The sequence below is a fragment of the Rhodopseudomonas palustris genome (genome assembly GCF_007005445.1).
GTDB lineage: Bacteria > Pseudomonadota > Alphaproteobacteria > Rhizobiales > Xanthobacteraceae > Rhodopseudomonas > Rhodopseudomonas palustris_G.
In genome coordinates this window covers 452,504-508,816 of record NZ_CP041387.1, presented here as the reverse complement: position 1 = coordinate 508,816, position 56,313 = coordinate 452,504, and the positions used below count along the sequence as shown (strand labels likewise).

Genomic DNA, 56,313 nt, shown 5'->3' with positions numbered 1-56,313 from the left:
GCCTCACGGTCGATGCCGTGCTGGCGCGGGACTATCCGGTGATCCAGGGCATGATCCTGCTGACCAGCGGCATCTATGTCGCCGTCAACCTGCTGATCGACCTGGCCTACACGCTGCTCGATCCTCGAATCCGCTACTGAGGGCGCGCACCATGGCAATCGATACCATGTCCGAACCGACCCTCCCGGTGCCGCGGCCGCTGCGCCCACGCCTCGGCTTCCTGCTGTCGACGCCGATCATCGCCGTCGCCACGGTCAGCCTGACGCTGATCGTATTGTCGGCGATCTTCGCACCGTGGCTGGCGCCGCACGATCCGGTGACGCTGGCGCCGGCACAGCGGCTGAAACCGCCGAGCGCCGAATTCCTGCTCGGCACCGACGCTTACGGTCGCGACCTGCTGTCGCGCATCATCTATGGCGGGCGGGTGTCGCTGCTGATCGGCGTCGGCGCAGCGATCGTGTCGATCGCCATCGGCCTCGTCATCGGCCTGGTCGCCGGCTTCTTCAAATGGGTCGACGCGGTGATGATGCGGGTGATGGACGGCCTGATGGCGATCCCCAGCATCCTGCTGGCGATCGCCGTGGTGTCGCTGTCCGGCGCCAGCCTGACCACGGTGCTGATCGCCATCACCATCCCGGAAGTCCCGCGGGTCGCCCGGCTGGTGCGCTCGGTGGTGCTGTCGGCACGTGAGGAACCGTACGTCGAGGCCGCGATCTCGCTCGGCTCCAGCCTGCCGAAGATCATGTGGCGGCACCTGATGCCCAACACCGTGGCGCCGCTGATCGTGCAGGGCACCTACATCGCGGCCTCCGCGATCCTCACCGAAGCGATCCTGTCGTTCCTCGGTGCCGGCATCAGCCCGGAGACGCCGACCTGGGGCAACATCATGGCCGAGGGGCGCGCGGTGTTCCAGATCAAGCCGATGCTGATCTTCTGGCCAGGACTGCTGCTGTCGATCGCGATCCTGTCCGTCAACTTGATCGGCGACGCCGCCCGCGACGCGCTCGACCCGCGGATGAAACAGCGCGAGGGCTCGCGATGAAGAGGCAGCTCATCATGTCTGCTCTCTCAGCCCCACAACGCGCACCGACCTCACCTCTCCCCGCGCGCGGGGAGAGGTCGGATCGCATCACCAGATGCGATCTGGGTGAGGGGGCGCCTCCACGCGGCCGAGCCGCTTTGACTCGCGGACACGCCCCCTCACCCCAGCCCTCTCCCCGCGCGCGGGGAGAGGGAGCGCGCCGTGCCCGACTGCGGAGCCCGACATGACCGACAACGTCCTCGAAATCGACAACCTCGTGGTGCGGCTCGGTCGGACCGAGCACGGCGACAAGGTGATCGACGGCATCTCGCTGACCGTCGGCGCCGGCGAGACGATGTGTCTGGTCGGCGAAAGCGGCTCCGGCAAATCCGTGACGTCGCTCGCCACCATGGGCCTGCTGCCGAAGGGCGCACTGCACGCCAGCGGCGGTGAAATCCGCCTCGCCGGAGAGAACGTGCTCGCCGCCAGCGAGCGCCGGCTGCGCCAGCTTCGCGCCTCGCGAATGGCGATGATCTTTCAGGAGCCGATGACCGCGCTCAATCCTGTCGTGCCGGTCGGCAAACAGATCGACGAGGTGCTGCGCTTTCACACCGATTTCGGCGCGCGAGAGCGGCGGCGGCGTATCCTCGACATGATGGAGCAGGTGCGCCTGCCCGAAGTCGAGCGGATCTTCGCGTCGTATCCGCATCGCCTGTCGGGCGGACAGCGCCAGCGCATCATGATCGCGATGGCGCTGGTGCTGGAGCCGAAGCTGCTGATCGCCGACGAGCCGACCACCGCGCTCGACGTCACCACGCAGAAGCAGATCCTGACCTTGATCCGCGAATTGCAGCAGGCGCACGGCACGGCGGTGCTGTTCATCACCCACGACATGGGCGTGGTGGCCGAGATCGCCGACCGGGTCGCGGTGATGCGCCACGGCCGGCTGGTCGAGACCGGGCCGCTCGAGGCCGTGCTGCGTCGGCCGCAGATGGACTATACCCGCAATCTTCTCTCGGCGGTGCCGAGCCTGGTGCCGCGGCCACCGCGTGAGCACAAGGGCACCCCGGTGGTGCTGGAGGCCAACGAGCTCGGCAAGGTGTATCGCGAGCGCTCGTTCCTCGGCAAAGCCCGCGAGGTGGTCGCCGCGAAGGATGTGACGCTGACGCTGCACAAGGGCCGCACGCTCGGCATCGTCGGCGAAAGCGGCTCCGGCAAGTCCACCGTCGCGCGCTGTATCGTGCGCCTGATCGACCCGACCTCGGGCGGCATCCGGCTCGCCGGACGCGAGATCTCCGAGCTGTCGCGACGGCTGCTGCGGCCCCACCGCAAGAAGATTCAGATCGTGTTCCAGGATCCGTATCGCTCGCTCAATCCGCGCGTCAGCGTCGGCGAGAGCATCGCCGAGGGGCCGATCAACTACGGCATGCCCCACGCCGAGGCTCTGGCGAAAGCGCGGCAGCTACTCGAACTGGTGCATCTGCCTGCGGACGCGATCGACCGCTTCCCGCATCAGTTCTCCGGCGGCCAGCGCCAGCGCGTCGCGATCGCCCGCGCCCTGGCGCTCGATCCCGACGTGCTGGTGGCGGATGAGGCGGTGTCGGCGCTCGACGTCTCGGTGCAGGCGCAGGTGCTGAAGCTGCTCGACGAAATCCAGACCCGGCTCGGCATCGCACTGCTGTTCATCACCCACGACCTGCGCGTCGCCGCGCAGATCTGCGACGATGTCGCGGTGATGGAGAAAGGCCGTGTCGTCGAACAGGGCCCGGCAGCCGAAGTGCTGACCCATCCGAAACAGGCCTACACCCGCCAACTGCTCGAAGCCGCCCCCGGCCGCGACTGGGACTTCGCCAATTTCCGTCCCGTCAACGAAGCGCGGCAGGCGGCGGTGAGTTGAAACATCCCTTCCCCCGTCATTCCGGGGCGCGAGCGCAGCTCGCGAGCCCGGAATCTCCTTCCTAACAACCTCGGGATTTCGGGTTCGCGCTTCGCGCGCCCCGGAATGACGCATCAAGAGAAACACCATGACCCGCATCGCCGTCGGCGGCTTCCTGCACGAGACCAACACCTTTGCGCCCACCAAGGCGACCTGGGAGGCGTTCGTGCATGGTGGCGGCTGGCCGGCGATGACGATCGGGGCTGACGTGCTCAAGGTGATGCGCGGCATCAATGTCGGGCTCGCCGGCTTCGTCGAGGACGCCGAAGCCAAGGGCTGGGAGCTGATCCCGACCATCGCCTGCGGCGCCAGCCCATCGGCGCACGTCACCGAGGATGCGTTCGAGCGTGTCGTCAAAATCATGATCGACGGCATCAAGAACGCCGACAAGCTGGATGCGGTGTATCTCGATCTGCACGGCGCGATGGTCACCGAACATCTCGACGATGGCGAAGGCGAGATCCTGGCGCGGGTGCGCGAAGTGATCGGCCCGGATCTGCCGCTGGTGGTCAGCATCGATCTGCACGCCAACGTCACGCCGCAGATGATCGAGCATGCCGATGCGTTGATCGCCTATCGCACCTATCCGCATGTCGACATGGCCGACACCGGCCGCGCCTCCGCTCGGCATCTGGAGCTGCTGCTGAGCGGCCAGCGATTCGCCAAGGCGTTCCGGCAACTGCCGTTCCTGATTCCGATCTCGTGGCAGTGCACATTCGACGAGCCGACCAAGGGGATCTACGACAAGCTCGCGGCGCTGGAGAGCGATCAGGTGCCGACGCTGTCGTTCGCGCCGGGCTTTCCGGCCGCCGACTTTCCGGACTGCGGCCCGTCGGTGTTCGCCTATGGCCGCACCCAGGCCGATGCCGACGCGGCGGCGGATGCGGTGGCCGCGCTGGTGGCCGGCCACGAGGACGATTTCGACGGCAAGATCCATTCCCCGGACGACGGCGTGAAGCTCGCGATCGAGCTGGCGCGCACCGCAGCCAAGCCGGTGATCATCGCCGACACCCAGGACAACCCAGGCGCCGGCGGCGATTCCGATACCACCGGAATGCTGCGCGCGCTGGTGCGCAACAATGCGCAGCGTGCCGCGATCGGCGTTGTCTACGATCCCGACGCAGCCAGGGCCGCCCATGCAGCCGGCGTCGGCGCGGTGATCTCGCTCGAGCTCGGCGGCAAGTCCGGCATCCCCGGCGACGCGCCGTTCGAAGAGATCTTCGTGGTCGAGCATCTTTCCGACGGCCGCTTTGTGGCTCCCGGGCCGTATTTCGGCGGACGCGAAATGGAAATGGGGCCGTCCGCCTGCCTGCGGATCGGCGGTGTTCGTGTGGTGGTCGCATCGAACAAGGCGCAGCTCGCCGACCAGGCGATGTACCGCTATGTCGGGATCGAGCCGACCGCGCAGGCGATCCTGGTGGTGAAAAGCTCGGTGCATTTCCGCGCCGACTTTCAGCCAATCGCCGAGCGCCTGCTGATCTGCGCCGCGCCCGGCGCGATGCCGGCCGACCCCGCCTCGCTGCCATGGACGCGGCTACGAGCCGGTGTTCGTGTCAAGCCGAATGGACAGCCGTTCGTCAGGCCGAACTAACAATTCGGCACAACGTCTGACGTCACGCGGCGGTGACGCCGTCCCTCGTGATCGCACCAGTCGATAGTCGGACTATCATGTGCGCACGAGTCGATTTTCGCGCGCACCAATGTACGTAGATACCATTCTTGCATTGGAACGATCCGCGGCACGCGTGAATTGGAACCTTCCCGGTTTCACGCGATTGGCTCGACAGTTCGCTCAAGTTCAAGAGAGGTCGCAGATGCCGTTGATCAGCGGGCAAGCAATCGACACAGGTAGCATCAAGCAGCATCATGCACGGACGGGTCTCGCCAATCCGGTGACCGGCACGCGGACCGACATCACCAGCGTGGTCGGCCGGCTCGCAGTGTATGCGGCAGGCTCCGAGCAGCCGAACGACAACGCCACGCCGTTGCTGCTGATCCACAGCATCAACGCCGCCGGCTCGGCCTACGAGGTCAAGCCGCTGTACGATTACTACGCACAGCATCGTCCGGTGTACGCCATCGATCTGCCCGGCTTCGGCCAGTCCGATCGCGACGATCGCGAATACACCGCACGAATGATGACCGACGCGGTGCACGCCGCCGTCGAGCAGATTCGGCGCGTCCACGGCGAGCAGCCGATCGACGCGCTGGCGCTGTCGCTGGCCAGCGAGTTCCTCGCCCGTGCCGCCACCGAGACGCCGCAGGCGTTTCGCTCTCTCGGCCTGATCAGCCCGACCGGCTTCGAAGGCAAGGCCCGCGACGCCCGCACGCCCGGCACCCGCGGCCGCTCCTGGATCATCGACGTGCTGCGCGTCAAGCTGTGGGACCGCGGCTTCTTCAAGATGCTCACGGCGCGGCCGGTGATCCGCAAATTTCTGGAGAAGGCCTGGGGCTCGAAGAACATCGACGAGCCGATGGTCGACTACGACTACGCCACGACGCATCAGCCCGGCGCCCGCCACGCGCCGTACTACTTCGTCGCCGGCTTCATGTTCAGTACCGACATCCTGAACGTCTACGAACAGCTCCGGCTGCCGGTCTGGATGGCGCACGGGGTGCGCGGCGATTTCGTCGACTATCGCCACAAGAGCCGCGTCGCCGGCCGCTCGAACTGGACCATCGTGCAGTTCGACACCGGCGCTTTCCCACACTTCGAGGTGCTGGATCAAGTGGTATCTTCATACAGCCAATTTTTGTCCAAACTGCAACCGAGCGAACTCGGCAAGCCGACGCTGGCGCACTCGGCGTGATCTGCGACTGCGCCGCGCAACTCCACGCGCCTTGATCAACAACAGCGTGAGTTGCGTTCGCCTCGCAGTTGAAGAAACTAGACCCGACGCGATCGATTGAGCGCGTGACTCGCGGCGCGGCCCGCGTCTTGGCCGCGCCGTGACGACTTCAGTTGCGGAGGTTGCTGACGGAATGAACTACGCACAGCTTCTCACCGGACCGACGGAGATCGAGACCCCGGCTGCCGCGCCGTTCACGCATCACGAGATCCTCTCGCTGGTGCAGCCGTTCACGCGGCGCGGCTATCAGGTCGATCTCGCCGCCAGCGACCGACTGGCGCGACGGCTGCTGTTCAAGCCGCTGATCCACAACGAGGCCGGCTGCGGCGGAATCGATGCGACCGAGTTGCTGCAACTGGATAATCCCCGTCCCGGCCTCAACCAGCTCACCCGCACGCTGACGCTGGACGACGGCCTGACCGCCACGCTGGAAACTCAGGGCGGCGATCTCGACATCCTGCTGCAGCGGATCGAGCACGTGCTGCCGCAACAGCAATTCCGCAGCGTCGAGAGCACGCTGGTGGCACTGAGCTATCGTCTCACCCCGGACAACGGGCGGCAGGTCGCGGGCACCGCGAATCGCGTGCTGCTGCGCGGCGAGGCCGAGATCGCCGGCTTTCGCGTGATACTGCGCGGCGCGCCAGTGCGCGGCTATCCGGCCGAAATCGACATCATCCCGAGCACCCCCGGCGTGGCGCTGCCGGAGGATCTGCTCGCGGTGATCGGCTGGGCCTGGTCGCCGCTGCGCAAGAGCAAGGCGGGTTTCACCGGCAAAATCAGAGTGCGCGGTCAGGAGCCGGAGCTGAGCCGCCGCGTCGAAGCGGCGCTGGAAAAGACCGTGGCGCATCTCGCCCGCACCCTGACCCGGCCGCCCGCAGCCTACTACGAGACGCTGCGCGGCGCGCGCTGGACAGTGACGTTCCGACGCGGGATTCCGGCGTTGTTCTTCGGCGGTCTGATCGCCGGCGCGGCCAGCCTGACGCTGATCGACGTGCCGCAGGATTCGATCTTCAACCTGCTGCTGATGGGGGCGCCGCCGCTGTTGATGTTCGGCGCGTTCGGGATGCGCGAGACGCCGTCGCTGGAGATTCCGCCGCTGCCGCGGCGCTGGAAGGCGACATGGCTGCCGGAACCCGAGCCGGCGCGACAATCGATGGATGCACAGACGACCTGACGAGCGAGGAAACGATCGATGCACGGCAACCCGATGAACATCCCCCCGGTCTCGATCGCCGCCGCCAAGGCTGCGCTGATCGAGCAATATGCCGACCCGACGCTGCGGCGGCGCGCGTCGATGCTGTGGGGCACACGCGGGGTCGGCAAGTCGTCGATCGTCCGCCAGGTCGCGGCGCATTATCAGGTGCCGCTGATCGATCTGCGACTGACCACGATCGAACCGGTCGATATCCGCGGTGCGATCTATGCCGACGAGAACCTCGCCAAGACGGTGTGGTTTCCGCCGGAGTTTCTGCCGTCGCACGACCAGCCCGAGGGCGTGCTGTTTCTCGACGAGCTCACCGCCGCCGACCAGCGGCTGCAGATCTCGGCCTATTCGCTGATCCTCGACCGCCGGGTCGGCAATTATCACCTGCCGGACGGCTGGCAGGTGGTGGCCGCCGGCAACGCAAGCTTCCACGGCGCGATCAGCCACGACATGGGCACCGCGCTCGCCGACCGTATGTTCCACTTCAACGTCCAGACCGCGATCGACGCCTTTCTCGGCCACGCCATGACCCACGATTTCGCGCCGGAAGTGATGGCCTATCTGAAGATCCGCCCCGACAAACTCGACGACACCCAGGCACAGCTCGCCGGCGATCATCTGATCGGCGCCAGCCCGCGCGGTTGGGAGGACATCTCCAATGTGCTGAAGTCGGGATTGTCCGACCACGCCAAGCGTCTGTTCGTGCAGGGCCGGATCGGCGCAGCCAATGCGGCGGAATTCTTCGGCGTGCTGCGCGAGATCCAGGCCGGCACCGACGTGCTCAAGTTGCTCGCGGCGCGCCCAGGCCCGGAGACCGCGGCGCTGCTGCCGAAGTCGCTCGATGCGCTGTACGGCATGCTGTACGGGCTGCTCGCCGCGAGCGCCGACAAGGACACGCTGGCGCGGGCGCTGGAGATCATCGAGCAGCTGCCGGACATCCGCAGCACGGTGCCGCTGCCGATCCGCGAGGCGCAGACGCTGGCGATGGAACTGCTGATGCAGCGCGGGCTGGAGAACGGTCTCGAAGCCGCGATTCTCGACAGCCCGGCCTATGCCCGCTACGCCGACCGCCGCCAATTGGAAGCCGCCGATGCCTGAGCCGGGCGCGCTCTACTGCCACCGCGGCACGCGCGCGATCCAGCGCATGGTGGAGTTCGCGCCCTCGACGGGCGGACTGGCGCTATGGGTGCAACATCGCGATCTGCCGGACGAGACACCGGCTGAGACGCCAGCCGCGGTGACCGACGGCACCACGGTGTACTACAGCGCCGCGTTCGATCGGTTGCCCCTGCCCGACCAGGTCGGACTGGTTGCGCACGAGGTGCTGCACATCGCGCTGCGCCACTCGCAGCGTTTCGTCGAGCTGCAACGCACCCAGGGCGACGTCGACCTCGAACTGTTCAACATCTGCGCCGACGCCATCGTCAACACCACGCTGGCGCATCTGAGCTGGCTGCATCTGCCGGACAACGCGGTGATGCTGGAGCAGATCGTATTCAAAGCGCTCGGCCGCGAGCAGCAGCCGGAATCGGCGCTGCTCGAATGGGATGTCGAGAAGCTGTACCGCGCGATCGACGACCGCGACGACGGCACCAGCGGCAAGCAGCAATCCGGCCGGCAATCGCAGCAAGGCTCCAAGGCGGACTCGTCGGGCTCCGGCGGCAAGGATCAGGCCCAATCCCAATCCGGCACGTCGGAGAGTGAGACTGCCCAGCGCAGCGACGGCGCTCGTTCCGCCAAGGTGCGGGCGCTCGGCGCCGGCGGCGCGCGAGACCTGGTGCCGAACCCGGAGGCTCAGTCAGCCCCCGAACACGAGGCCGAGCTGGCCCGCGAATGGAGCGAGCGCATCCTGCGCGGCCATGCCGGCGACGGCGCTTTCTCGATGCTGCGCGCGCTGATCGCCGATCTGCCGCACAGCCGCACACCGTGGGCCCAGGTGCTGCGGGTGCAGCTTGCGCGCGGCCTTGCCCGCAAGCCGGCGCTGACCTGGTCGCGCCCGACGCGCTCCTATATCGCCAACCAGGGCCGCGCCGGCAATCATCGGATGCCGTTCGAACCGGGCTTCAGTCCAACCAAGAACGAGCCGCGGCTGGCGCTGATCATCGACGTTTCCGGCTCGATCGACGATCAGTTGATGCAGCGCTTCGCCACCGAGATCGAAACCATCATCCGGCGCCAGGAAGCCGGCCTGGTGCTGATCATCGGCGACAAACGGGTGCGGCAGGTCGAGTTCTTCGAGCCCGGACGCCGCTTCGTGCTCAGCGAAATCGAATTTGCCGGCGGCGGCGGCACCAACTTTACGCCGCTTCTCGCCGAGGCCGACCGGCACAAGCCTGATATCACCGTGGTGCTGACAGACCTCGAAGGCCCGGCGGAATTCAAGCCGCGCTGGCCGGTGATCTGGGCGGTGCCACAGCAACACGCGAATGCGGTGCAGCCGTTCGGGCGGCTGCTCGCACTCGATTGACGGGCGTGCACGACCAAAAGAGGCTCAGGAGCATGACATGCTTCAGGTGACCGGAATTCCGGATGCGTGCGACAATCTCGCGCCGATCCCGATGGAATGCGACGCGCCGTTTCTCGCGATCAAGGGCGAGCTGCCGCGCGAGCTGAACGGCACGCTGTATCGCAACGGCGCCAACCCGCAATTCGTCTCGCCGAACGCGCACTGGTTCTTCGGCGACGGCATGCTGCACGCGTTTCGTCTGGAGAACGGCCGCGCCTCGTATCGAAACCGCTGGGTCCGCACGCCGAAATGGCTCGCCGAGCACGAGGCCGGCCGGCCGCTGTACGGCGAATTCAACCTCAAGCTGCCGGACGCGCCGCGCTCGGTGCCGGAGGACGGCAACGTCGCCAACACCAACATCGTGTTCCACGCCGGCAAGCTGCTGGCACTGGAGGAGGCGCATCTGCCGATGCAGATCGAGCCGGGCACGCTGGAGACCCGCGGCTATTGCGACTACGGCGGCGCACTGAAGGGACCGTTCACCGCACATCCGAAGTTCGACCCGGTGACCGGCGAGATGCTGTTCTTCGGCTACAACGCCGGCGGACCGCTGACCCGCACGATGTCGTTCGGCGCCGTCGACGCGGCGGGATGCGTCACCCGGCTGGAGCATTTCAAGGCGCCGTATGCGGCGATGGTGCACGACTTCATCGTCACCGAGCACTACGTGCTGTTTCCGATCCTGCCGCTCACCGGCAGCATCTGGCGCGCGATGCGCGGCCGACCGCCTTACGCCTGGGATCCGCGCAAGGGCTCCTGCGTCGGGGTGATGAAGCGCTCCGGCTCGACCCGCGACATCCGCTGGTTCCGCGGCGAGGCCTGCTTCGTGTTCCACGTCATGAACGCCTGGGAGGACGGCACCCGAATTGTCGCCGACGTGATGCAATCCGAGGAAGCGCCGCTGTTCACCCACCCCGACGGCCGCCGCACCGATCCGGAGAAGGGCCGCGCCCGGCTGTGCCGCTGGAGCTTCGACCTCGCCGGTAACACCAACGCTTTCAAGCGCAGCTATCTCGACGACATCAGCGGCGAATTTCCGCGGATCGACGAGCGCCGCGCCGGGCTGCGCAGCCGCCACGGCTGGTACGCCTGCGCCAGCCCCGAGACACCGATGCTCGGCATGCTCACCGGTCTGGTGCACGTCGACGGCAACGGCCATCGGCGGGCCCGCTATCTGCTGCCGACCGGCGACACCATCGGCGAACCGGTGTTCGTGCCGCGCAAGCCGGATTCAGCAGAAGCCGACGGCTGGCTGCTCGCGGTGGTGTGGCGCGGCTGTGAAAACCGCAGCGACCTCGCGGTGTTCGACGCCTCCGACATCGCCGCCGGCCCGATCGCCCTGGTGCAACTCGGCCACCGCATTCCGGACGGCTTCCATGGCAACTGGGTGGCGGCGGACTGAACTCTCGTCAGCGCGCTCAATCGATTGATTGAAGCGGACTGGGCGCTTGCCAAGGGTCCTAAAGTCCTCATCCTGAGGAGCCCGGCAAAGCCGGGCGTCTCGAAGGATGAGGAGCCGTGACTTGCGGCACATGGTTCGAGACGGCGCCCCGCGCCTCCTCACCATGAGGTTGTGCCTGTTGTGAGCGCTCCGAAGCGCGATTCCAATTCTATCATAGACAGAACTGATCCAGGGAACGCAGGAGCTAACCGCTGCGAGCCGCACGGCTCATCGGCCGCGGTCCTTGTCCTTCAGCAGGCGTCGATAGTACGTGCTTCGGTCGATGCCGAGCCGGCGTGCGGCGCGCGAGACGTTGCCGCCGCTGGCATCGAGCGCGGCCTGCAACGCCGAGCGAGTGTGTTCGGCGAGCGACGTCGGCGGTGGCGGCGCAACGGGCGCTTGGCTCTCCGCGGCGCTAACCGCTGCCCTGATTTCGGCGGGGAGCGCGGAGACCTCCACCGGATGCCCCGGCTCGCCGAGCACCAGCAGCGCGCGCAGCGTTCCGACCAGCTGCCGATAATTGCCCGGCCAATTGTAAGCCGCGAGCACGCGCTCGACATCAGTGGAGAGCTGAACGCCGGCCTGTTCGCCGCCGAGCTGGCGCCAGAGTTTTCGGACCAGCGCGAGGCGGTCCGGGTGGTGGCGCACCGGCGGCCGCTCGACGACGTATTGGGCGATCCGGAAGTACAAATCCTGGCGGAACGCGCCGGCGGCCAGCAAGGAGCCGAGCGGCTGATGCGTGGCGCAAATCAGCGCGAAATCGACCGGCACCGGACGGCCGCCACCGAGCGGCGAGATCTGCTTGTCCTGCAGCACGCGCAGCAACCGGCTCTGCAGCGACAGCGGCATGTCGCCGATCTCATCGAGAAACAGTACGCCGCCGTCGGCCTGGCGCAGCAGCCCGGGCGCGCCCTGCCGCCGGGCGCCGGTGAAGGCGCCGGCTTCATAGCCGAACAGCTCCGACTCGATCAGCCCCTCCGGCAGCGCCGCGCAATTGACTGGCACGAACGGCTTGTTGCGCCGGGCACTCTCGGCATGAACGCGGCGCGCGAAGACATCCTTGCCCGATCCGGTCTCGCCGAGCAGCAGCACCGGAATCCCCGCCTCGACCAGCCGTACGGTGCGCGATAGCTGCGCCATCATCTCCGCATCGAGGATCGGCTCGACCTCTCCGGCCGGAGCGGTCGGCACCGGAGCAGCCACGGACGCAGCCGGCGCGCGCGGGCTGCGGCGCGGCGGTTCGACCAGCCGGCCCCACAGCCGGGTGCCGCGAGGGCCGCGCAGCATTTGAATCTGCTCGGAGGGGCGGACACCCGGCAGCAGCGTTTCCAGCCGTGCGAGGTCGAGCGCCGGCCAATCCAGATTCATCAGTTCGAGGCCGTGCCGATTAGCACCGATCAGCACGCCATCGGCAAACGCCAGCACGCCCTCGCGCGGCGTACCGAGCAGCGCGCGGTCGGTGTGCAGCCGCAGCATGGTGCAGTGCTCGAATCCTTCGGAGAAGAACCGGTGCTCGATCTGCTCGGCGGCGAGCCGCATCAGCCCGAGCGCGTGGACATGGCGGATCGCGGCCGGCCCGGTCATGTCGAGCGCTCCGGCCACCACGCCGCGCGGATCGATCAGCGGCGCGGCGGCGCACGCCAAAATCTGGTGACGTTCAAAGAAATGTTCGGCGCCGTGCACTGCGATCGGCTGGCGCTCGACCAACGCGGTGCCGATCGCATTGGTGCCGGTGTCGGCCTCGCTCCACGACACGCCGGGCCGCAGCGCCACCTGCGCCGCACGGCCCGCAAACTCGCCGGAGCCGATCATGTCGAGGACGACGCCGACCGCGTCGGTGAGAATGACAACGCTGCCGGTCAGGCGCGCGTCGCCTTGCAGTGCATTCAGCTCCGGCCGCGCGAGGCGGCCGAGCCTGTCATGGCGTTCCTGCAATTCGCGCAGTTCGCCGGCGGTAGGCGGTTCGACCAGCGGCGAGCGGCTGGCGTCCAGCCCCTGGCCTGCGCAGCGCTGCCACGAGCGCAGGATCGGTGCGGCGAGCATTCCGTCGACGGGACGCCCCTCCCCGAAGAAGCGGCGGCGCGCAGTGACGACGGCATCACGGCTTGATGCGATTGACATGAGCGGATCCTCGGAGTGTTGGATTCTGCAACAGGTGTGGCGTCCAACTGCTGTAAGTATCACACGCAGCCGGAGGTGCTGTCCAGACATCACCACCCGGAGAGCGCGCGCTCCGATCTAGAATCCTCCCAGTCTTTTCAACGAACTGATCAGTTCGGAGGCCAATGGCCGCAGGCGTCCCGCACACCTGGCATGCGTCATGCGTAGTTCCATCCGCTTCAAAACAGACGGGAGGAAGCCATGAACCTCATCACAACGATGCATCCGGACGCCAGCACGGTGTTCAAGACCCGCTACGGCAACTTCATCGGCGGCCGCTGGGTGGAGCCTATCGACGGCAGGTACTTCGACAACACAACGCCGATCACGGGCGCAAAACTCACGGAAATTCCGCGCTCGCAGAAGGAAGATGTCGAGCTCGCGCTTGATGCAGCGCACACCGCCAGCGTCTCCTGGAGCAAGACCACGACGACAGAGCGGTCACTCATTCTCAATCGCATCGCAGATCGGATGGAAGCCAATCTCGATTTGCTGGCCATTGCCGAAACGCTCGACAACGGCAAGCCGATCCGCGAGACGCGCGCCGCCGATCTGCCGCTGGCGATCGATCACTTCCGCTATTTCGCAGGTGCGTTGCGCGCACAGGAAGGCTCAATCTCGGAAATCGATCACGACACCATCGCGTATCATTTCCACGAACCGCTCGGGGTCGTCGGTCAGATCATTCCATGGAACTTCCCGCTGCTGATGGCAGCATGGAAGCTGGCGCCAGCACTCGCCGCCGGCAACTGCGTGGTGCTGAAGCCGGCAGAACAGACGCCTGCCTCGATTTTGGTCTGGGCCGATCTGGTCGGCGATCTGTTGCCGCCGGGGGTCGTCAACATCGTCAACGGCTTCGGCGTCGAAGCCGGCAAGCCTCTGGCGTCGAGCCCCCGCATCGCCAAGATCGCCTTCACCGGCGAGACCTCGACCGGCCGGCTGATCATGCAATACGCCAGCGAAAACCTCGTGCCGGTGTCGCTCGAGCTCGGCGGCAAATCGCCAAACATCTTCTTCGGCGACGTCGCGGCCGAAGACGATCCGTTCTTCGACAAGGCAATTGAAGGCTTCGTGATGTTCGCGCTCAACCAGGGCGAGGTGTGCACCTGCCCGAGCCGGGCGCTGGTGCAGGAATCGATCTACGATCGCTTCATGGAGCGCGCGCTCGCCCGCGTCGCCGCAATTCGCCAAGGCGACCCGCGCGATCCGGCGACGATGATCGGCGCGCAGGCCTCCCAGGAGCAGCTCGACAAGATCCTGTCCTATATCGACATCGGCCGGCAGGAAGGCGCCGAGCTGCTGGCAGGCGGGGCACGCGCACAGCTGCCCGGCGATCTCGCCGGCGGCTACTACGTGCATCCGACCGTGTTCCGCGGTCACAACCAGATGCGGATCTTCCAGGAGGAAATCTTCGGTCCGGTAGTGTCGGTCACCACCTTCAAGGACGAGGCCGAAGCGGTGGCGATCGCCAACGACACCCCGTATGGCCTCGGCGCCGGCGTCTGGACGCGGGACGGCACCCGCGCCTATCGGTTCGGACGCGCCATCGCCGCGGGCCGGGTGTGGACCAACTGCTACCACGCATATCCGGCGCATGCGGCGTTCGGCGGCTACAAGCAATCCGGCATCGGGCGTGAGACGCACAAGATGATGCTCGATCACTATCAGCACACCAAGAACCTGCTGGTGAGCTACGGCACCGGGCCGCTCGGCTTTTTCTGAGACGCCTGATTTCATCGGCGGGTGCAAAGCACTCGGCAACAGCAATCCCGGACGGCGTCTCCCACGCTGTCCGGACGGCAGGGCATTGCCCTGGAAAGTGGAGTGCATTCGGACCGGCGCATTCGTGCGGCCGGAGCGCTCATCGACCACCGACCAACAACGAAACGCATGGAAGGAAACACCAAATGACGGCCACGACCTTTTTCATTCCCTCCCTCAACCTGTTCGGCGTCGGCTGCGTATCGAGCGCCGCCGATCACGCCAAGGCACGCGGCTTCAAGCGCGCGCTGATCGTCACCGACAGCGGACTGCACAAGCTCGGCGTCGCCGATCAGATCGCCTCGATGCTGGTCGAGCGCGGTCTGGGCAGCGTGATCTTCCCAGGCGCCAAGCCGAACCCGACCATCCAGAACGTGGAGGACGGGCTCGCTCTGCTGAAGCAGGAGAACTGCGACTGCGTGATTTCCCTCGGCGGTGGTTCGGCGCACGACTGCGCGAAGGGTATCGCGCTCACCGCCACCAATGGCGGCAGCATCAAGGACTACGAAGGCGTCGACAAATCGGAGCACGCCCAGTTGCCACTGATCGCCATCAACACCACGGCCGGCACGGCGAGCGAGATGACGCGATTCTGCATCATCACCGACGAGGAACGCCAGGTGAAGATGGCGATCGTCGACCGCCACACCACGCCGCTGTTGTCGGTCAACGACCCCGTGCTGATGCTCGGCAAGCCGCCGGCCCTGACGGCCGCCACCGGCATGGACGCGCTGACGCATGCGATCGAAGCCTATGTGTCGATCGCCGCGACGCCGATCACCGACGCCTGCGCGCTGAAGGCGATGTCGATCATCTCCAACAGTCTGCGCACCGTGGTCGCCGAGGGACAGAACCTCGTCGCCCGTGAGGCAATGTCGTATGCGGGCTTCCTCGCCGGCATGGCGTTCAACAACGCCTCGCTCGGCTACGTGCACGCGATGGCGCATCAGCTCGGCGGCTTCTACGATCTGCCGCACGGCGTTTGCAACGCGGTGCTGCTGCCGCACGTGCAGGCCTACAACGCGCAGGTCGCGGCCGGCCGGCTGAAGGACGTCGCCCACGCGCTCGGCGTCGACACCACCGGCATGACCGACGCCCAGGGCGCCGATGCCGCCATTCATGCCATCCAGCGGCTGTCGGCCGACGTCGGCATTCCGTCCGGCCTCGGCGGTCTCGGCATGAAGGAAGCGGACGTGCCGGTGCTCGCCGCCAACGCACTGAAGGACGCGTGCGGCTTCACCAATCCGAAGCAGGCGACCCAGACCGAGATCGAAACCATCTTCCGCGCGGCGGCCTGACCTCGTTTACGTCGCGGTCGGACACAAACGTCTCCGACCAGACATCGGAGCGGGATGGCTTCTCACCTAACCGCAAGTCATCCCGCTTCGATCAACCGCGTGGACGCACCAGATGCGTCCACGCCCTCACCGCCCCCACCGGTCCTGCCAGACCTTCTCGCCGATCAGGCACGATACCCGTACCGGGCGCTGCTCGTCGGCGATCGGGACGATGCGGGCGGGCGGAGTGTGCCCTGCGACTTCCATCACCAGCTTGGTATGGATCGCTTCCTTGAACTTGGCGCGATCCTTGATGGTCACCACGAAGGCGCCAGGGCCGCCGATCACGCAATCTTCGTAGTAATAATCGAGATTCTCGATATCCATCATCGAGTAGGACGGTTCCTTCACCATGATCGGCAGGCCGTTGATGACGATACCCTTGGCGACCGCGGCGTCACGCGCAATCGTCACCGGCTCGCCGTTGTTGTTCGGACCGTCGCCGGAGATGTCGATCACCCGGCGCAGCCCGTGATACGGGTTCTGCTCGAACAGCGGCAGCGCGAAGTTGATCGCACCGGAGATCGAGGTGCGCGAGGCGCGGCGCAGTGGCGCCTTCATGATCTCGGCCGCGACGGCGTCGGCCGACTCCGGCCCGTCGATGATCTGCCACGGCAGAATGATCTTCTGATCGCTGGAGGCGGCCCACTCGAAATACGTCACCGCGATCCGGCCGTTGGGGCCGCTCTTCAGGGTCTTGAGGAACTCGCCGGACATCAGCGCCTGCGCATAGCCTTCGCGTTGCACCGCGAGTTCGTCGACGTCCATCGAGTAGGAGACGTCGACCGCCAGCACCAGTTCGACGTCGACCTGCTTGGTATCGTCGCGTCCGGCTGCGGGTTGCGGCGCCTGATTGGGCGCGGCGACAGCGGCCATCCCAACGGCCCCCGCGGCGGCAAGTACGATTCCGATCGAGACCCACCCGCGCATCAGCAGCCCTCCGGTCGACCAACGACGATGGTGACATGCAACCGGCGTGACGGAAAGCCGGAGGACCGGTTCCATATTGATCACTTTCCAGTCACTGATGATCATGGTTCGTGAACAAGCAGCGGCCGGTTTCGCCGATGCCGCCGACGCTGTAGGATATAACCAGCAGTTACTTCACCCAGCGAATCCACGGGTCGGCCCCGCATGAGCAACATCGACCTGAAGCCGAAGACCAAGGCCAAAATCAAGGTCGAGCGACCGAAGCTGCACAAGGTTATCCTGGTCAACGACGACTACACGCCGCGCGAATTCGTGGTTTCGGTGCTGAAGGCCGAATTCCGGATGACCGAAGATCAGGCCTACAAAGTCATGCTCACCGCGCATCAGCGCGGCGTCTGCGTCGTCGGCGTGTTCACCAGGGACGTCGCCGAAACCAAGGCCACCCGCGCCACCGACGCCGGCCGCGCCAAGGGCTACCCGCTGCTGTTTACGACCGAGCCGGAGGAGTGATGCGGACGGCGGGATTTCACCTCTCCCCGCGTGCGGGGAGAGGTCGACCCGACGGAGCGAAGCGACGACGGGTCGGGTGAGGGGGCGTCTCAACACGGCCGAGCCTCTCGGCCTTGCAGAAACGCCCCCTCACCCCAACCCTCTCCCCGCAAGCGGGGCGAGGGAGCCTATTCACTCGTGCGGCAGCACTGTGCTCAACTACCAACTATCGATTAGTTGGCTGTAGCGCGGCTCAGCATCGTCAGCGACTCTCCGGTCTCACAGCCCTTCAGCCGCGAGCGGGGTTTCGTCGGTCAGGCCATGCACACGTTCGGCGTGGGAGAAGCCGGCCATCGGGAATTCGCCGAGGTCGCTCCAGCCTTCCGAGCACAGACCGACGAAATCGCTGGAGGCGACCACGGTGCGGCCAAGTCTCGCGGCGAGCCGCTCCAGCCGCGCGGCGAGATTCACCGCCGGGCCGATGCAGGTGAAGTCGAGCCGGTTGCCGCCGCCGATATTGCCGTAAAGCACCTGCCCGACATGCAGTGCGACGCCGAACCGGAAGCTCTCGATGACGTGGCTGCCTTCGACGAAATTCAGCGCCGCGATGCTGGCGCGACACTCGTTGGCGGCGGCCAGCATCCGGCCGCAGACCTCGGCGGCGTCCGCGCCGTCGTCGGCAATCGGAAACACCGCCAGCAGGCCGTCGCCCATGAATTTCAGCACCTCGCCGCCGTGGCGCGCGATCGCCGTCACCTGACAGTCGAAATACGCGTTCAGCACCTTAACCATGATCTCCGGCGGCAGGCCGTCGGACAGCGCCGAGAAACCGCGCAGATCGGACAGCCAGATTGCGGCGCGCAGATGATCGGCATGGCCGCGGCGGATCTGGCCGGCGAGAATCCGGGCGCCGGCGCGGTTGCCCACATAGGTGTCGAGCAGCGTGGTGGCGATATCGCGCAGGCTGATCACTTCGACCAGCCGCGACAGCGGCGGCATCATCGCGCGCAGCGCCCCGAGCTGGACCTCGGTGAAGCCGCCGGGCTGCTTGGTGGCAAAGCTGGCGGCATGATAGCTGCCGTCGAGAAACCGCAGCGGCAACGCGACGTAGTCGGTGACGGCCTCGGCTCGCAGGTCGTCGAGGAATGGAAACCGGGCACTCTCCGGATCGTCGAGCCGGAAGCGGACCTCGACGCCGTAGTCGTACAGGATCTTCAGCGGGCTGCGCTGATACTCCTCGGACATCTCGACGTCCTGGGTGGTCGAACCGACCTCGACCTCGCCGTCGGCACGCCAGATGAAGCGGTGGCCGTAGATGTCGGGGTGCAGGGTCTCCACGAATACGCCGACCCGGTGCAGCGGCATCCCGGCAGCGACGAGCTGCTCGCAGGTCAGCTTCATCTTCATGGCGGGATCAGGCTCGGAGCGTGCGCCGTCGCTCAGCCAGTCGAGAATGCCGCGGATCTGTTCGGAATGCATGGCAGCACTCTAGCCGCCCGACGTGGCGATTTGTAGCAGGGGCGGACTCATGGCAGTCATCCGCCCGACTCCCGAGGCGGAAGTGAGGCCGTGAGCGTCCCGACCTGCGATCAGCCGCCGATTTGGCCGCGGTGGCGCAGCAGATGATCGGCCAGCACGCAGGCGACCATCGCCTCGCCGACCGGCACCGCGCGGATGCCGACGCAGGGGTCGTGGCGGCCCTTGGTCAGGATCTCGGTGTCGGCGCCGGCGCGATCGACGGTCTTGCGCGGGGTCAGGATCGACGAGGTCGGCTTCACTGCGAACCGTGCCACCACCGGCTGGCCGGTCGAAATGCCGCCCAGGATGCCGCCGGCGTGGTTCGACAGGAACGCCGGCCCCGCATTGCCGTGCCGCATCTCGTCGGCGTTCTGTTCGCCGGTGAGTTCGGCCGCGGCGAAGCCGTCGCCGATCTCGACGCCCTTGACGGCGTTGATGCTCATCAGCGCCGCGGCCAGATCGCCGTCGAGCTTTCCGTAGATCGGCGCTCCGAGCCCGGCCGGTACGCCCTCGGCGACGATCTCGATCACCGCTCCGATCGACGAGCCGGCCTTGCGGATGCCGTCGAGATAATCGGCGAACAACGCCGCCGCATCCTTGTCTGGGCAGAACAGCGGGTTGTTGCCGATCTCGTCCCAGTCCCATTTGGCGCGGTCGATCTTGTGCGGGCCGATCTGCACCAAGGCGCCGCGCACCGTCATGCCGGCGATCACCTTTCGGGCGACCGCGCCGGCCGCGACCCGGCTCGCGGTCTCGCGCGCCGAGGAGCGGCCGCCGCCGCGATAGTCGCGAATACCGTACTTCGCCTCGTAGGTGAAGTCGGCATGGCCGGGGCGATACTTGTTCTGGATGTCCGAATAGTCCTTGGAGCGCTGGTCGGTGTTCTCGATCTGCAGCGCGATCGGGGTGCCGGTCGTCACCTGCACGCCGGTTTCGGGGTGCACCATCACGCCGGACAAGATCTTCACCTGATCGGCTTCCTGGCGCTGGGTGGTAAAGCGCGACTGGCCCGGCCGGCGGCGGTCGAGATCGCCCTGGATGTCGGCCTCGGTCAGCGGGATCAGCGGCGGGCAGCCATCGACCACACAGCCGATCGCCACCCCATGGCTCTCGCCGTAGGTGGTGACGCGAAACAGATGGCCGAAAGTATTGAACGACATGGCGCAGACCGCCCCTTTTGGATTGCGCCGGTTTGGTAACGCGCCGGCCGGACAGGGTCAAACGGACCCTGAGAACCCTCTCCCCTTGTGGGAGAGGGTGGCGAGCGAAGCGCGCCGGGTAAGGGGTACGAGGGGAGAAGGAAAGAGCTCAGCTCACGATCTCGAAGCCACCGTCGCGGAACACGTAGACGGCGCCCTGCTGAATCGGGCCTTCCAGCGCCTCGCGCGGGGTCTTGAAGCCGAGCGCGACGAACAGGGTGCGGCCGGTGCCGACATGACCGACCGCGACGGTGTCGCGGGTCAACGAGGCGACCCAGTCGGTGATGAAGGGCAGCCGCTGGGCGTAGCTCTCGCCGCGCAACGGTGCAACCGACCAGCGATCGGCGTGGCGCGCGGCGTAGACCGCCGCGTCCGAGCGCTCCATCTCGGCCAACGTGTAGCCCTCCCAGGCGCCGTAGGTGATCTCACGCAGCCGTTCGTCGATCGCGTAGCCTTCCGGCTGCAAGCCGAGCGCGCCGCGGACCAGCTCCATTGTGACTCGGGCGCGGCCGAGCGGGCTCGCCCGATAGTCGAGATCCGCAGGCTGCCGGCCGTCACGCCGCAGCAGACCGCCGAGCACGCCGCCGGCCGACGTCGCCTGCCCTCGCCCCTTGTCGTTGAGCGGAATGTCCCGCGTGCCCTGATAGCGCCCGGTCGCGTTCCAGTCGGTCTCGCCGTGGCGGATGAAGTAGATGGTGGGCATATTGCTCTTACGTCATTGCCGGCTTGGCCCGGCAATCCATCAAGCACGTCGATTTGAAGGATGGATGCGCGGGTCAAGCCCGCGCATGACTCAACTGTCAGTCCTTCCCGCCCAGCGAGATGTCCGGCGCATCGGGGTTCTTCATGCCGACGACATGGTAGCCGGAATCGACGTGATGGACCTCGCCGGTGACGCCGCGCGACAGGTCGGACAGGAAGTACAGCGCGCTGTCGCCAACCTCGTCGATCGTCACGGTGCGGCGCAGCGGCGCGTTGTATTCGTTCCACTTCAGAATGTAGCGGAAGTCGCCGATGCCGGAGGCGGCCAGAGTCTTGATCGGGCCGGCGGAGATCGCATTGACGCGGATGTTCTTCTCGCCGAGGTCGGCGGCGAGATAGCGCACGCTGGCTTCCAGCGCGGCCTTGGCAACGCCCATCACGTTGTAATGCGGCATCCACTTCTCGGCGCCGTAGTAAGTCAGGGTGATGATCGAGCCACCCTCGGTCATCAGCTTCTCGGCGCGCTGGGCAATCGCGGTCAGCGAGTAGCACGAGATCAGCATCGACTTGGAGAAGTTCTCCGGCGTGGTGTCGACATAACGGCCGTCGAGTTCGTCCTTGTCGGCGAACGCTATGGCGTGGACCACGAAGTCGATCTTGCCCCACTTCTCCTTCACCGCCTCGAACACCGCGTCGATGGTGGCGCCGTCGGTGACGTCGCAATGCCCGAGCACCAGGCCGCCGAGCTCGGCGGCGAGCGGCTCGACCCGCTTCTTCAGCGCGTCGCCCTGATAGGTCAGCGCGACCTCGGCGCCCTGGGCGCGGCAGGCCTTCGCGATGCCGTAAGCAATCGAACGATTGTTGGCGACGCCGAGGATGACGCCGCGTTTGCCCTGCATCAGGCCGGAAGCTGTCGACATGGGGTGTCCTATCGTCTTGCAATCGGCCTTCGACCTACACCACCGGCCGGACCGGGTACAGCCTATTGTCCGCGTGCAGTTTCAACCATTTGGGCGAGCCGAACAGAGCCGCCCGCGAGACCGAACGAGGCTGACACGGCGCGAGGCCGGAGGAGCGCGCCGGTGGCCGCGGCAGCCGAGGCCACGCTTCGCGACCGTCTTGATCCGCCTCAGCCGAGATCGCTACGCGGATTGTAGGGATGATTGTCCCGCCACTTCTGCATCAGCTTTTCGAGCTCGGCGTCGTGACCGTCGGGCAGGATGATGCGGGTGGTAACGAACAGATCCCCGGTCGCGCCGCCCTTCGGCAGCCCCTTGCCCTTGAGCCGGAAAATGCGTCCGCTCGAGGTGTTCTTGGGGATCGACAGTTCGATCGCGCCGGTCAGCGTCGGCACCCGCACCTTGGCGCCGAGCACAGCCTCGTACAGCGTCAGCGCCAGTTCGAGCTTCAGATCGTTGCCGTCGATCTTGAAGTAAGGATGCGGAGCGATGTTGACAGTGATCAGCAGATCGCCGGCGCGGTGACCGGGCGCGCTTTCACCCTGGCCTTTCAGCCGAATCTGCTGCCCCGCGCCGACGCCGGCCGGAATCTTGACGTTGAGCTCCTTGCCGGTCGGCAGCCGCACCCGCTTTTCGGTGCCCCGCGCCGCCTCTTCCAGCGTCACCGTCATCGAGACGGTCTGGTCGAGATCGGGGGCGAAGCCGGTATCGAAATCGAAGCCCTGGCTGCGACCGCGCGGACCCGCACCGGCGCCGCGCGCGCCGGCCGCCCCGCCGAACATCGAATTCAGGATGTCCTCGAAGCCGGCCGCGCCGCCGAAGCCGCCACCGGGGCCGCCGCCGCTACGGAAGGAGTATTGCTCGAAGCCGCCGGTGCCGCCCGCGCGACCGCCGCCGCCGGGGAAGCCCTGAAAGCGCGGCTTGCCTTCGGCGTCGATCTCGCCGCGGTCGTATTGCTTGCGCTTGGCCTCGTCGCCGATGATCTCGTTGGCGGAATTGATTTCGGCGAAACGCGCGGCGGCTTTGGGATCGTTCTTGTTGCTGTCGGGGTGATGCTTTTTTGCCAGCTTGCGATAGGCGCTTTTGATCGCCGCAGCGCTGGCGTCCCGCTGCACCCCCAGGACCTCATAGGGGTCGCGCATCCGTCTCGTCTCCTTCAGGAATTCCAACTGTGGGCGAACGCCCGTCGCCAGTCATCTGGGGGTTTCATGTCTTTTTTGCAACCGGAATCGGCCCGATGGCGGACGCAATCGGTGGTTCAGGAACGCCGCCAAGGTTTGAGCGCGCGGATTTCCCAATGACCACGCGCGGTGCGGCAGGCTGCCCCCTGCATCCAGCTCTCGGTCTTGTCCCTGACATAGGAGGCGAGGAAGTCGCGACAGGTGCGGCCTTCGGCGCTGTAGGCGGCGGCCAGCGGAGTCACCGAGCCACGCGCGCCCGTTGCCGGGTTCTCCCACGGCTGACTGGAATCCTTGTCGCCTTTGGTCAGAACGTCGGACGCCGCGATCCGCGCCAACGCCAGATCGGCCTCCGTCGGGCCGTCGTCCTTGGCGGGCAGCACCGCACTGATCGAGCCGGTGAAATCGCTGGAGTCCATCTGTGCGAACGGCCCGTCGCGGCCGGTCATGCCGCAGCCGCCGAGCGAGGCACCGATTAGAATCGCTATCATTGCCGAAAACGACGGCAGGATCGCCGATAGGCCAATGCGTTGCCGTACCCTATATAGGTCGAACCTAGACAGGACCTGCAGCGCGTTCCGGACCGCGGTGAAGCACAACTCGGATTCCCTCGCATGAGCGACCCTACGATCAGACCACAGAGTGAGTTAACGCCCGGTGATTTCACCGCGGCAGAGAATCCGTTTGCGCTGTTCACCGAATGGCTTGCCGAAGCAACGCGGTCCGAACCGAACGACCCCAATGCGATGGCGCTGGCCACGGTCGACGCCGAGGGGCTGCCTGACGTCCGCATGGTTCTAATGAAGGGCTATGACGAGCACGGTGTCGTGTTCTACAGCCACATCGCCAGTCAAAAGGGCCGCGAGCTGGCCGAGAATCCGAAAGCGGCACTGCTGTTTCACTGGAAATCGCTACGCCGGCAGGTTCGGATGCGCGGAACGGTGACGCCGGTGACCGACGCCGAGGCCGACGCCTATTTCGCCACGAGGCCGAAGCAGGCGCAGATCGGCGCCTGGGCGAGCAAGCAGTCGCAGCCGCTGGAAAGCCGGTTCGCTTTCGAGCAGGCGATCGCCAAGGTGGCGGCGCGGCATCTGGTCGGCGAGGTTCCGCGGCCGCCGGGCTGGAGCGGCTGGCGGATCACCCCGTCGCGAATCGAGTTCTGGCACGACCGTCCATTCCGCCTGCACGACCGCATCGAATTCCGCCGGGACACCCCGGATCACCCCTGGACCAAGACAAGGCTGTATCCATGAGCCCCGACTCCCAAAAGCCGCGCACGCCCGAGAGCAACGCGCCGCGCCGGACCATGATTCTGACCGGCGCCAGCCGCGGCATCGGCCACGCCACGGTGATCAGATTCTCCAGCGCGGGCTGGCGAGTGATCACTTGCTCGCGGCACCCGTTTCCCGAGCAGTGCCCGTGGGGCGCCGGCCCCGAAGACCATATCCAGGTCGATCTCGGCGACCGCTCCGATACGCTGCGGGCGGTCGACGAGATTCGGGAGCGGCTCGACGGCGGCGCACTGCACGCGCTGGTCAACAACGCCGCGATCTCTCCGAAGGCGGCGGGCGGCGCGCGGCTCGGCTCGATCGACACCGAGCTGGACACCTGGGAGCACGTTTTCCGGGTGAATTTCTTCGCACCGATCATGATGGCGCGCGGGCTGATCGAGGAGCTGAAGGCGGTCAAGGGCTCGGTGGTCAACGTCACCTCGATCGCCGGCTCGCGGGTGCATCCGTTCGCCGGCGCCGCCTACGCCACCTCGAAGGCTGCGCTCGCGGCACTGACCCGTGAGATGGCAGCCGACTTCGGACCGGTCGGGGTCCGGGTGAACTCGATCGCCCCGGGCGAGATCGACACTTCGATCCTGTCCCCCGGCACCGAGAAGATCGTCGAGGAGCAGATCCCGATGCGCCGTCTCGGCACCCCGGACGAGGTCGCCAAGATCATCTACGTGCTGTGCACCGAGACCTCGTCCTACCTGAACGGCGCCGAGATCCACATCAACGGCGGCCAGCACGTCTGACCGGGCGGACAAGCCCGGGCCTCACCCCTAAAACACCGCCGCCCCGGTTCCGATCCTATCGGAACCGGGGCGGCGCAGATGGTCGCATCGGATGCGTGCGGCGTGGCGGCTGGGCGGCCACGCCGGTCGTCGTCCATCAATCGGCGCGGAATCGCCGCGGAGAGCGCCATCGCGCCGGCGACTGCAACGCGATCCCGGCGCTCGAACAATCATCCTCCGATTCGTCATCGAGCAGCGCCGCCCCGCAGTGTCTGCACCGGCGGCCCTCGCCTGCGGCTGCGCGCGGGCCGATCGGCTCGGCACGATAGCTCGCGAGGTCGACGACGTTTCGGAGATCGGGGTTTACGACTGTTTCAACCATGCTGTCCTCGTAGCGTAGGCCAGCGTTATCGCAGCAAACTGATCTGCCAAATCTTCAGCCGAATGTTCGAATTTTACCGGACGCCGGCCGTCACGAGAGATGCTTTCCAAAGAACTGCGTCGCACGACTCCACGCCAGTTCCGCCGCTTCGCGATCGTGCACCGCAGCGCGCTGCTCGTTGACGAAAGCGTGGTCGGCCTCGTAGCGGAAGAATTCCGCTGACTTTCCAGCCGCTTTCAATCCGGCCTCGAACGCGTCGACCACTTCCGGCGTGCACCAATCGTCACGGTTGGCGAAGTGGCCCTGCATCGGCACCATCACGTCCGACGGCTTGGCGGCCTGCTCCGGGGGGATGCCGTAGAACACCACAGCGGCGCTCAGCTCGGGGATCTTGCAGGCACCGATCACCGTGACCGCGCCGCCGAGACAGAAGCCGGTCAGCCCGACCTTGGCGCCATTGCGCGCCAGATAATTGACCGCGCCGCGCACCGTCTGGGTGGTGGCGTCGATGAAATCGAGCGAGCTCATCTCTTTGTTGGCGGCGTCCGTGTCGTGATAGGGCACCACCGTGCCGTTGTAGAGGTCGGGCGCCAGCGCGTCGAAGCCGGCCTGGGCGAAGCGATCGGTCAGTCCCTTGATCTGATCGGACAGCCCCCACCATTCCTGGATCACCACCACACCCGGTGCCCTGCCGCTGGCGGCATTGGCGAGATACCCGCGCGCTTCCTTGCCGTCCGGACGATTGAAACTGATCAGCGTGCCCATCGCGTCTCCCCTGCGCTCCTGCAAATGCTTTTGATTATTTTGTCCGGAGCGAGGACGAGATGCAATCGCTGCGCCGCAATGCGTCATGGATGCAGACAACAAAAAAGCCCCCGGAGGGGCTTTCCTGTCTGTTTGCGATGAGCGTCCGATCAGTGGACGTTGGACCACACCTTGCGCTTGGTGAAGTACAGCAGGCCGGACAGGATGATCAGGAAGATCATCACCTGCAGGCCGAGGCGCTTGCGGGCTTCCATGTGAGGCTCCGCGGCCCAGACCAGGAACGCCGAAACGTCCTTGGCGTACTGATCGAGCGTCTCCGGCGTACCGTCGTCGTAGGTCACCATGCCGGCCTGAATCGGCGGCGGCATCTTGATCGAATGGCCCGGGTACCACTTGTTGTAGAACGCGCCGTCGGGGAGGCTGAAGCCCTCCGGCGGAGTGTCTTCATAGCCCTGCAGCAGCGCGGCGATGTAGTTCGGGCCCTGCTCCTGGAACTGGGTGAACAGATCGAAGATGAACTGCGGGAAGCCACGCGAATAGGTGCGCGCCTTGGCCAGCAGCGACATGTCCGGCGGAACCGCGCCGCCGTTGGCAGCACGCGCGGCCTGCTCGTTCGGGAACGGCGAGTGGAAGGTGTCGGCGAGCCGGCCGGGACGCTCGAACATTTCACCCTGGTCGTTCGGACCGTCCTTGATCTGGGCTTCGGCAGCGATCGCCTTGACCTGATCGATGGTGAAGCCCGGGCCGCCCGGCTCGGCGAGGTTGCGATACTGCAACAGCTTCATCGAGTGGCAGTTGGCGCAGACTTCCTTGTAGATCTTGTAGCCGCGCTGCAACTGGGCGCGATCGTAGGTACCGAACGGACCTGCGAAGCTCCACTCCAGCGACGGCGGATTCTCGCCGCCTTCCGCCGCCTTGGCCGGCTGGATGCCGCCGACCATCAGGCTGCCGGCGAACAGCACCGCCGCGACGCCGGCCACCGCCTTGGTCACCTTGCCCTTGTTGAGGACGTCTTCGGCGATCGAGTTCGGCAGCGGCAGGGTCTTCTCCATCCGACCCAGCACCGGGAGCACGATCAGGAAGTAGGCGAAGTAGAAGAAGGTGAACACCTGGGCGAGCGTGGTGTAGATGCCTTCCGCCGGCTTCGAGCCGAGCCAGCCCAGCATCAGGCAGGTCGCCACGAAGGCCCAGAAGAACCGCTTGGCCATCGGCCGATAGCGGGACGAACGCACCTTGCAGCTATCCAGCCAGGGCAGGAACAGCAGCACGATGATCGCACCGAACATCGCGATGACGCCCAGCAGCTTGTTCGGGATCGAGCGCAGGATCGCGTAGAATGGCAGATAATACCATTCCGGCACGATGTGCGGCGGGGTCACGCCCGGGTTGGCCTGGACGTAGTTCTCCGCGTCGCCGAGGTAGTTCGGCATGTAGAAGATGAACCACGAATAGAACACCAGGAAGCACGACATGCCGAACACGTCCTTGAGGGTCGCGTACGGCGTGAACGCCACGGTGTCCTTCTCGGTCTTCGGCTCGACGCCGGCCGGGTTGTTCTGACCGGTCACGTGCAGCGCCCAGACGTGCAGCACGACCACGCCGGCGATCACGAACGGCAGCAGATAGTGCAGCGAGAAGAAGCGATTCAGGGTCGGGTTGCCGACCGAATAGCCGCCCCACAGCAGCGTCACGATGCTGTCGCCGACGATCGGGAACGCCGAGAACAGGTTGGTGATCACGGTGGCGCCCCAGAAGCTCATCTGGCCCCACGGCAGCACGTAACCCATGAAGCCGGTCGCCATCATCAGCAGGTAGATGATGACGCCGAGGATCCACAACACTTCGCGCGGCGCCTTGTACGAGCCGTAGTACAGGCCGCGGAGCATGTGGACGTAGACGGCGATGAAGAACATCGACGCGCCGGCGGCGTGCATGTTGCGCAGCAGCCAGCCGTAGTTGACGTCGCGCACGATCCGCTCGACCGAGTCGAAGGCGAGATCGACGTGCGGGGTGTAGTGCATCGCCAGCACGATGCCGGTCACGATCTGCACCGCCAGCATCATCGACAGGATGGCGCCGAACGTCCACCAGTAGTTCAGGTTACGCGGCGTCGGGTAGGCGATGAAGGAGGAATGAACGAGGCCCGCGATCGGCAGGCGCTGCTCCAGCCACTTCATCAAGGGGCTTTGTGGCTGATAGGTCGAGGGTCCGCTCATGATGCGATCCTAGTAAGCAATGGTACGGCGCGCGGGAACGTCAGCCGATCTGGACTTTGGTGTCGGAGACGAATTGGTAGGGAGGAATCGGCAGATTGAGCGGCGCCGGCCCCTGGCGGATGCGGCCGGAGCTGTCGTACTGCGAGCCGTGGCACGGGCAGAAGAAGCCGTCGTAGTTGCCCTCGTGCGCGATCGGGATGCAGCCCAGATGGGTGCAGATGCCGACCACGACCAGCCAGTTCTCGTGGCCTTCCTTGGTCCGCGCCTGATCGGTTTCCGGATCCTTCAGATCGGCCAGCGGCGTGTTGCGCGCTTCATCGACCTGCTTCTTGGTGCGGTTCATGATGTAGATCGGCTGACCGCGCCAGAAAACCTTGATGTCCTGTCCTTCGGCGATCGGCGTCAGATCGACTTCGATCGGAGCGCCGGCGGCGATCGTCGAGGCATCCGGGTTCATCTGCGAGATGAACGGCCAAACCGCAGCCGCCGCACCGACGGCGGCAACCGCGCCGGTTGCGATGTAGAGAAAATCACGGCGTGTCGGTTCCGCCGAAGCCTCTGTGGTCACGATCCAAAGCCCTTTCATCTCTGCGACCGGCACAGCTCTCTCGACAGATTTGCGAGATCATTGCCCGGGGAGGTCGCGAGATCGGCGGCCTTCAGATGCCCCGGGCCGCTTGTCATGGCCGGTCGGGTAGAACAGACAGTCCAGAATCGTTCTATTGGCACCCTTGCCGGTAGAGCGCAAGCCCGCGAACGGCTAATTGGCGCGCCTCGATCGATTCAAAGATGTGCCATGACACACCACACGTTATCGTTCAGTTGATAGGGAGCATTACGGGATGCGGATCGCCCTGTTTCAGCCCGACATCCCGCAAAATACCGGGACTATTCTTAGGTTTTGCGCCTGTTTGAACGTCGAGGCGCACATCATCGAGCCGGCCGGGTTTCCGACTTCGGACAGGCATTTCCGCCGCTCCGGGATGGATTACCTGGATCAGGTGAGCATCGTCCGTCACGATTCCTGGCTAAAATTCGAGCAATGGCGGGAAAACGCGGGTTGCCGGCTGATTTTACTTACGACCAAAGGTGAAAGACCTTATTTCGAACAGCGTTACCAGCCGACTGACGTACTGATGCTCGGCCGCGAAAGCGCCGGCGTTCCGGACGACGTTGCAGCAGCAGCCGATGCGCGGGTGGTAATCCCCATGCAGCCAGGGCTGCGCTCGCTCAACGTCGCGATGGCCGCCGCGATGGTGACCGGCGAGGCGCTGCGGCAAATCCAGTTCGTACAGTGAGGACCGACGCGTGAGCTACGCGGTAAAGGAGATATTTCTGACGTTGCAGGGCGAAGGCGCCCATGCGGGCCGCGCAGCCGTGTTCTGCCGGTTTGCCGGCTGCAACCTGTGGACCGGACGCGAGCAGGACCGCGACGAGGCCACGTGCAAATTCTGCGATACGGACTTCATCGGCACCGATGGAACGCTCGGCGGCCGCTACGCCGGCGCGGAGCTGCTCGCCGACACCATCGCCGAGCAATGGACCGGCGATCCGCGCAAGCGCTACGTGGTAATCACCGGGGGTGAGCCGCTGTTGCAGCTCGACGGCGAACTGATCGCCGCACTGCACACGCGCGGCTTTGCGATCGGGGTCGAAACCAACGGCACGATCGAGCCGCCCGACGGAATCGATTGGCTCTGCGTCAGCCCGAAGGCCGGGGCCGAACTGCGCATCCGTCGCGGCGACGAGCTGAAACTCGTCTATCCGCAGCCCGGCGCGATGCCGGAACAGTTCGCCGCGCTCGATTTCAAGCGTTTCTCGCTGCAGCCGATGGACGGCCCGGAACGCGACGACAACACCACCCGGGCGATCGCATATTGCCTGATGCATCCGCAATGGCGGCTCAGCCTGCAGACTCACAAGATCACCGGCATCAGGTAGCTCGCGCCGTCGTGATCCGTCTGTCATGACGAATCGCTAGGCTGCCCGAAGGTCAACAAACCGACGGGAGCCGATCATGGACTTGAAACCGGGCGATATCGTCATGCTGAAATCCGGCGGCCAGGCGATGACGGTTGCCGAAGCCGGCGAAGACAGCGCCGTGTGCCTCTGGATGGGCGAAGAAGGCGATCTGTTCCGCGAGACGCTGCCGCTCGCAGTCCTCGATTCCATCGCGGTCGAAGTCGACGATGAGGACGACGACGATCTCGACGAAGACGAGCAGACCAAGGTGGCCTGAGCGGCGTCCGAACACGAGCGTCCTCTACCCTCCTGCACGGTCGCCGATTGCCCCGGCGGCCGTGTTCATGTGTAGCAACGGATCAGTGCCGGAGACGCTTCCCCCGCCTGTCGTCCGACGGCCTGAGGTCGACGGTCTCGGGCTGATGGTCGGTTGTCTGACGCATCGGGGCTGACGCCGATGCGGCAGCCGCTTTGCTCGACTGGGATTCAAAGCAGGTGATCGCGGGCGAACCGCGCCGCGGTCTGGTCGGCGATGGTGCGTAGTGCGGCCGGCTCGAGCGGAAAATCGGCGGCGAGCCAGGCATCTTCGGCCAGCGTCAACACATGACCGAGCGCCGGTCCGGCCGCGAAGCCGCGGGCGAGGAAGTCCGCGGCCTTGAGCGGGAATGCCGGCGCCTGCCAGCGCTCCGGCAGCGCGATCAGAGCGTGCCAGGGAGCCGGATCGGCGCCACGCCCGGCGCGCGCCCAGGCCAGCATCATGCGGTCGTGGAACCGGGCTTCGCCGAGCCGATACAGACGCCGCCGCGCGGTGGCCTCGTCCATGCCGGCGAGCCGCCACCAGCGATGCCCCATCGAGTCGAGCCGCTTGGCTTCGGCGTTGGAGAGCCGCAGCCGCTGCGCCAGCCGTTTGGCGTCTTCCGTCACCGCGACCGCCAGCGCGCCGAGCCGCCGGACCGGATCGGCCTCGAGCCCGAGCGCGCGTTCGGCGCCGATCATCGCGGCGAAAGCGCCGAGATAAGCGACGCCGCCGAGCACCGCGAGCAGTAGCCCGCCGTCGGCCATCGCCACCACCGAGGCCTCGGCGCCGCCCGCGACCATCAGCTTCAGCATCTCCATCCGCAGCCGCTCGGCGGATAACGTCGAAAGACCGTCGCGGCCGCGGATGCAGGCCAGATAAGCATCGCGATCCGGCGATCCGGCGCCATAGGCGGCGTGGATGCGGAAGAACCGCAGGATGCGCAAGTAATCTTCGGCGATGCGCTGATCCGGATCGCCGATGAACCGCACCCGCCGCGCCGCGATATCGGCGAGACCGCCGACGTAGTCGTGCACCGTGCCGTCGGCTGACATCGACAGGGCGTTGATGGTGAAGTCGCGACGCTGCGCATCGCGCGCCCAGTCGCGGCCGAATGCCACTTTGGCCTTGCGGCCGAACGTCTCGACGTCCTCGCGGAGCGTAGTGATTTCGAAGCCGTGGCCCTCGAGCACCAGCGTCACCGTGCCGTGCTCGATTCCGGTGGGCACCGCCTTGATGCCGGCGGCCTTGGCGCGCCGGACCACCTCGTCCGGCAGTGCGGTGGTGGCAATGTCGACATCGCCGATCGGCAGCCCGAACAGAGCGTTGCGGACCGCACCGCCGACCACCCGCGCCTCTTCGCCGTCCCCGTTCAGCAGCGCCAGTACCCGCGCCGCCGGTCCCGTATGCAGCCACGGCGCATCGCTGCGCACCGGCACGTCGGTCATTTCTCCACCCCAGGCACCAGCCTGCCGTTCTCCAGATGCGCCGGGACATAGGTCGATCCCGGCGGAGCGCCCGAATAATGCACAAGCAGCAGCAAGCTCAGAATCACCAGTACCAGTGCCGACGCCACCAGCCAGCCGACAACCCGCAGCGGCCACGACGAACGCTGCAGCATTGCCGAACGGGTCGCGATCAGGAAGACCGCGTAGAGCACGAAAGGTATGAGGAAAATTGCGAGCTCGGTGAGAACCACACGGATCATGGCAGGCAAACCCGTTCGTACAGCGCGCGCAAAATCCCGGCAGTCGCGCCCCAGATGTAGCGCTCGGCGAACGGCATCGCGTAGTAGGAGCGCTGCGCGCCGCGAAACTCCTTGCTGTGCAATTGATGATTGCCGGGGTCCATCAGGAACGCGAGCGGCACTTCGAAGGCGTCGTCGACTTCGGACTTATTGATGGCGAGCTCGAAACCGGGCCGCACCCGCGCCACCGTCGGCAAGATCCGGAAACCGAAGCTGGTACCGTAGACGTCGAGATAGCCGATGGGCTCGACATAGGAGCGATCGAGCCCGACCTCTTCTTCTGCCTCGCGCAGCGCGGCGTCGAGCGGCGAATTGTCGGTGGGGTCGATCTTACCGCCGGGGAAGGCGATCTGGCCGGCATGGTCGTTGAGATGCGCTGCCCGCATCGTCAGCAGCACGGTCGGCTCGGCATGCTCGACCACCGGGATCAGCACCGCGGCGGGGCGGATCGGCCGCTCCTGCGCGATCGTGCGCAGCATCTGCTCGTTGCCGTGATCGCCTGCGGTCGGAACGATTGCGGCGTCGGTCAGCGCCGGCGGCACGTCGAATCGCAGCCGCCGCCGGGCGCGATCGAAAAATTCCATCGAACTGATGCTGCGGCCAGTCGACTGCGTACCCGTCATCGGTCCGGTCAATGCGCTTCCCTCGTCAGCTCGGCATCGGCCATGGCGAAGAACGAGCCGCCTGACGCGATGCCGAACATCGAGTGACCATCGACCATCCGCTCCTCACCGATGTCAACAAGATCGTAGTACAATGCCCGCGTCACCTTGGCCCATAGGCCGGCACGAACGTGAAGGTACGGTGTCACTCCGCCGTCGGGGGCGAATTCGAACCGCAGCCCACTTTCGCCGTCGCACGTCACCCAATCGTCGACATTGGTACGAAAGCGCAGCAGCGGGCCGCGCGCGTCATGGTCCTTGATCATTTCGACCGCGAGAAACGGCGCGTCATCGACGATGATGCCGACCTTTTCGACCGGCGTGACCAGGAAGTGCTTGTCGCCCTCGCGCTTCAGAATGGTCGAGAACAGCCGCACCAAAGCCGGGCGGCCGATCGGGGTGCCGAGATAGAACCAGGTTCCGTCGGACGCGATCCGCATGTCGAGGTCGCCGCAGAACGGAGGGTTCCACAGATGCACCGGCGGCAATCCCTTGCCACTGGCCGCACGCGCCGCAGCGTCACGGGCGGCCTCGGTGAGACCGTCAAGATCGTGCGATGAACCCTGCCCTTGCTTCGCCATTGTTTACCCTGACCCTCGAATTCCGACCTGGCACGATAGCTGCTCCATTTCGCCACGCGCAGCTTGATTTAACTCTCCACATCGTGATCCGCGCCATCTCGCGATGCTCATAATGTGGGGAAAGATTTGGTGAATGAAACCAGAGCCTTCGCCGGAGCGCGGCGAACCGCCTAACATGGCCTGATCAAGGGCAACCGGCCCCGTGGCGACAAGTTCGGACAGGAGAGACCAAAATGGCCGGCGCAGACAGTGTCGAGAAACTCGAAGACGTCATCGTTCGCTCGGCCGAGCAGGTCGCAGGTGAAGTGCGCACCGCCAAGGAGGCGATCGCGACCGTGATCTTCGGTCAGGATCGCGTGGTGGAAAATACCCTGGTGACGATCCTGTCCGGCGGCCACGCGCTGCTGATCGGCGTCCCCGGTCTCGCCAAGACCAAGCTGGTGGAAACCCTGGGTGTCACGCTCGGGCTCGACGCCAAGCGTATCCAGTTCACTCCCGACCTGATGCCATCGGACATTCTCGGCGCCGAAGTGCTCGACGAGACCACTGCCGGCAAGCGGTCGTTCCGCTTCATCGCCGGCCCGGTGTTCGCCCAGCTTCTGATGGCCGACGAAATCAACCGCGCCAGCCCGCGCACCCAATCGGCGCTGCTGCAGGCGATGCAGGAGCAGCACATCACCGTCGCCGGCGCCCGGCACGATCTGCCGAAGCCGTTCCATGTGCTGGCGACCCAGAATCCTCTGGAACAGGAAGGCACCTATCCGCTGCCCGAAGCCCAGCTCGACCGCTTCCTGATGGAGATCGACGTCGACTATCCGGATCGCGATGCCGAGCGCCGCATCCTGTTCGACACCACCGGCGCCGAGCAGAGCGCACCGAAAGCGGCGATGAGCGGCGAAACGCTGCTGTCGGCGCAGCGGCTGGTGCGCCGGCTGCCGGTCGGCGACTCGGTCGTTGAAGCGATCCTGTCGCTGGTGCGCTCGGCGCGTCCGGGCCCCGAGGCCGGCGAACTCGGCAAGCTGATCGCCTGGGGTCCGGGGCCGCGCGCCAGCCAGTCGTTGATGATGGCGGTGCGCGCCCGGGCGCTGCTCGACGGCCGGCTGGCGCCGTCGATCGACGACGTCCTCGACCTCGCCGAGCCGGTGCTGAAACATCGCATGGCGCTGACGTTCTCGGCGCGCGCCGAAGGCCGCACGATTCCGGACGTAATCCAGAAGCTCAAGAGCCGGATCGGCTGATGGCGCAGCCCGGCGAGCATCGCACCCAGGAGACGCTGGCGGTCCGCCGTGCCGACGGCGAAAGCCGCTCGCTCGCGGCGTCGCTGCCGCGGCTGATGCTCGAGGCCCGCCGGATCGCCAACAACGTCACCCACGGCCTGCACGGCCGCCGCCGTGCCGGCGCCGGCGAGAACTTCTGGCAGTATCGCCGCTTCGTCTCAGGCGAGCCGGCCACGAGCGTCGACTGGCGCCGCTCGGCGCGGGACGATCATCTCTATGTCCGCGAGCTGGAATGGGAAGCCGCCCACACGGTCTGGCTGTGGCCCGACCGGTCGCTGTCGATGGCATTCGCCTCCAAGGGCGCGCGCGACAGCAAGCTGGAGCGCGGCCTGATCGTGAGTTTTGCGCTGGCCGAACTGCTGGTCGCCGGCGGCGAACGCGTCGGCATCCCCGGACTGATGAACCCGACCTCCAGCAACAACGTCGTCGACAAGATGGCGCAGGCGATCCTGCACGACACCACCCATCGTGGCAGCCTGCCGCCGTCGTTCGTGCCTTCATCGCTGTCCGAGATCGTTGTGCTGTCCGACTTCTGGTCTCCGGTCGGCGATATCCGTCCAATGCTGGCCGGACTGTCGGCCTCCGGCGCCCACGGCACGCTGGTCCAGATCGTCGACCCGGCCGAAGAGAGCTTCCCCTATGCGGGACGGGTCGAATTCGTCGAGCCCGAAGGCGGCGGCGCGATCACCGCCGGGCGCGCCGAGAAGTGGGCCAGCGACTACGTCGCGCTGGTCGCCGCGCATCGCGACGCGATACGGCTCGAGACGTCGAAGCTCGACTGGCTGTTCTCGACCCACACCACCTCGCGCTCGGCCGCCGAGCTGTTGCTGTTCCTGCACGCCGGCATGACCACCGCCAAAGGCGCCGCCGGCAAAGCGGGGCGCAGCGCATGATCGGCAGTCTGCCCCTCGGCTTCGCGCAACCGCTGCTGCTGCTTGGTCTGCTGGCGCTGCCGGCGCTGTGGTGGCTGCTGCGGGTGATGCCGCCGCGGCCGCGGCGGATTGATTTCCCGCCGACCCGGCTGCTGTTCGACATCGCCCCGAAGGAAGAAACGCCGTCGCGGACGCCATGGTGGCTGACCGCGCTGCGGATGCTCGCCGCCGCGCTGGTGATCGTCGCCCTCGCCGGCCCGATCTGGAATCCGCAGACCGCCGCTGGCGGCAGCCAGGCACCGCTCTTGCTCCTGCTCGACGACGGCTGGACCGCGGCGTCGAGCTGGGAGGCACGGATCACCGCCGCCGACGAGCTGATCGCCGAAGCCGACAGCGCGCGCCGCGCGGTGGCGCTGGCACCGCTGTCGGAGACCACGCGCGATCCGGCCCTGATGCCGGCCGGCACCGCACGGGTGGCGCTGCGCCAGCTCGCACCGAAGCCCTACGCGGTGAACCGGTCCGAAGCGCTGCCCGGGATCGAGCGGTTCCTGAAGACCGCGGGCGATGCCGAGTTGGTATGGCTGACCGATGGCATCGACACCGGCCGCGGCAGCGAGTTCGTCACCGGGCTGAACCGGCTGGTGCAGAATCGCAGCGTCACCATCGTCGAGGGCGGCGCCCCGCCCGCCCATGCGCTGGTCGCCGCCGAGAACGCCGCGGCGAAGATGACCGTCAAGGTGCTGCGCGCGGCGACCGGCGGTCTCGACGCCGGCACGGTGCGGGCGCTCGACGGCAAAGGCCTGCCGATCGCCGAGGCGCGCTATAGCCTCGCCCCGGGCGCCTCGGAAACCGACGCCGCGTTCGAACTGCCGGTCGAATTGCGCAACGACATCGCCCGGCTGGAGATCGCAGGCGAACGCTCCGCCGGCGCCGTGCAGCTCCTCGACAAGCGCTGGCGCCGCCGCGCCATCGGTATCGTGTCCGGCGCAAGCAGCGACACCGCGCAGCCGCTGCTGGCGGCGACGTTCTATCTCACCCGCGCGCTGTCGCCGTTCGCCGACCTGCGCCAGGGCGAACGCGCCGCGCCGCAACAGGTGATCGCGCAATTCCTCGATCAGAAGCTGCCGATGATCGTGCTCGCCGATGTCGGCGCGCTGTCCCCGGAAATACGCCAGCGGCTCGATTCCTGGATCGAACAGGGCGGCGTGCTGGTGCGGTTCGCCGGCCCCCGCCTGGCACGCCAGGACGACGACGATCTGGTGCCCGTGAAGCTGCGCAAAGGCGGCCGCAGCCTCGGCGGCAGCCTGACCTGGGAGAGACCGCAGCAACTCGCCGCGTTCTCCGGCGACGGCCCGTTCGCAGGCCTCGCAGTGCCGGGTGACGTCACTGTCAACCGGCAGGTGCTTGCGGAGCCGGACGCGACGCTGCCCGGCAAGAGCTGGGCCTCGCTCGCCGACGGCACCCCGCTGGTGACCGGCGAGCATCGCGGCAAGGGTCTGGTGACGCTGTTCCACATCAGCGCCGACATGCGCTGGTCGAACCTGCCGATGTCCGGCACCTTCGTCGAGATGCTGCGCCGGCTGGTCGACATGTCCGGCTACACCGCGGCGCCCGGAGCCGGGGTCGCCGCCGATCCCAACGCCGCCGAGACGGTGTCGCCGCTGCGAAACCTCGACGGTTTCGGCACGTTCGGCCCACCGCCGGCCTCCGCCAAGCCGATCCCGGCCGACTACCGCGAGCGCGGCACGGTGGAACATCCGCCCGGCTTCTACGGCCCCGCGGATAGTCCGATCGCCGTCAACGCACTGGCGGCTGCCGATCGGATCGCACCGCTCGACAGTTCGGCGATCAACGCCCGCCGCGCCGCCTACAGTAATGCCGAGCCGCGCGACCTGCGCGGCGCGCTCCTGGCGGGAGCGCTCGGGCTGTTCGGGCTCGATGCCCTGATCGTCGCGGTGCTCGGCGGCGGCCTGGCAGCTCTGCTGATGCGACGCCGCCGCGCCGCCACCGCCGCGCTGGCGCTGATCGTGGCGCTGCCGCTGTCCTCGATGCCGGTGCCGCTGCACGCGCAGAGCGCCAAGGACGAGTTCGCAATCAAGGCGACGGCACAGACCCACCTCGCCTATGTGATCACGGGCAATGGCGACGTCGACGCCATCGTCAAAGCCGGGATGAACGGCCTGACGCTGTTCCTGGCGCAACGCACCGCGCTGGAAGCCGGCGAGCCGGTCGGCGTCGATCCGGCGCGCGACGAATTGTCGTTCTTCCCGCTGATCTACTGGCCGATCGTCGCCGGCAGCCCGAAGCCGCCGCAGGCAGCGCTCGACAGGATCGACGCCTACATGAAACAGGGCGGCACCGTGATCTTCGACACCCGCGACGCAGTCGAAGCGCAGCCCGATCCCAGCGGCGCATCGCAGACCCCCGGTATGGTGACGCTGCGCAATGTGCTGTCGTCGCTCGACGTGCCGGAACTGGAGCCGGTGCCGCGCGAGCACGTGCTGACCAAGACCTTCTATCTTCTGCGCGACTTCCCCGGCCGCTTCACCGATGGCCAGACCTGGGTCGAGGCGCTGCCGCGCGAGACCGACGATGACGACACCACCCGCCCGGCGCGTGGCGGCGACGGCGTGTCGCCGATCATCATTACGTCGAACGACCTTGCCGGCGCCTGGGCGATGCGACCCGACGGCCAGCCGATGCTGCCGCTGACACCGGGCGAGCCGCGCCAGCGCGAATTCGCCTTCCGCGCCGGCGTCAACATCGTGATGTACACCCTGACCGGCAACTACAAGGCCGACCAGGTCCACGCTCCGGCGCTGATCGAGCGGCTGGGGCAGTAGTTAGCTTATCCTTCGAGACGCCCGGCTTCGCCGGGCTCCTCAGGATGAGGGAGAGGTCTCGCTTGAGGCGGGACGACGAAACGAGGACCTCATGGTGAGGAGCATCGCGCAGCGATGCGTCTCGAACCATGAGCGACGAGGAGAACGCATTGCACTACGGCATCGCCTTTGCGCCTCTTGTTCCGACCGCCGTGCTGTGGGTCGCGATTGCCGCCGTGGTGGTGATCGCACTCGTGCTGCTGCTCGGGCGGGCGCGCGGCGCCTGGGTGCGGATCGTGGCACTGGCGCTGATCGTGCTGGCGCTCGCCAATCCGTCGTTCACCCGCGAGGAGCGCGAGCCGCTGTCGTCGGTGGCGGCGGTGGTGGTCGACAAGAGTCCAAGCCAGGATTTCGGCAAGCGCGCCGAAGAGGCCGAGCAGGCCAAGGAGGCGCTGGTCGGCCGGCTGAAGCAGATCAAGGGGCTCGAAGTCCGCGTCGTCGAAGCTGGCCAGGCCGATGGCGAGACCGACGGCACCAAGCTGTTCGGCGCGGTGACCTCGGCGCTGTCCGACGTGCCGACCGACCGCGTCGCCGGCGCCTTCCTGATCACCGACGGCCGGGTCCACGACATCCCGGCGAACGCCCAGGCGCTCGGCTTCCAGGCCCCGGTGCAAGCGCTGATCACCGGCCGCAAGGACGAGCGCGACCGCCGCGTCGCGATTGTGGCGGCACCGCGGTTCGGCATCGTCGGCCAGACCCAGACCATCACCTACCGGCTCGACGACCAGGGCATCACTGGCGACCGCGCCCGCGTCACGGTTCGGCGCGACGGCGAGCTTCTGAATCAGCGCACCGTGCTGAGCGGCCAGACCGTCAGCATCGACGTCGAGATCAAGCACGCCGGCCAGAACATCGTCGAGATCGAAGCCTCGCCGGTCGATAACGAGCTGACGCTGGTCAACAACCGCGCCGTGGTGTCGATCGACGGCGTGCGCGACAAGCTGCGGGTGCTGCTGGTGTCGGGCGAGCCGCATTCCGGCGAGCGCACTTGGCGCAACCTGCTCAAATCCGACGCCAGCGTCGATCTGGTGCACTTCACGATTCTGCGGCCGCCGGAGAAGCAGGACGGCACGCCGATCAACGAATTGTCGCTGATCGCCTTCCCGACCCGCGAGCTGTTCCAGCAGAAGATCAACGAGTTTCAACTGATCATCTTCGACCGCTACGCCCGCCAGGGCGTGCTGCCGATGGCGTATTTCGACAACATCTCGCGCTATGTCAGGAACGGCGGCGCGGTGCTGGTGTCGGCCGGGCCGGACTACGCCTCGACCACCTCGATCTGGCGCACGCCGCTCGACACGCTGTTGCCGGCCGAGCCGGTCGGCGTCACCGAGAAGCCGTATCACGCGCGGCTGTCGGACGCGGGCAAGCGCCACCCGGTGACGCGCGGGCTCGAAGGCTCGGCATCCGAACCGCCGGCCTGGAGCCGGTTCTTCCGCACGGTCGACACCCGCAACACCACCACGGCGCCGCTGATGACCGGCGCCGACAATATGCCGCTGCTGCTGCTGTCGCATTTCGGTGAGGGCCGCGTTGCGCTGCTGCTCTCCGACCACATCTGGCTGTGGGCGCGCGGCTACGAGGGCGGCGGCCCGCATCTCGATCTGCTCAGGCGGATGTCGCACTGGCTGATGAAGCAGCCCGACCTCGACGAGGAAGCGCTGCGGTTGAAGGCCGAGGGCAAGAACCTTCAAGTCGTGCGCCAGACCATGGGCGACAGCGTGCCGCCCGTCACCGTCACCTCGCCGTCCGGCAAGACCCGCGAACTGGCGCTGACGGCGGCCGACCCCGGCACCTGGCGGGCGACGCTGCCGGCCGAAGAGCTGGGCCTGTGGTCGGCGACCGACGGCACGCTCAAGGCGCTGATCAATGTCGGGCCGGTCAATCCGAAGGAATTCGCTGAGGTCACCTCGACCACCGAGGCGCTGCGGCCATTGGTTCAGGCGACCGGCGGCGATGCGCGGCGAATCGCCGAAAATGGCAGCGTCGAACTGCCGCGGATCGTGCCGGTCACCTCGGCGACGATCTTCCGCGGCGACGGCTGGCTCGGCGTGCGGATGCGTGACGCCAGCGTCGTCACCGGCGTCGGCGTGCTACCGGTGTTCACCGGCCTGATCGGACTGCTGCTGCTGCTCGGCGCGTTCGCTGCGACCTGGCTGCGCGAAGGCCGCTGATCACTTGCAAGACATCGAAATCGAGCTGCGCTTACCAGCGCAGCTCGCGGGTCAGCGCCAGCGGTGGGTGACCGAACAATTCGGTGACCGCCGCGGTGTCGAGCCGGTCGATGCCTTCGAACGCGTCGGCATGGATGCCGCGGGTGACGAACAGCAGATCGATGCCGTAGCCCTGCGCGCCGGCCAGATCGGTTCGCACCGAATCGCCGATCGCCAGCACACGCTGCGCCGGAGTGTCGCTGCCGCGGATCTGGCGTGCCAGCGCCATCGCCCGGTCGTAGATCGGCCGGTGCGGCTTGCCGTAGAAGATCACCTCGCCGCCGAGTTCGCGATACAGTTCGGCGATCGCGCCGGCGCAATAGATCAGCCGGTCGCCGCGCTCGACCACGATGTCAGGATTGGCGCAGACCAGTGTCAGCTTGCGCGCCAGCGCCTGCCCCATCATCTCGCGATAGTCTTCGGCCGACTCGGTCTCGTCGTCGAACGGGCCGGTACAGATGATGTAGTCGGCGGCTTCCAGCGGCGTCAGCCTGGCGTCGAGGCCGCGATAGATCGAATTGTCGCGATCCGGCCCGAGCCAGTAGATCGACTGGCCGGGATGCTCGGCCACATAGATGCGGGTGAGATCGCCCGACGACACGATCGCGTCGTAGCAATCGTCCGGCACGTCGAGCTTGCGAAGCTGGCGCTGCACCGAATCCGCCGGGCGCGGCGCGTTGGTGATCAGCACCACGGTACGGCCTTGGTCGCGCGCGGTCTTCAGCGCCGCGCAGGCGTCGGGGAAGGATTCCAGGCCGTTGTGCACAACGCCCCAGATGTCGCTGAGCACGACGTCGACCGAGCCGACGAGCTCATGCAGATGCTCGACGAAACGCAGCGTGGTCATCGGCTGAATCGATCAGAAAGGGCCGGCGGCGCGGCGCACCAGTGCGGCATTGCCGGTGACGCGTGCCGGCTCGATGCGGCCGAGCGGGCCCTGCGGTAGCTTGCCTGGATCAAGATTGATGTCCTGCTGGGCCGGGGCGTTGGAAGCCGGCGCGGCCGCGTTGGTGGCGGTCTCTGGCCGCAGCGGACGGGGCGCTGCGAACAAGAACCCCTGCCCAAACCGCACATCGTAGTCAAGCAGGTCGACCACCGCGCGCTCGCCCTCGATCCGCTCGGCGATCAGATCGATGCCGAAGCGGCCGAGCAGGTCCGACAGATCGACCGGATGGATGTCGGCCGACGCGGTGTCGTGCGCCGCCAGCAGCAGCGACGCCGGCACCTTGATGAAGCGGACACCGCGGTCAGCCAGCTCGCGCGGTTCGAACCGCAGATCGGTGACATGGTCGATCGAGAACCGGTAGCCGCGCTGCGCCAGCGCCGCGAGGTGCTCGGCCTCGACCGGACCGAGGTTACGCAGGGTGCTCTGCTTGAATTCGAGCAGCAGCGACGGCGCCAGCGCGCGGTTGGCCTCGAGGAAGTCGAGGCACTGCGAGAACGCCGCAGTGTCGGCGAGCGTGGCGCCGGAAATGTTTACGAACAGCCCGACCTCTTTGTTACGCACCAGCAACCGCCGCACCACCTGCACGGCACGCAGCAGGATAGCGTGATCGATCCGCCCCATCAGCCCGGCGGCCTCCGCGATCGGCAGATAGCTGTCGGCGGCGATCGTCTGGTCGGCCTCGTCGCGCAGCCGGGTCACCACCTCATAGGCGCGCACCTTGCGCTGCGGCAGCGTAACCATCGGCTGCAGATAAAGATCGAACCGCTCCGCCTCGACGGCGCTTCTCACCGCCGGCAGCAGCCGGAGACCATCCGGCGCGGGGGCGGTCATAGCGGTTGCGGCGGCCGGGACGGCCACTTCGGGCGGCAGTTCGTCCCGCGCAGCGCGCGGGGAGGCTTCGGGATCAGTCACCGTCGAAGCGGCCGCAGCCGGAACGGCGGCAGACGTCGGGGCCGGGATGGGCACCGTGGCCGGGACCGGTTCTCCCAGCTCCAGCGGCGGCACCGTCTCCGGGCGGATCACGCTGCGCGCCGCGGCGGTCAGTAATTCCTCATGGGTGGCAACCGATACCGCGAGCTGCTGCACCAGGGTACCCAATTCGCCGATTTCGTCTGAGACATGCTTGACGCGGTCGTTATGGACCGATTGCGACGAGACCAACTTGGCCTCGACCACGGCCAGCCGGCGGCCGAACTCACCGACCTGGCGGGCAAGATCAGCCGTACCGCGCGACAGGTCGGCGATCTGGTGGCCGGCCTCGGCGCGGTCGCGGATTCGCAGTGAGACCGCCTGATACAGCACGAACAGGGTCAGCGCCGTCAGGCCGACCAGCGCCGCCTGCGCCAAGCTGAATCCGGCCACCGCATACACCACCATGCCGAGCGAGGTGGCGATCAGCACCATGCAGACGGCGATGAAAATGGTCGAGATACGGATCATTTAAGCCGGTGGTTGCCTGCCGATCCGCCATCTTTGTCGATTCGGCGGACGAGTCCACTGGATTCGTCCGCCGTCCCAAGGGGATATCGGGCGGATGTCAGGCGACCGCGCGGATCACCTTGCCGACCTTGTCGACGATCTCGCCGATCTGGTCCTCGCTGAGGATCAGCGGCGGGGTCAGCGCCAGAGTGTCGCCGGCGATCCGGAGCATCAGTTCGTGATCGTGGAAGCCGGCGTTCATCGCTTCGAAGCCACGCTTGCCGGGCGCATCGGCGAGCGGGGCGAGATCGATGCCCGCGGTCAGGCCGACGGTGCGGATGTCGACCACGTTCGGGGCGTCCTTCAGCGACATCACCGCCTCGGCGAACTTCGGCTCCAGCGCCTTGGCGCGCTCGAACAGCTTCTCGTCGCGGTAGATGTCGAGGGTGGCGATGCCGGCCGCGCAGGCCAGCGGATGCGCCGAATAGGTGTAGCCGTGGGCAAGCTCCACCGCGTGCTCGGGCCCGGTCATGAACGCGTCGTGGATTTCGGCCGACGTGATCACGCCGCCCATCGGCACCGCACCGTTGGTGACGCCCTTGGCGAAGGTGATCATGTCCGGGGTGACGCCGTAGCGCTCGGCCGCGAAGGCATAGCCGAGACGGCCGTAGCCGGTGATGACCTCGTCGAAGATCAGCAGGATGCCGTGCTTCTTGGTGATCTCGCGCAGGCGCTTGAGGTAGCCCTTCGGCGCCGGCAGCACGCCGGTGGAGCCGGCCATCGGCTCGACGATCACCGCCGCGATGGTGTTGGCGCCGTGCAGGTTGACGAGGCCTTCGAGCGCGTCGGCGAAGTGTGCGCCGTAGTCCGGCTCGCCCTTGGTGAAGGCCTGCTTGTCGCGATCATACGTCGCAGGCAGATGGTCGACGCCGTTGAGCAGCGGACCGAACATCTTGCGGTTGTTGCCGATGCCGCCGACCGCGGTGCCGCCGAAGCCGACGCCGTGATAGCCGCGCTCGCGACCGATCAGCCGGGTGCGCGAGCCCTGGCCCTTGAGCTGCTGATACGCCACCGCGATCTTCAGCGCGGTGTCGCCGGCTTCCGAGCCGGAATTGCAGAAGAATACGTGATCGAGCCCTTCCGGCGCCAGATCGGCGATCCGGCTGGCGAGCTCGAACGCCTTCGGCTGGCCGAACTGGAACGGCGGCGAGAAGTCGAGCTCGTCGGCCTGTGCCTTGATCGCCTCGGCGATCTCCTTGCGGCCGTGGCCCGCATTGGTGCACCACATGCCGGATGCGGCGTCGATGATCCTGCGCCCCTCGGTGGTGATGTAGTGCATGCCCTCGGCGCCCACGACCATTTTCGGCGCGCGCTTGAAGGCCCGGTTCGCGGTGAACGGCATCCAGAACGCGTTGAGATCGTTCGGCGCGTTGACGGCGGACGTGGGCTTGATCTTGTCTAACATGGGGCTCCTCATGCACTGCGCGGCCGGGGGTGAAAGGCGCGGCACGGTACCAGCTTCACGCCCTGACGGGAACGCCGCGAGCCAGCAAATTTCCGTGGGGCTTCCATCTGTTAATGGACGCCGCCGGCGAGGGATTTGCGCTGGATCATGCAACCCCGCCTTGCTGCGGCGGACAGCGGCTGATACCAACCCGGCCCTGACTTGGAAGGCGACGATGGCTGAGAAACCGAAAAAACCCTCGAAACTGCGCGCCCGGCTGCCGCGTGGCCTCGCCGATCGCGGCCCGGCCGAGATCGCGGCGACGCGCGCAATGGTGGAGAAGATCCGCGAGGTGTACGAACGCTACGGCTTCGAGCCGGTCGAAACCCCGGCGTTCGAATACACCGACGCGCTCGGCAAGTTCCTGCCCGATCAGGACCGCCCCAACGAGGGCGTGTTCTCGCTGCAGGACGACGATGAGCAGTGGATCAGCCTGCGCTACGATCTCACCGCCCCACTCGCCCGCTACGTCGCCGAGAATTTTGATGCACTGCCGAAGCCGTATCGCAGCTACCGGTTCGGCTGGGTGTTCCGCAACGAGAAACCCGGCCCCGGCCGCTTCCGCCAGTTCATGCAGTTCGACGCCGACACCGTCGGCGCCCCCACCGCCGCCGCCGACGCCGAGATGTGCATGATGGCGGCGGATACCATGGAAGCGCTCGGCATCCCCCGCGGCAGCTATGTGGTGAAGGTGAATAACCGGAAGGTGCTGGATGGCATCCGCGAAGCGCAGGGAATCGACAGCGACGCGCAATGGCTCACCGTGATGCGCGCCATCGACAAGGCCGACAAGTTTCCGATCAAGGATATCATCCAGCTACTTGGTCCGGGTCGTTGGGACGGCGGCGAGGAAGGCAAAGGCGACTTCACCAAAGGCGCCGGCCTCAACCAGACGCAGACCGATGCGATCATCAGCTTCATCGGCGACAAGGATTCCGTCGCCAGCATGCAGGGCGCTGACAATCAGTCGACCTTGGCCAACATGCGCGCGCGCGTCGAAGGCTCGAAGACTGGTAGCGATGGCGTTGCCGAACTCGCCACCATCGCTGAGCTGGCCGACGCCGGCGGCTACGGCGATTGTGTGAAGATCGATCCCTCCGTCGTCCGCGGCCTCGAATACTACACCGGCCCGGTCTATGAGGTCGAACTGCTGCTCGACACCAAGGACGAGAAAGGCCGCCCGGTGCGGTTCGGCTCGGTCGGCGGCGGCGGGCGCTATGACGGCCTGGTGTCGCGCTTCCGCGGCGAGCCGGTGCCGGCGACCGGATTCTCGATCGGCGTATCGCGACTGCAGGCGGCGCTGACGCTGATCGGCCAGCTCGACAACAGGCCTCAAGCCGGTCCCGTCGTGGTCACCGTGTTCGGCGGCGACATAGCCGGTTATCAAAAGATGGTCGCGAGCCTGCGCCAAGCCGGCATCCGCGCCGAGCTGTATTTGGGCAATCCCAAGCACTCGCTCGGCCAGCAGATGAAATACGCCGACAAGCGCAACTCGCCCTGCGCCATCATCCAGGGCTCGGATGAGAACGCGCAAGGAATCGTGCAGATCAAGGATTTGATCCTCGGCGCCGAGCTGGCGTCGCTGGAGAAGGACCGCGACGAGTACTTGAAGAAGCAGGCCGAGGCGCAGTTTTCCTGCAAGGAGGATGAACTGGTTGCCAAGGTGCAGGAGCTGCTGCAGCGCCGCGGTGTGAGCTGGAATTAGTTGTCCAGCGAGGCATCAGCCCCTCATGGTGAGGAGCCCGGCGGAGCGCAGCGAAGCCGGGCGTCTCGAACCATGAGGCCGAGGTTTCGCCAGGGCGCGTGTGGCCCATCCTTCGAGACGCCCGTCTGCGCTCTGCGAGCGCCGCCAGACTCCTCAGGATGAAGACGAACTGAGACAACTGTGAGATTCCGGGTTCGCCCACTGCGTGAGCGCCCCGGAATGACAACAACAAAGACCAAGCAAAAAGGGAGAAACCACCGATGCCCGAGATCACCGTCAACATGGCCATGGGCCGCACCGACGAGCAGAAGGCCGGGATGATGCGCGACATCACCACGGCGCTGGTGACGCATCTCGGCGTCGCCGCCGAGGACGTGGTGATCCAGATCAACGAAGCGCCGCTCACCAACAAGATGAAGGGCGGCAAGACCTTCGTCGAGCGCAAGGCGGCACAGGCGAAGTAAGCGCATCACGCAGCCCTCTCGTTCGTCATTCCGGGGGGCGCGCGCAGCGCGCCCCCCGGAATGACGAACGTTGAGTCATCGCCAAGAAGCACGAAGAGCCCCCATGGATGCGCGCGATATTCTCTCTGTCGGCATGAGCGCCGAGCGGCTGACCACGGTGACGCAGGACGTCACCGTGCAACATTTCGTGCCGTACATGCCCGCCGTGTTCGCCACCCCGCTGATGATCCTGGAGATGGAGATGGCTTCCGGCGAGGCGATCATGCCGAAGCTGCCGGCCGGCTGGATCACGGTCGGCAGCGAGGTCGACATCCGGCATCTGGCGCCGGCCTTCGTCGGCCAGACGGTGCGGACCACGGCGACGGTGAGCGCGGTGGAGCGGCGGGCGATCCGGTTCGAGGTCGCCTCGTACGTCGGCGACCGCAAGATCGGCGACGGCCGCCACGCCCGGGGCCTGGTTCAGGCCACGCTGTTCACCCGCCGGTTCGCCGAGGGCTGAGCCCACGTCCTTTCCGGTGCCCCATAAAAGACAAACGCGCCCCCGATCGGGAGCGCGTCGCCAAATCTGCGGATGATCGGAAGGCCGGCGGTCAAGCCGCGACGTGATCCGGGAAGACCGCCTCGATCTTGGTCTTCAGCGTCGCCGCGTTGAACGGCTTGACGATGTAGTTGTTGACGCCGGCCTTCTTGGCCGCGATCACGTTCTCGGTCTTGGATTCCGCCGTGATCATGATGAACGGGGTCTGCGACAGGTTGGGGTCGGCGCGGACTTCCTTCAAGAGGTCGTAGCCGGTCATCGGCTCCATGTTCCAGTCCGAGATCACCAGGCCGTACTTCTTGGTGCGCATCTTGGCGAGCGCAGCCGAACCGTCGCTGGCGTCGTCGATATTCTCGAAACCGAGCTGCTTGAGAAGATTACGAATGATCCGGATCATGGTGCTGTAATCGTCCACCACCAGAACCGACATCGACAAATCAACCGCCATCTTCAACTCCCCAAGGCGCCGCAGGGTGGCTCCGAGGCCATCCTTTCGGCCGGCTAATGCAGGTTCTCCTGAAAGTCCGCGCGTACAACCGCAGGTCTTTCGCCAAGCCAAGAACTAGCACCCGGGGTTAAACAGCGCGTTAATCGGCACCGCCACCCGGTTCCGGCCAGATTCCGCAGCTCCATCAAAGTACTTGAAAAGCAGCCAGATTTGGAACCGGGGCCGGTCCCGGTATTCCTACTGGGGGAAAACCCGGCGTTCCCGCCGGCCGTGATCGCCGCACCGCAAGCCGGGCCGCCGCGGCGCGGGCGGGGCCGTGCGGAAGCGTGTCCGAGCGGCGCGGACACCGGCTCGCATGAAGAAAAACGCATCAGGACAAAGCAGCCGCTCCGGTTCTGATTTGATCAGGCCCGGAAGTGCTTTAGGGATCGGGACATGAATTATCGCCACGCCTTCCACGCCGGCAATTTTGCCGACGTCATCAAACATCTCGTGCTGGTCCGGATCCTGACCTATCTGCACGACAAGCCGGCCGCCTTCCGGGTGATCGACACCCATGCCGGCGCCGGTCTGTACGACCTGACCAGCGACGAGGCCCGCCGCGGCGGCGAGTGGGCGACCGGCATCGCCCGGGTGATACAGGCCCGGTTCTCGGACGATGCCTACCCGCTGATCGCGCCGTATCTCGACATCGTCCGGGCGTTCAATCCGCAGCGCGACCTGACCGCCTATCCGGGCTCGCCGCTGATCGCCCGCGCCCTGCTCCGCCCACAGGACAGCCTGGTGGCCTGCGAGCTGGCGCCGGCGGCGCGCAAGCAATTGATCGGCGCGCTGCGCCACGATCCGCAGGGCCGGGTGGTCGATCTCGACGGCTGGACCGCGCTCACCGCCTTCGTGCCGCCGAAGGAACGCCGCGGGCTGGTGCTGATCGACCCGCCGTTCGAACGCAAGGATGAGTTCGAGCAGCTCGCCGCCAAGTTCGCCGCCGCCTACGCCAAGTGGCCGACCGGAGTGTATCTGATGTGGTATCCGGTCAAGAACCGCCGTGCCACAGACACCCTGGCGGCCGCGGTGGCCGGCACGGCCGCGGCCGGCGGCGAGGGCAAGTGCCTGCGGCTGGAGTTCAGCGTCGCACCGCAGCAGCCTGACGGAGCGCTGACCTCGACCGGGCTGCTGATCGTCAACCTGCCATGGACGCTGGGCGATGAGCTGAGAACTGTTCTCCCCGAGTTGGAGCGCCCGCTCGGCCTCGGCGGGGTCGGACGTTACCGTCTCGAATTCCCGAAGTCCTGACTACTCAGTCCCTGACCGCGACACGGCGCGAAAAGTCGCAACTCGATAGTAGGCAATTCGCGCAAATCCGTATTATGCTCGCGACATTGGACTGGCTTTACGTTCCGCTTCCGCAAATGGGGGCGGCGGAGTGACAAGGCCTCACAGCGTATTTCGATTGGACCCGCAGTCAGTAGCAGGTCCCGCTCTCGGCCAAGCTATCCGGCAGCGAAATGCCAGGTCGCACCGTGGCGCTGGCGCGCGACGGAAAGCATGCTGGGAGGAGTTTCCGGAATGGCAATGACGGGAACGGTGAAGTTCTTCAACGGCGAACGCGGCTACGGTTTCATCAAACCCGATGACGGCGGTCGCGACGTGTTCGTGCACATTACCGCAGTCGAACGCGCCGGCTTGAAGGACCTGACCGAGGGACAGCGTATTTCGTTCGAAGTGGAGCCCGACAAGAAGGGCAAGGGCCCCAAGGCGGTCAATCTGGTCGTATCTTAGCACCGCAGGCCGACGCTGATAGCGGCCGCGCGGCGCGGTCGCTTCGGCTCGGCGCGGACATCCACGCGAACGACGCGCGCGGCTGGCGGCGCGGAAGAGCGGGCAGCATTGCCCGAGATGAGTTTGTTTGCGCCTGAAACTCAGCACCCTCGGGAAACAGCCAGACCCGCTTCGTCATCAAAGAAAATCCCGGCCGCAGGCGGCCGGGAGTTGTCGTCGACGAGTTTCTTGATCGCGAAGGTTGGGTCGCGGTTTAGAAGTGATAGTTGATACCGGCGCGCACCATGCCGGCGTTGTAGCCGTTCGGCATGCCGGTGATGAAGAAATTGTTGGTCGACAGGCTCATATACAGATACTCGACCTTGGCGCTCAGCTTCGGCGCGAACGCGAATTCGGCGCCGGCGCCGACCGTCCAGCCGGCCGAGGAATGGCTTTCCGACACGGCCAGATTCTGCCCCTTGAGCTGGCCGAACGCCAGACCGCCGGTGGCGTAGATCAGCACGTCGTTCATCGCGTAGCCGATCCGGCCGCGGCCGGTGCCGAACCACGGGTTGGAGAATTTGTAGGGCGCGAAAGTGTCGTCCGCGGTCGAGAACTGAATGTCGCCCTCGAGACCGAACACGATGTTGCCGGACTGCCAGTTGTAGCCGCCCTGCAGGCCGCCGGAGAAGCCCGACGGCTTGGTGATGTTGTTGGTGACGTTGCCCCAGCCGTAACCGAGATTGCCGCCCAGATAGGGGCCGGCCCAACTGAAGGCGTTGAGCGGCTGATTGACCGTATAGGGCGCGTTCGACCGGTAGTACCCCATGTCGGCCGCCTGAGCCGTCGACATCCCCGCGGCGATCATGGCCGCCGCTGCCAGTGTAACTTTACGCATCTTACTCTCCTCGACGACCCGGCCGCGCCAGCGGCGGCGCGATCAGCGTCCAGTCATCGGCCTCCCGCGGCCGATGGGAAAATGTCCCGAATGGTTACGGCTTTCCTCTCTTTTCCCGTCGAATTTATCGAGAGTTTTAAGTTAAGCGGTTCTTAACCCGCGGACCGATCCGGCGCGCATTGTTAACAAAATCTTACTTCCCGGTCTTCGCGGCAACACCATGGCAAGACAGGCGAATTTCGCGCGGGGCTGGTTCCGGCGAGGCGCTGCGCTGGCAACCGCGGAAGCGAGCGCATAGGTTGGGGCCGCCATGATTCACGATCCCGCCGAGCCCGGAACGGCCGCGGCCGCACCGTCCGCCGACGCCCCCTCTCCCGCCGTGGCTGCGCCTGCCGCGGGGGCGTCCCCTGCTGTCGGAGCGCAGGACATCGACGCCGCCACCGCTGCGCTGGCGGTCGAAGAGGACGACGAGGCGCGGCTGCCGGAGGTCGAGGACGAGCCCGAGGGGGACGGCGCCGGGCCGATGGCGGTCGGCCGCTCGGCGATCGCGCGCGCGGTGCGGCTGGCCCCGACCTCGCCCGGCGTCTATCGGATGCTGAACGAAGGCCGCGACGTGCTTTACGTCGGCAAGGCCAAGAACGTGAAGAAGCGGCTGGCGTCCTACGCCCGCCCCACGGGGCAGGTGCTGCGAATCGCCCGCATGATCGCGCTCACCGTCGAGGTCGAGGTGATCTCCACCACCACCGAGACCGAGGCGCTGCTGCTCGAAGCCAACCTGATCAAGCAGCTCCGGCCGCGCTTCAACGTCCAGCTCCGCGACGACAAGTCGTTCCCCTACATCCTGATCACCGGCGACCATTGGGCGCCGCAGATCCTCAAGCATCGCGGCGCGCAGAGCCGGCCAGGACGGTATTTCGGTCCGTTCGCCTCGGCCGGCGCGGTCAACCGCACCATCACGGCGCTGCAGCGTGCGTTCCTGGTGCGATCCTGCACCGATTCGTTCTTCGAAAGCCGCACCCGCCCCTGCCTGCTCTATCAAATCCGCCGCTGCGCCGGGCCGTGCACCGGCGAGGTCGACTTCCCAGGTTACAGCGAGCTTGTGCGCGAGGCGACCGACTTCCTGTCGGGCCGCAGTCGGGCGGTGAAGCAGTTGCTCGCCGCCGAGATGGAGAAGGCGTCGGGCGAGCTCGAATTCGAGACTGCGGCGCTCTACCGCGACCGGCTGGCGGCGCTGTCGGCGATCCAGTCCCAGCAGGGCATCAATCCGCGCACCGTCGAAGAAGCCGACGTGTTCGCGATCCATCAGGACGGCGGCTATTCCTGCGTCGAGGTGTTCTTCTTCCGCACCGGGCAGAACTGGGGCAACCGCGCCTACTTCCCGCGCGCCGAGAAGACCTTCACGCCGGCCGAAGTGCTCGGCGCCTTCGTGGCGCAGTTCTACGACGACAAGCCGCCGCCGAAGCTGATCCTGCTGTCGCATGAGATCGACGAGGCCGAGCTGCTCGCCGACGCGCTGTGCGTCAAGGCCGGCCACAAGGTCGAAGTCTCGGTGCCCAAGCGCGGCGAGAAGAAGGAACTGGTCACCCACGCCCAGACCAATGCGCGCGAAGCGCTCGGCCGCAAGCTCGCCGATACCGCGACCCAGGCCCGGCTGCTGGACAGCCTCGCCACCACGCTCGGCCTGCCGAAGGCTCCGCAGCGGATCGAGGTCTACGACAACAGCCACATCCAGGGCACCAATGCGGTCGGCGCGATGATCGTCGCCGGCCCGGACGGCTTCATCAAGAACCAGTACCGCAAGTTCAACATCAGATCCGAAGGACTGACGCCCGGCGACGACTACGCAATGATGCGCGAAGTGCTGCAGCGACGGTTCAAACGGCTGGCGGCGTTGCAGACCGATGGCGGCGATGCCGAACCGGCCGACAAGTCCAAAGACGACGAGGTGCCGCAATGGCCGGACCTCGTCATTATCGACGGCGGCCGCGGCCAGCTCAACGCCGCGCGCGAAGCGCTGTCCGGCATCGGCCTGACCGACCAGGTCACGCTGCTCGGCGTCGCCAAGGGACCGGACCGCGACGCCGGACGCGAGACGCTGTTCCTGCCCGACCGCGACGCGATCAAGCTCGAGCCGCGCGACCCGGTGCTGTATTTCATCCAGCGGCTGCGTGACGAGGCTCATCGCTTCGTGATCGGCTCGCACCGCACGCTGCGCAAGAAGGACATCCGCGAGGCCGGACTGCAGGAGATCCCAGGCATCGGCCCGACCCGCAAGCGGGCGCTGCTGCTGCATTTCGGCACGCTGAAGGAAATCGAGCGCGCGTCGATCGCCGACCTCGGCAAGGTTCCGGGCATCAGCGCCGAAAGCGCGCGGCGAATCTTCGAGTTCTTCCATGCTCGGCCGGGATGATGCACGCCTTCTCCGACCAAAGTCGGCGGGATCGAACCGTGCCGCGCCCCATGCGGATTTCACCTTTTCCTGATACGGAACGGAGACGCCGGGGTCGGAGGTTGACCTTCCGTCACGGGCAGTATTGGTAAGCTCGATGAACAACGTCTCGACCAGAGCGCCGGTGCGGGGAACGAAGACGTCTCTGACGCTTCCGAACATCCTCACCTATGCGCGGATCGCCGCGATTCCGGTGGTGGTCGGCTGCATTTTCGCGCAGTCGATCCTCGGCGGCCCGCTGGCGCTGCGCTGGGTGGCGCTCGCGGTGTTCATCGCCGCAGCGATCACCGACTTTCTCGACGGCCATTTCGCCAGGATCTGGGATCAGCAATCGGCGTTCGGCCGGATGCTCGATCCGATCGCCGACAAGCTGCTGGTAGCATCCTGCCTGCTGATGCTGGCGGCCGACAGTATCATCCACGGCTGGACGCTGTGGGCCGCGATCGTGATCCTGTGCCGCGAGATCCTGGTCTCGGGGCTGCGCGAATACCTCGCCGCGCTGCGGGTCAGCGTGCCGGTAACCCGGCTGGCGAAATGGAAGACCACCGCGCAGCTCATCGCGATCGGCTTCCTGCTCGCCGGTGAAGCCGGCAACGAAGTGCTGCCGTTCACGACCGAGATCGGCGTGTCGCTGCTGTGGCTGTCGGCGCTGCTGACGATGTACACCGGTTACGACTATTTCCGCGCCGGCATCCACCATCTGATCGAAGAGGATCAGGCATGAAGGTGAAGTATTTCGCCTGGGTGCGCGAGCGGATCGGCGTTGACGAAGAGACCGTCGAGCCGCCGCCGGCGGTGACCACCATCGCCGAGCTGATCGGCTGGCTGGCGGCGCGCGGCGACGGCTACGCGCTGGCTTTCGACAAACCGGGCGTGATCCGCGCCGCGATCGATCGCGCCCATGTCAGCGCCGAAACGCCGATCCAGGGCGCGCGCGAGGTCGCGTTCTTCCCGCCGATGACCGGTGGCTGAGCCGGCGTGGGCACGGGATGATCCGATGACCGTTCCGGTGACCATCCGTATTCAGGAAGCCGATTTCGATCTCGCCGCCGAGACCTCGGCGATGACGAAGGACCGCACCGACATCGGCGCGGTGGTGTCGTTCACCGGCCTGTGCCGGGGCGTCGAAGGCGACGACACCGTCACGGCGCTGACGCTCGAGCACTATCCCGGCATGGCCGAGGAGGAGATCCAGCGCCATGCCGATGAGGCGGTCGAACGCTGGCCGATCACCGCGCTGACGATCATTCACCGCGTCGGCCGCCTGGTGCCGGGCGACAACATCGTGCTGGTGCTGGCGGCGTCGGCGCATCGCCAGGCGGCGTTCGCGGCGGCGGAATTCCTGATGGACTATCTCAAGGCCAACGCGCCGTTCTGGAAGCGCGAGGAGCGCTCCGGCGAGTCGCGCTGGGTCGAGGCGCACAGCCGCGACGATGCCGCGATGGCGCGATGGAGCAAGGATTGATGGCGAAGAAAACAAAGGCGAAGGCCGCCAAGCCGAAAGCTGCTAAGATGGCCGCCGCGAAGGCGAAACCCGCCAAGCGCGGCGCCGCGGCCAAGGTCACCGCGCCCAAGCCGCCGAAGGTGGCTGCGGGGGAGCTGGTCACACTGCTCGATTTCGTCCGCTACGCCGTCAGCCGCTTCGCCGAAGCCGGCGTGGTGTTCGCGCACGGCACCACCGATCCGATCGCCGAAGCTGTTTTCCTGGTCGGAGAAGCGCTGCATCTGCATCCCGATCAGTTCGAGATGTTCGCTTCCGCCCGCGTCACCGCGCGCGAAGCCGCCGCGATTCTCGGCCTGATCGAGCGCAGGATCGCCACACGGGTGCCGGCGGCATACCTCGTCAACAAGATCTACATGCGCGGCGTGCCGTTCTACGTCGACGAGCGGGTGATCGTGCCACGCTCCTTCATCGGCGAACTGCTCGACTCACATTTCGACGGCGGCGACACCTCGCTGATCGATACGCCGGAGGCGGTCGAGCGCGTGCTCGACCTTTGCACCGGCTCGGGCTGCCTTGCGATCCTTGCGGCCTACGCCTTCCCGAACGCGACGGTCGATGCCGTCGATCTGTCGAAGGATGCGCTCGCGGTCGCGACGCGCAATGTCGCCGAGCACCGGCTCGACGATCGCGTCAGCCTGTATCACGGCGACCTGTTCGGCCCGCTCGGCGACGAGCGCTACGACCTGATCATCACCAACCCGCCTTACGTCGACGCCGACGGAATGGCCAGCCTGCCGGCGGAGTGCCGCGCCGAGCCGGCGATGGCGTTCGACGGCGGCGACGACGGCCTCACCATCATCCGCCGCATCCTCGCCGAGGCGAAGGATCATCTCATGCCCGACGGCGGCCTGCTGTGCGAAGTCGGCCGCTGCCGGCCGCAGATCGAAGACCAGTTCCCGCAGCTCCCGCTGCTGTGGCTCGACAGCGAAGATTCCGAAGCCGAAGTATTCTGGATCGCCGCAGCGGATTTGTAGCTTCCGACGCGCACCGTCATTCCGGGGCGCGAACGCAGTTCGCGAACCCGGAATCTCGACCTGTTCTGCGCCGTGCGAAACAATCTCTGGATTCCGGGTTCGCTCGCTTCGCGAGCGCCCCGGAATGACGTCGAAAAAACGGACTACTCGCCCGCCCCGAACCGCAGGAAGGTGAACTCGGTGTCGTCATAGGCGCGGCGGTCGAGTTCGGTGTAGCCGGCAGGAGCCGTGAAGCCGGCTTCCTTGGCTTCCTCGACGATCACCAGCGCGCCCTGCAGCAGCCAGCCGCCGTCGCGCAGCGACGCGAGTGAAGCCTCCGCAAGCTGCTTGCGGTACGGCGGATCGAGAAACGCGACGCCGAACGGTTCGACCGGATGCGCCGGCCCGAGATTGGCGGCGTCGCGGCGATACACCTTGCTGACGCCGCCGAGCCCGAGCGCCTCGACATTGGCGCGCAGCAGCGCACGCGCCTCGGCACCGTTGTCGACGAACAGCACGAACTTGGCGCCGCGCGACGACGCCTCGATGCCGAGCGCGCCGGTGCCGGCGAACAGGTCGAGCACGCGCGCATCGAGAATCGGATTCTCGTAAGCGTGCATCAGGATGTTGAACACCGACTCGCGCAAGCGGTCCGCCGTCGGCCGAATCTCCCGCGAC

General features: G+C 66.5%; 52 protein-coding genes (2 of these 52 only partly in view). 31 read left to right on the top strand and 21 right to left on the bottom strand.

Features of this window, described 5'->3' with window-relative positions:
* From FLL57_RS02385 to FLL57_RS02345, 9 genes are all read left to right on the top strand, one after another.
* A protein-coding gene (locus tag FLL57_RS02385) for an ABC transporter permease (RefSeq protein WP_013501160.1) crosses the window boundary here: on the top strand, window positions 1-140 show its 3' portion. 802 nt of this gene lie to the left of the window's left edge; only the last 140 of its 942 coding nucleotides appear in the window; the start codon falls outside the window, past its left edge; the stop codon is at window positions 138-140.
* Window positions 141-151: 11 nt separating this feature from the next.
* Window positions 152-1,042, top strand: a complete 891-nt coding sequence (locus tag FLL57_RS02380; protein ID WP_142882029.1) for an ABC transporter permease — start codon at window positions 152-154, stop codon at window positions 1,040-1,042.
* Between the two features lie 223 nt (window positions 1,043-1,265).
* The gene (locus FLL57_RS02375) at window positions 1,266-2,918 is read left to right on the top strand and encodes an ABC transporter ATP-binding protein (RefSeq protein WP_142882028.1); all 1,653 of its coding nucleotides are present in this window, start codon (window positions 1,266-1,268) and stop codon (window positions 2,916-2,918) included.
* Between the two features lie 127 nt (window positions 2,919-3,045).
* Window positions 3,046-4,548, top strand: a complete 1,503-nt coding sequence (locus FLL57_RS02370) for a M81 family metallopeptidase (protein WP_142882027.1) — start codon at window positions 3,046-3,048, stop codon at window positions 4,546-4,548.
* A 223-nt stretch (window positions 4,549-4,771) separates the two neighbouring features.
* Entirely contained in the window at window positions 4,772-5,767 is a 996-nt protein-coding gene (locus FLL57_RS02365) for an alpha/beta fold hydrolase (RefSeq protein WP_142882026.1), read from the top strand.
* Window positions 5,768-5,939: 172 nt separating this feature from the next.
* Window positions 5,940-6,980 carry a hypothetical protein gene (locus FLL57_RS02360; RefSeq protein ID WP_142882025.1) on the top strand — a complete coding sequence of 347 codons (1,041 nt, stop codon included), beginning with the start codon at window positions 5,940-5,942 and terminating at the stop codon, window positions 6,978-6,980.
* A gap of 18 nt (window positions 6,981-6,998) precedes the next feature.
* Complete coding sequence (locus tag FLL57_RS02355; RefSeq protein ID WP_142882024.1) at window positions 6,999-8,108, top strand: AAA family ATPase; 1,110 nt, start codon at window positions 6,999-7,001, stop codon at window positions 8,106-8,108.
* Window positions 8,101-9,477: a vWA domain-containing protein gene (locus tag FLL57_RS02350; protein ID WP_142882023.1), complete on the top strand. Its 1,377-nt coding sequence runs from the start codon at window positions 8,101-8,103 to the stop codon at window positions 9,475-9,477. The genes FLL57_RS02355 and FLL57_RS02350 overlap by 8 nt, the downstream gene beginning before the upstream one ends.
* A 37-nt stretch (window positions 9,478-9,514) precedes the next feature.
* Window positions 9,515-10,918, top strand: coding sequence for a carotenoid oxygenase family protein (locus FLL57_RS02345; RefSeq protein ID WP_142882022.1), 1,404 nt, complete (start codon window positions 9,515-9,517; stop codon window positions 10,916-10,918).
* A gap of 267 nt (window positions 10,919-11,185) precedes the next feature.
* On the opposite strand, the gene FLL57_RS02340 is transcribed toward FLL57_RS02345, so the two are convergent.
* Window positions 11,186-13,078 (bottom strand): sigma-54-dependent Fis family transcriptional regulator, encoded by a 1,893-nt coding sequence (locus tag FLL57_RS02340; protein WP_142882021.1) that lies wholly within the window; start codon window positions 13,076-13,078, stop codon window positions 11,186-11,188.
* Between the two features lie 258 nt (window positions 13,079-13,336).
* Between FLL57_RS02340 and adh the strand changes: the two genes are divergently transcribed.
* Window positions 13,337-14,839 (top strand): aldehyde dehydrogenase, encoded by a 1,503-nt coding sequence (adh, locus tag FLL57_RS02335; RefSeq protein ID WP_185966208.1) that lies wholly within the window; start codon window positions 13,337-13,339, stop codon window positions 14,837-14,839.
* Between the two features lie 185 nt (window positions 14,840-15,024).
* Window positions 15,025-16,176, top strand: a complete 1,152-nt coding sequence (yiaY, locus tag FLL57_RS02330) for an L-threonine dehydrogenase (RefSeq protein ID WP_142882019.1) — start codon at window positions 15,025-15,027, stop codon at window positions 16,174-16,176.
* A 126-nt stretch (window positions 16,177-16,302) separates the two neighbouring features.
* Here yiaY and FLL57_RS02325 read toward each other — a convergent pair whose 3' ends face one another.
* A complete protein-coding gene (locus FLL57_RS02325; protein WP_142882018.1) occupies window positions 16,303-17,145 on the bottom strand; it encodes a DUF1194 domain-containing protein in 843 nt (280 codons plus the stop codon).
* 204 nt (window positions 17,146-17,349) lie between these two features.
* Here FLL57_RS02325 and clpS point away from each other — a divergent pair, with 204 nt between their 5' ends.
* Window positions 17,350-17,655 carry an ATP-dependent Clp protease adapter ClpS gene (gene clpS / locus FLL57_RS02320; protein WP_142882017.1) on the top strand — a complete coding sequence of 102 codons (306 nt, stop codon included), beginning with the start codon at window positions 17,350-17,352 and terminating at the stop codon, window positions 17,653-17,655.
* A 258-nt stretch (window positions 17,656-17,913) separates the two neighbouring features.
* On the opposite strand, the gene FLL57_RS02315 is transcribed toward clpS, so the two are convergent.
* From FLL57_RS02315 to FLL57_RS02290, 6 genes are all read right to left on the bottom strand, one after another.
* Window positions 17,914-19,113: an adenylate/guanylate cyclase domain-containing protein gene (locus tag FLL57_RS02315; RefSeq protein ID WP_013501149.1), complete on the bottom strand. Its 1,200-nt coding sequence runs from the start codon at window positions 19,111-19,113 to the stop codon at window positions 17,914-17,916.
* Window positions 19,114-19,223: 110 nt separating this feature from the next.
* On the bottom strand, window positions 19,224-20,312 hold the full coding sequence (gene aroC / locus FLL57_RS02310; RefSeq protein WP_013501148.1) for a chorismate synthase: 1,089 nt from the start codon (window positions 20,310-20,312) through the stop codon (window positions 19,224-19,226).
* Between the two features lie 148 nt (window positions 20,313-20,460).
* Window positions 20,461-21,054, bottom strand: a complete 594-nt coding sequence (locus tag FLL57_RS02305) for a histidine phosphatase family protein (protein WP_142882016.1) — start codon at window positions 21,052-21,054, stop codon at window positions 20,461-20,463.
* A 97-nt stretch (window positions 21,055-21,151) separates the two neighbouring features.
* The gene (fabI, locus tag FLL57_RS02300; RefSeq protein WP_013501146.1) at window positions 21,152-21,973 is read right to left on the bottom strand and encodes an enoyl-ACP reductase FabI; all 822 of its coding nucleotides are present in this window, start codon (window positions 21,971-21,973) and stop codon (window positions 21,152-21,154) included.
* A 209-nt stretch (window positions 21,974-22,182) separates the two neighbouring features.
* Window positions 22,183-23,154, bottom strand: coding sequence for a DnaJ C-terminal domain-containing protein (locus FLL57_RS02295; protein WP_142882015.1), 972 nt, complete (start codon window positions 23,152-23,154; stop codon window positions 22,183-22,185).
* Between the two features lie 116 nt (window positions 23,155-23,270).
* On the bottom strand, window positions 23,271-23,681 hold the full coding sequence (locus tag FLL57_RS02290) for an RT0821/Lpp0805 family surface protein (protein WP_041807106.1): 411 nt from the start codon (window positions 23,679-23,681) through the stop codon (window positions 23,271-23,273).
* A 123-nt stretch (window positions 23,682-23,804) separates the two neighbouring features.
* On the opposite strand from FLL57_RS02290, the gene pdxH reads away from it, so the two are divergent.
* Complete coding sequence (gene pdxH, locus FLL57_RS02285; RefSeq protein ID WP_013501143.1) at window positions 23,805-24,443, top strand: pyridoxamine 5'-phosphate oxidase; 639 nt, start codon at window positions 23,805-23,807, stop codon at window positions 24,441-24,443.
* Window positions 24,440-25,216 carry an SDR family NAD(P)-dependent oxidoreductase gene (locus FLL57_RS02280; RefSeq protein ID WP_142882014.1) on the top strand — a complete coding sequence of 259 codons (777 nt, stop codon included), beginning with the start codon at window positions 24,440-24,442 and terminating at the stop codon, window positions 25,214-25,216. Before pdxH ends, FLL57_RS02280 begins: the two co-directional genes overlap by 4 nt.
* Window positions 25,217-25,667: 451 nt before the next feature.
* Here the strand turns inward: FLL57_RS02280 and FLL57_RS02270 are convergent, their stop codons facing one another.
* The 3 genes from FLL57_RS02270 to petA form a co-directional block, all read right to left on the bottom strand.
* Window positions 25,668-26,342, bottom strand: coding sequence for a dienelactone hydrolase family protein (locus FLL57_RS02270; RefSeq protein ID WP_013501140.1), 675 nt, complete (start codon window positions 26,340-26,342; stop codon window positions 25,668-25,670).
* Window positions 26,343-26,491: 149 nt separating this feature from the next.
* A complete protein-coding gene (locus tag FLL57_RS02265) occupies window positions 26,492-28,558 on the bottom strand; it encodes a cytochrome c1 (RefSeq protein ID WP_013501139.1) in 2,067 nt (688 codons plus the stop codon).
* 40 nt (window positions 28,559-28,598) lie between these two features.
* Window positions 28,599-29,126 carry a ubiquinol-cytochrome c reductase iron-sulfur subunit gene (gene petA, locus FLL57_RS02260; protein WP_041807719.1) on the bottom strand — a complete coding sequence of 176 codons (528 nt, stop codon included), beginning with the start codon at window positions 29,124-29,126 and terminating at the stop codon, window positions 28,599-28,601.
* 274 nt (window positions 29,127-29,400) lie between these two features.
* Between petA and FLL57_RS02255 the strand changes: the two genes are divergently transcribed.
* From FLL57_RS02255 to FLL57_RS02245, 3 genes are all read left to right on the top strand, one after another.
* The gene (locus tag FLL57_RS02255) at window positions 29,401-29,856 is read left to right on the top strand and encodes a tRNA (cytidine(34)-2'-O)-methyltransferase (RefSeq protein WP_142882013.1); all 456 of its coding nucleotides are present in this window, start codon (window positions 29,401-29,403) and stop codon (window positions 29,854-29,856) included.
* A 10-nt stretch (window positions 29,857-29,866) separates the two neighbouring features.
* Window positions 29,867-30,499, top strand: coding sequence for a 7-carboxy-7-deazaguanine synthase (gene queE, locus FLL57_RS02250; protein ID WP_142882012.1), 633 nt, complete (start codon window positions 29,867-29,869; stop codon window positions 30,497-30,499).
* 76 nt (window positions 30,500-30,575) lie between these two features.
* On the top strand, window positions 30,576-30,797 hold the full coding sequence (locus tag FLL57_RS02245; protein WP_142882011.1) for a YodC family protein: 222 nt from the start codon (window positions 30,576-30,578) through the stop codon (window positions 30,795-30,797).
* A gap of 209 nt (window positions 30,798-31,006) precedes the next feature.
* Here FLL57_RS02245 and FLL57_RS02240 read toward each other — a convergent pair whose 3' ends face one another.
* Genes FLL57_RS02240 through FLL57_RS02225 form a run of 4 tightly spaced genes read right to left on the bottom strand, consistent with a single transcriptional unit; the run spans window position 31,007 to window position 33,805 of the window.
* Window positions 31,007-32,263, bottom strand: a complete 1,257-nt coding sequence (locus FLL57_RS02240; RefSeq protein ID WP_013501134.1) for a CCA tRNA nucleotidyltransferase — start codon at window positions 32,261-32,263, stop codon at window positions 31,007-31,009.
* Entirely contained in the window at window positions 32,260-32,523 is a 264-nt protein-coding gene (locus FLL57_RS02235; RefSeq protein WP_013501133.1) for a DUF6111 family protein, read from the bottom strand. The genes FLL57_RS02240 and FLL57_RS02235 overlap by 4 nt, the downstream gene beginning before the upstream one ends.
* Window positions 32,520-33,185, bottom strand: a complete 666-nt coding sequence (locus FLL57_RS02230; protein WP_185966178.1) for a CoA pyrophosphatase — start codon at window positions 33,183-33,185, stop codon at window positions 32,520-32,522. Before FLL57_RS02230 ends, FLL57_RS02235 begins: the two co-directional genes overlap by 4 nt.
* 8 nt (window positions 33,186-33,193) lie before the next feature.
* Complete coding sequence (locus FLL57_RS02225) at window positions 33,194-33,805, bottom strand: DUF1285 domain-containing protein (protein WP_142882010.1); 612 nt, start codon at window positions 33,803-33,805, stop codon at window positions 33,194-33,196.
* A 233-nt stretch (window positions 33,806-34,038) separates the two neighbouring features.
* Between FLL57_RS02225 and FLL57_RS02220 the strand changes: the two genes are divergently transcribed.
* The 4 genes from FLL57_RS02220 (at window position 34,039) to FLL57_RS02205 (ending at window position 41,010) form a co-directional block, all read left to right on the top strand.
* Window positions 34,039-35,043, top strand: a complete 1,005-nt coding sequence (locus FLL57_RS02220; protein ID WP_142882009.1) for an AAA family ATPase — start codon at window positions 34,039-34,041, stop codon at window positions 35,041-35,043.
* On the top strand, window positions 35,043-35,975 hold the full coding sequence (locus FLL57_RS02215) for a DUF58 domain-containing protein (RefSeq protein ID WP_142882008.1): 933 nt from the start codon (window positions 35,043-35,045) through the stop codon (window positions 35,973-35,975). The genes FLL57_RS02220 and FLL57_RS02215 overlap by 1 nt, the downstream gene beginning before the upstream one ends.
* Window positions 35,972-38,797 carry a DUF4159 domain-containing protein gene (locus tag FLL57_RS02210; RefSeq protein WP_142882007.1) on the top strand — a complete coding sequence of 942 codons (2,826 nt, stop codon included), beginning with the start codon at window positions 35,972-35,974 and terminating at the stop codon, window positions 38,795-38,797. The genes FLL57_RS02215 and FLL57_RS02210 overlap by 4 nt, the downstream gene beginning before the upstream one ends.
* 149 nt (window positions 38,798-38,946) lie before the next feature.
* Window positions 38,947-41,010 carry a hypothetical protein gene (locus FLL57_RS02205; RefSeq protein WP_142884148.1) on the top strand — a complete coding sequence of 688 codons (2,064 nt, stop codon included), beginning with the start codon at window positions 38,947-38,949 and terminating at the stop codon, window positions 41,008-41,010.
* Between the two features lie 31 nt (window positions 41,011-41,041).
* On the opposite strand, the gene FLL57_RS02200 is transcribed toward FLL57_RS02205, so the two are convergent.
* From FLL57_RS02200 to FLL57_RS02190, 3 genes are all read right to left on the bottom strand, one after another.
* A complete protein-coding gene (locus tag FLL57_RS02200; RefSeq protein WP_047309906.1) occupies window positions 41,042-41,896 on the bottom strand; it encodes a TIGR01459 family HAD-type hydrolase in 855 nt (284 codons plus the stop codon).
* A gap of 12 nt (window positions 41,897-41,908) precedes the next feature.
* The gene (locus FLL57_RS02195; protein ID WP_047309905.1) at window positions 41,909-43,435 is read right to left on the bottom strand and encodes an EAL domain-containing protein; all 1,527 of its coding nucleotides are present in this window, start codon (window positions 43,433-43,435) and stop codon (window positions 41,909-41,911) included.
* 97 nt (window positions 43,436-43,532) lie between these two features.
* Window positions 43,533-44,879, bottom strand: a complete 1,347-nt coding sequence (locus FLL57_RS02190; protein ID WP_047309904.1) for an aspartate aminotransferase family protein — start codon at window positions 44,877-44,879, stop codon at window positions 43,533-43,535.
* 214 nt (window positions 44,880-45,093) lie between these two features.
* On the opposite strand from FLL57_RS02190, the gene hisS reads away from it, so the two are divergent.
* From hisS to FLL57_RS02175, 3 genes are all read left to right on the top strand, one after another.
* Window positions 45,094-46,623 (top strand): histidine--tRNA ligase, encoded by a 1,530-nt coding sequence (hisS, locus tag FLL57_RS02185; protein ID WP_013501123.1) that lies wholly within the window; start codon window positions 45,094-45,096, stop codon window positions 46,621-46,623.
* Window positions 46,624-46,883: 260 nt separating this feature from the next.
* Window positions 46,884-47,087, top strand: a complete 204-nt coding sequence (locus FLL57_RS02180) for a tautomerase family protein (RefSeq protein ID WP_013501122.1) — start codon at window positions 46,884-46,886, stop codon at window positions 47,085-47,087.
* Between the two features lie 103 nt (window positions 47,088-47,190).
* Complete coding sequence (locus FLL57_RS02175) at window positions 47,191-47,586, top strand: thioesterase family protein (RefSeq protein ID WP_013501121.1); 396 nt, start codon at window positions 47,191-47,193, stop codon at window positions 47,584-47,586.
* Between the two features lie 91 nt (window positions 47,587-47,677).
* On the opposite strand, the gene FLL57_RS02170 is transcribed toward FLL57_RS02175, so the two are convergent.
* Entirely contained in the window at window positions 47,678-48,073 is a 396-nt protein-coding gene (locus FLL57_RS02170) for a response regulator (protein WP_011156739.1), read from the bottom strand.
* 435 nt (window positions 48,074-48,508) lie between these two features.
* Here FLL57_RS02170 and FLL57_RS02165 point away from each other — a divergent pair, with 435 nt between their 5' ends.
* Both FLL57_RS02165 and FLL57_RS02160 read left to right on the top strand, forming a co-directional pair.
* Window positions 48,509-49,366, top strand: coding sequence for a 23S rRNA (adenine(2030)-N(6))-methyltransferase RlmJ (locus FLL57_RS02165; protein ID WP_142882006.1), 858 nt, complete (start codon window positions 48,509-48,511; stop codon window positions 49,364-49,366).
* Between the two features lie 273 nt (window positions 49,367-49,639).
* On the top strand, window positions 49,640-49,852 hold the full coding sequence (locus tag FLL57_RS02160; protein ID WP_013501119.1) for a cold-shock protein: 213 nt from the start codon (window positions 49,640-49,642) through the stop codon (window positions 49,850-49,852).
* A gap of 253 nt (window positions 49,853-50,105) precedes the next feature.
* Here FLL57_RS02160 and FLL57_RS02155 read toward each other — a convergent pair whose 3' ends face one another.
* Window positions 50,106-50,729, bottom strand: a complete 624-nt coding sequence (locus tag FLL57_RS02155) for an outer membrane protein (RefSeq protein ID WP_013501118.1) — start codon at window positions 50,727-50,729, stop codon at window positions 50,106-50,108.
* Between the two features lie 310 nt (window positions 50,730-51,039).
* On the opposite strand from FLL57_RS02155, the gene uvrC reads away from it, so the two are divergent.
* From uvrC to prmB, 5 genes are all read left to right on the top strand, one after another.
* The gene (gene uvrC, locus FLL57_RS02150; RefSeq protein ID WP_142882005.1) at window positions 51,040-53,139 is read left to right on the top strand and encodes an excinuclease ABC subunit UvrC; all 2,100 of its coding nucleotides are present in this window, start codon (window positions 51,040-51,042) and stop codon (window positions 53,137-53,139) included.
* Between the two features lie 136 nt (window positions 53,140-53,275).
* Entirely contained in the window at window positions 53,276-53,902 is a 627-nt protein-coding gene (pgsA, locus tag FLL57_RS02145) for a CDP-diacylglycerol--glycerol-3-phosphate 3-phosphatidyltransferase (RefSeq protein WP_013501116.1), read from the top strand.
* Window positions 53,899-54,150: a molybdopterin converting factor subunit 1 gene (moaD, locus tag FLL57_RS02140; RefSeq protein ID WP_013501115.1), complete on the top strand. Its 252-nt coding sequence runs from the start codon at window positions 53,899-53,901 to the stop codon at window positions 54,148-54,150. The genes pgsA and moaD overlap by 4 nt, the downstream gene beginning before the upstream one ends.
* A 25-nt stretch (window positions 54,151-54,175) precedes the next feature.
* Entirely contained in the window at window positions 54,176-54,643 is a 468-nt protein-coding gene (locus FLL57_RS02135; protein ID WP_142882004.1) for a molybdenum cofactor biosynthesis protein MoaE, read from the top strand.
* Window positions 54,643-55,656 (top strand): 50S ribosomal protein L3 N(5)-glutamine methyltransferase, encoded by a 1,014-nt coding sequence (gene prmB / locus FLL57_RS02130; RefSeq protein WP_164633418.1) that lies wholly within the window; start codon window positions 54,643-54,645, stop codon window positions 55,654-55,656. Before FLL57_RS02135 ends, prmB begins: the two co-directional genes overlap by 1 nt.
* Before the next feature lie 143 nt (window positions 55,657-55,799).
* Here prmB and rsmD read toward each other — a convergent pair whose 3' ends face one another.
* A protein-coding gene (gene rsmD / locus FLL57_RS02125) for a 16S rRNA (guanine(966)-N(2))-methyltransferase RsmD (protein ID WP_283811143.1) crosses the window boundary here: on the bottom strand, window positions 55,800-56,313 show its 3' portion. The gene runs 68 nt beyond the window's last position; the window shows 514 of its 582 coding nt (coding positions 69-582); the start codon falls outside the window, past its right edge — the gene reads right to left on this strand; its stop codon occupies window positions 55,800-55,802.

Coding starts and splice junctions, on each gene's coding strand:
- FLL57_RS02380 (WP_142882029.1), top strand. CDS start 152: ATGGCAATCGATACCATGTCCGAACCGACCCTCCCGGTGCCGCGGCCG.
- FLL57_RS02375 (WP_142882028.1), top strand. CDS start 1,266: ATGACCGACAACGTCCTCGAAATCGACAACCTCGTGGTGCGGCTCGGT.
- FLL57_RS02370 (WP_142882027.1), top strand. CDS start 3,046: ATGACCCGCATCGCCGTCGGCGGCTTCCTGCACGAGACCAACACCTTT.
- FLL57_RS02365 (WP_142882026.1), top strand. CDS start 4,772: ATGCCGTTGATCAGCGGGCAAGCAATCGACACAGGTAGCATCAAGCAG.
- FLL57_RS02360 (WP_142882025.1), top strand. CDS start 5,940: ATGAACTACGCACAGCTTCTCACCGGACCGACGGAGATCGAGACCCCG.
- FLL57_RS02355 (WP_142882024.1), top strand. CDS start 6,999: ATGCACGGCAACCCGATGAACATCCCCCCGGTCTCGATCGCCGCCGCC.
- FLL57_RS02350 (WP_142882023.1), top strand. CDS start 8,101: ATGCCTGAGCCGGGCGCGCTCTACTGCCACCGCGGCACGCGCGCGATC.
- FLL57_RS02345 (WP_142882022.1), top strand. CDS start 9,515: ATGCTTCAGGTGACCGGAATTCCGGATGCGTGCGACAATCTCGCGCCG.
- FLL57_RS02340 (WP_142882021.1), bottom strand. CDS start 13,078: ATGTCAATCGCATCAAGCCGTGATGCCGTCGTCACTGCGCGCCGCCGC.
- adh (WP_185966208.1), top strand. CDS start 13,337: ATGCATCCGGACGCCAGCACGGTGTTCAAGACCCGCTACGGCAACTTC.
- yiaY (WP_142882019.1), top strand. CDS start 15,025: ATGACGGCCACGACCTTTTTCATTCCCTCCCTCAACCTGTTCGGCGTC.
- FLL57_RS02325 (WP_142882018.1), bottom strand. CDS start 17,145: ATGCGCGGGTGGGTCTCGATCGGAATCGTACTTGCCGCCGCGGGGGCC.
- clpS (WP_142882017.1), top strand. CDS start 17,350: ATGAGCAACATCGACCTGAAGCCGAAGACCAAGGCCAAAATCAAGGTC.
- FLL57_RS02315 (WP_013501149.1), bottom strand. CDS start 19,113: ATGCATTCCGAACAGATCCGCGGCATTCTCGACTGGCTGAGCGACGGC.
- aroC (WP_013501148.1), bottom strand. CDS start 20,312: ATGTCGTTCAATACTTTCGGCCATCTGTTTCGCGTCACCACCTACGGC.
- FLL57_RS02305 (WP_142882016.1), bottom strand. CDS start 21,054: ATGCCCACCATCTACTTCATCCGCCACGGCGAGACCGACTGGAACGCG.
- fabI (WP_013501146.1), bottom strand. CDS start 21,973: ATGTCGACAGCTTCCGGCCTGATGCAGGGCAAACGCGGCGTCATCCTC.
- FLL57_RS02295 (WP_142882015.1), bottom strand. CDS start 23,154: ATGCGCGACCCCTATGAGGTCCTGGGGGTGCAGCGGGACGCCAGCGCT.
- FLL57_RS02290 (WP_041807106.1), bottom strand. CDS start 23,681: ATGATAGCGATTCTAATCGGTGCCTCGCTCGGCGGCTGCGGCATGACC.
- pdxH (WP_013501143.1), top strand. CDS start 23,805: ATGAGCGACCCTACGATCAGACCACAGAGTGAGTTAACGCCCGGTGAT.
- FLL57_RS02280 (WP_142882014.1), top strand. CDS start 24,440: ATGAGCCCCGACTCCCAAAAGCCGCGCACGCCCGAGAGCAACGCGCCG.
- FLL57_RS02270 (WP_013501140.1), bottom strand. CDS start 26,342: ATGGGCACGCTGATCAGTTTCAATCGTCCGGACGGCAAGGAAGCGCGC.
- FLL57_RS02265 (WP_013501139.1), bottom strand. CDS start 28,558: ATGAGCGGACCCTCGACCTATCAGCCACAAAGCCCCTTGATGAAGTGG.
- FLL57_RS02255 (WP_142882013.1), top strand. CDS start 29,401: ATGCGGATCGCCCTGTTTCAGCCCGACATCCCGCAAAATACCGGGACT.
- FLL57_RS02245 (WP_142882011.1), top strand. CDS start 30,576: ATGGACTTGAAACCGGGCGATATCGTCATGCTGAAATCCGGCGGCCAG.
- FLL57_RS02240 (WP_013501134.1), bottom strand. CDS start 32,263: ATGACCGACGTGCCGGTGCGCAGCGATGCGCCGTGGCTGCATACGGGA.
- FLL57_RS02235 (WP_013501133.1), bottom strand. CDS start 32,523: ATGATCCGTGTGGTTCTCACCGAGCTCGCAATTTTCCTCATACCTTTC.
- FLL57_RS02230 (WP_185966178.1), bottom strand. CDS start 33,185: ATGACGGGTACGCAGTCGACTGGCCGCAGCATCAGTTCGATGGAATTT.
- FLL57_RS02225 (WP_142882010.1), bottom strand. CDS start 33,805: ATGGCGAAGCAAGGGCAGGGTTCATCGCACGATCTTGACGGTCTCACC.
- FLL57_RS02220 (WP_142882009.1), top strand. CDS start 34,039: ATGGCCGGCGCAGACAGTGTCGAGAAACTCGAAGACGTCATCGTTCGC.
- FLL57_RS02215 (WP_142882008.1), top strand. CDS start 35,043: ATGGCGCAGCCCGGCGAGCATCGCACCCAGGAGACGCTGGCGGTCCGC.
- FLL57_RS02210 (WP_142882007.1), top strand. CDS start 35,972: ATGATCGGCAGTCTGCCCCTCGGCTTCGCGCAACCGCTGCTGCTGCTT.
- FLL57_RS02200 (WP_047309906.1), bottom strand. CDS start 41,896: ATGACCACGCTGCGTTTCGTCGAGCATCTGCATGAGCTCGTCGGCTCG.
- FLL57_RS02195 (WP_047309905.1), bottom strand. CDS start 43,435: ATGATCCGTATCTCGACCATTTTCATCGCCGTCTGCATGGTGCTGATC.
- FLL57_RS02190 (WP_047309904.1), bottom strand. CDS start 44,879: ATGTTAGACAAGATCAAGCCCACGTCCGCCGTCAACGCGCCGAACGAT.
- hisS (WP_013501123.1), top strand. CDS start 45,094: ATGGCTGAGAAACCGAAAAAACCCTCGAAACTGCGCGCCCGGCTGCCG.
- FLL57_RS02180 (WP_013501122.1), top strand. CDS start 46,884: ATGCCCGAGATCACCGTCAACATGGCCATGGGCCGCACCGACGAGCAG.
- FLL57_RS02175 (WP_013501121.1), top strand. CDS start 47,191: ATGGATGCGCGCGATATTCTCTCTGTCGGCATGAGCGCCGAGCGGCTG.
- FLL57_RS02170 (WP_011156739.1), bottom strand. CDS start 48,073: ATGGCGGTTGATTTGTCGATGTCGGTTCTGGTGGTGGACGATTACAGC.
- FLL57_RS02165 (WP_142882006.1), top strand. CDS start 48,509: ATGAATTATCGCCACGCCTTCCACGCCGGCAATTTTGCCGACGTCATC.
- FLL57_RS02160 (WP_013501119.1), top strand. CDS start 49,640: ATGGCAATGACGGGAACGGTGAAGTTCTTCAACGGCGAACGCGGCTAC.
- FLL57_RS02155 (WP_013501118.1), bottom strand. CDS start 50,729: ATGCGTAAAGTTACACTGGCAGCGGCGGCCATGATCGCCGCGGGGATG.
- uvrC (WP_142882005.1), top strand. CDS start 51,040: ATGATTCACGATCCCGCCGAGCCCGGAACGGCCGCGGCCGCACCGTCC.
- pgsA (WP_013501116.1), top strand. CDS start 53,276: ATGAACAACGTCTCGACCAGAGCGCCGGTGCGGGGAACGAAGACGTCT.
- moaD (WP_013501115.1), top strand. CDS start 53,899: ATGAAGGTGAAGTATTTCGCCTGGGTGCGCGAGCGGATCGGCGTTGAC.
- FLL57_RS02135 (WP_142882004.1), top strand. CDS start 54,176: ATGACCGTTCCGGTGACCATCCGTATTCAGGAAGCCGATTTCGATCTC.
- prmB (WP_164633418.1), top strand. CDS start 54,643: ATGGCGAAGAAAACAAAGGCGAAGGCCGCCAAGCCGAAAGCTGCTAAG.